Here is a 56,558-nt window from a genome sequence, read left to right as displayed (position 1 = left end):
AGCTCATGTTGACCATCCAGTAGATGGGCAGCACCGCGAACGCCAGGTACAGGACCAGGAAGACCGACCGCTTCTGAAAGCGCTTTTCATTCATGGCCTGCTCCTTCGTTGCTGGCGGTGCCCACGCGCTGCATCCAGTTGTAGAGGATGAAGCACAGCAGCAGGATGATGAAGAAATAGATCAGCGAGAACGCTGCGGCAGGCCCCAGGTCGAACTGGCCCACGGCCTTGGTCGTGAGGTACTGGCTCAGGAACGTGGTCGCATTGCCCGGCCCGCCGCCCGTCAGCACGAAGGGCTCGGTGTAGATCATGAAGCTGTCCATGAAGCGCAGCAGCACCGCGATCATGAGCACGCCCCGCATCTTGGGCAGCTGGATGTAGCGGAACACCGCGAACTTGCTCGCGCCGTCGATGCGCGCGGCCTGGTAGTACGCATCCGGTATGGAGCGCAGCCCGGCAAAGGCCAGCAGCGCCACCAGCGGCGTCCAGTGCCACACGTCCATCAGCAGCACGGTGAGCCAGGCGTGGGTGGCGTTGCCGGTGTAGCTGTACTCGATGCCCGCCTGTTGCAGCAGGCGACCCATGAGCCCGATGTCGGCACGGCCATAGATCTGCCAGATGGTGCCCACCACGTTCCAGGGGATCAGCAGCGACAGCGCCACCACCACCAGCACGGCGGACGACTTCCAGCCCTGCGCGGGCATGGACAGCGCCAGCATGATCCCGAGCGGAATCTCCACCGCCAGCACCGCCAGCGAGAAGGTCAGCTGGCGCAGCAGCGCGGCGTGCAGCTCTTCGTCGCGCATCACCTGCACGAACCACTCCGTGCCTACGAACACGCGGCGCTCGGGCGAGATGATGTCCTGCACCGAGTAGTTCACCACCGTCATCAGCGGCAGGATGGCCGAGAAGGCCACGCACAAGATCACCGGCAGGATCAGGAACCAGGCCTTCTGGTTCACGGGTTTGGTGGTATTGCTCATTGGAAACCTCCGCGCTGCGCACTGCGGTGCTGAGCGCCTTCGGGCGGCCGGGCGGCGCTCATGGGGCGACCTCCGCGGCCAGCAGCTGTTCGTTCTGATAGAAGCAAGTGTGTGCACCCAGCACCTGCAGCCACACTGCGTCGCCGGCCGATGGCAGCCGGGCCTCTGGCGCAAAGCGCGCCTTGAGCGTGTGCTCGCCCACCTTGGCGGTCAGCATCAGGTAGGTGCCGATGTCCTGCACCTGCACCACGGTGCAGGGCAGCGCGCCGGCCTGCTGCGGCTGGGCCAGTGCCAGGTACTCGGGCCGTATGCCCACCTGCAAGGCGCCCTCGGGCAGCGTGCGGCCCGCGGCGCCCGCCAGGGCGTGCCCAGCCACCGACAGGTTGGTGCCGTCGCTGTGCGCCGGCAAGAAGTTCATGCCCGGCGAGCCGATGAAGTGGCCCACGAACACGTGCGCAGGCCGCTCGAACAGCGCATCGGCCGAGCCCACCTGCACCGCCTTGCCGCGCGTCATCACCACCACCTGGTCGGCGAAGGTGAGCGCCTCGACCTGGTCGTGCGTCACGTAGATCAGCGTGAGCTTGAGCTCGTGGTGAATCTGCTTGAGCTTGCGCCGCAGCTGCCATTTGAGGTGCGGGTCGATCACCGTGAGCGGCTCGTCGAACAGCACGGCCGCCACGTCCGAGCGCACCAGGCCGCGGCCCAGGGAGATCTTCTGCTTGGCGTCCGCCGCGAGGCCCGCCGCGCGCTGGTTGAGCTGGCCGCTCATCTCCAGCATCTCGGCGATCGCGCCCACACGCTGCTGGATCTGCGCCTCGGGCACCTTGCGGTTGCGCAGCGGGAAGGCCAGGTTCTCGGCCACCGTCATGGTGTCGTAGATGACGGGGAACTGGAACACCTGGGCGATGTTGCGCTCTTGCGGGCTGGCGCGCGTCACGTCGCGGCCGTCGAACAGCACCTTGCCGTGCGACGGCACCAGCAGGCCCGACATGATGTTGAGCATGGTGGTCTTGCCGCAGCCCGAGGGGCCGAGCAGCGCGTAGGCGCCACCGTCCTCGAACTCCATCTTGAGCGGCATCAGCGCGTAGTCGCTGTCCTGCTGCGGGTGGGGCTTGTACGAATGCGCCAGGTCCAGACTGATGCGTGCCATGTCAGCGGCCTCCTTGTGCCAAGCGCCGCGCCGCAGGCGCCCAGACCAGCCGGCCGTCGGCACCGAACACGTAGACCTGCGCAGGGTCCAGGTGCAGGGTGACGGCCGCGCCCAATTCAAAGTAATGCACGCCGGTGAGCTGCGCCACCAGGTCACCCCACGGGGTGGACGCATGCACGAAGGTGTCGGAGCCTGAAATCTCGGCCAGCTCCACCACGCCGCCCACGCTCACATCGCCGGGCCGGGCGTGCACGCGCAGCGCGCTGGCCCGCACGCCCACCGTGAGGCCGGCAGCGGCCAGGCCCTGCGGCAGCGGCACGGCGAACTCGGCACCGCCCTGCAGGCGCACGCCCTGGGCCGTGGCCGACGCGGCCATGAGGTTCATCGGCGGATCGCTGAAGGCACGGGCCACGCGCAGCGAGTTGGGCGCGTGGAACACCTCGGCCGTGGGGCCGTACTGCAGCAGCTCGCCCTCGTCCAGCACGGCGGTGTAGCCACCCAGCAGCAGCGCTTCGCCCGGCTCGGTGGTGGCATAGACCACGGTGGACTGGCCGGCGGCGAACAACTGGGTCAGCTCTTCACGCAGTTCCTCGCGCAGCTTGTAATCCAGGTTGACCAAAGGCTCGTCCAGCAGCATCAGGGGCGCGCCCTTGGCCAGGGCACGCGCCAGCGCCACGCGCTGCTGCTGGCCGCCCGACAGCTCGGCCGGGTAGCGGTCCAAAAACATGTCGATGTGCAGGCGGCTGGCAATCTCGCGCACCCGGGCGTCGATGTTCTTTTCGCCGCGCAGCTTGAGCGGCGAGGCGATGTTGGCCGCGACCTTCATCGACGGGTAGTTGATGAACTGCTGGTAGACCATGGCGACGTTGCGCTCGCGCACCGGGGTGCCCGTCACATCCACGCCATCGACCGTCACGCGGCCGGCGGTGGGAGTGTCCAGGCCCGCCATGATGCGCATCAGGCTCGTCTTGCCTGCCTGCGTGGCGCCCAGCAGCACCGTGACGGCGCCGCTGTGCAGCGCCAGGCTCATGTCATACAGCCAGGTCTGCGGTCCTACCTTCTTGCTGATGCTGTCCAGTGCCAGCTGCATCACGCAACCTTTCTGTTGTAGTGGCCTCCAGGGCCTTTGTTCTGCGGAAATCCTGTGCCGCTGCGCACCAGCCACAGCAAGCCCTCTCGGTTTCGATTGTGTTCATTTTTGTTCTTTTATGATCGTATTGAATCAAGGTTTACCCTTAACAGGTTCCTTTTTGTTCGATTTAAAGTATCCACACACTCTGCCCGCCCCAACCGCGTGAATACGAACCCCCGACAACTGCTGCTCCTCGAAGAAGTCCGCGCGCGCAAGTCCGCCACCGTGGAACAACTGGCCGACACCCTGGGCGTGACGCTGCAGACGGTGCGCCGCGACGTGCAGCGCCTGGCCGAATCGGGCCTGCTCACGCGCTTTCATGGCGGCGTGCGCGTGCCCAGCTCCACCGTGGAGAACCTGGCCCACACCCAGCGCGAGACCCTGCACGCCGAGGGCAAGGCACGCATCGCGCGCGCCGTGGCAGCCCAGGTGCCCAACGACTGCTCGCTGATCCTGAACATCGGCACCACCACCGAAGCCATCGCCAAGGCGCTGCTGCACCACCGCGGCCTGCGCGTGATCACCAACAACCTGAACGTGGCGGCCATCCTGAGCGGCAACCCCGAGTGCGAGGTCATCGTGGCCGGCGGCGTGGTGCGCACCCGCGACCGCGGCATCGTGGGCGAGGCGGCGGTGGACTTCATCCGCCAGTTCCGGGTGGACATCGCGCTCATCGGCATCTCGGGCGTGGAGCCCGACGGCTCGCTGCGCGACTTCGACTACCGCGAGGTGAAGGTGGCGCAGACCATCATCGCCCAGTCGCGCGAGGTCTGGCTGGCGGCCGACCAGAGCAAGTTCAACCGCCCGGCCATGGTGCAACTGGCCACGCTGAACCAGATCGACCGCCTGTTCACCGACGCGCCGCCGCCGGAGCCGTTTCCGGCACTGCTGCAGGATGCAGAGGTGCTGTGCACGGTCGCGGCCTGACCCGGTCTCACCCATTGCTTTCAACCCAGCAACCAACCGTTCACGCTGAGCCTGTCGAAGCGCTGCGCAAGGCTTCGGCAGGCTCAGCCCGAACGGTCTTCATGAGTTGAACGCAAGCCCCCGCCACCCCTTTGCGGCAGTGCGCTGCTGACTTATCCTTGCCCGCCATGACCTACCTGCTCGCACTCGACCAAGGCACCTCCAGCTCCCGCAGCATCGTCTTCGACGAAGGCGGCCACATCGTGGCGCAGGCGCAGGTGGAGCTGCCGCAGATCTACCCGCAGCCCGGCTGGGTGGAACACGACCCGCTGGAGATCTGGCGCACGCAGCTGGCCACCGCGCGGGACGCGCTGGCCAAGGCGGGCATCGCGGCCGACGCCGTGCGCGCCGTGGGCATCACCAACCAGCGCGAGACCACGGTGCTGTGGAACCGCCAAACCGGCAAGCCCGTGCACCACGCCATCGTGTGGCAGGACCGCCGCGCCGAACCGGCCTGTGCGCAACTGCGCGAACAGGGCCACGCGGGCACCATCCAGGCCAAGACCGGCCTGCTCGTCGATGCGTACTTCTCGGGCACCAAGCTGCAGTGGCTGCTGGACCACGTGCCCGGCGCGCGCGACGCGGCCGAGCGTGGCGAGCTGGCCTTCGGCACGGTGGACAGCTGGCTGATCTGGCAGCTGACCCACGGCCAGGTGCATGTGACGGACGTGAGCAACGCCTCGCGCACCATGCTGTTCAACGTGCACACCAACCAGTGGGACGATGAGCTGCTGGCCCTGCTGCGCATCCCCAAATCCTTGATGCCGCAGGTGCAGCCATCGAGCTCGCACTTCGGCGACATCGCACCCGACCTGCTGGGCCACGGCATCCGCATCGGTGGCGTGGCGGGCGACCAGCAAAGCGCGCTGTTCGGCCAGGCGTGCTTCACGGCGGGCATGGCCAAGAACACCTACGGCACGGGCTGCTTCATGCTGATGCACACCGGCCACAAGTTCCAAACGAGCCAGAACGGCCTGCTCACCACCAGCGCAGCGCAGGCATCGGCCACGCCCGAGTTCGCGATGGAAGGCAGCGTCTTCGTCGGCGGCGCCGTGGTGCAGTGGCTGCGCGACGGCCTGCGCGCCATTCCGTCGAGCAGCGAGGTGCAGTCCCTGGCCGAGAGCGTGCCCGACTCGGGTGGCGTGATGATGGTGCCCGCCTTCACCGGCCTGGGCGCGCCCTACTGGAAGCCCGAGGCGCGCGGCACCATCACCGGCCTCACCCGCGGCACCACCATCGCCCACATCGCCCGCGCGGCGCTGGAGAGCATCGCCTACCAGAGCGCCGCCCTGCTGCAGGGCATGAGCCGCGACGCCACCGCCGCAGGCGGCGCGCCGGTGAGCGAGCTGCGCGTGGACGGCGGCGCCTGCGTGAACGACTTGCTGATGCAGTTCCAGGCCGATCTGCTGGGCATTCCGGTGGTGCGCCCTGCCGTCATCGAGACCACGGCGCTGGGTGCCGCGTACCTGGCGGGCCTGTCCTGCGGGGTCTACAGCAGCACGGCGGAGCTGTCGAAGCTGTGGCGCGCCGACCGGCGCTTCGTGCCCACGCTGGGCAATGCCCGCGCACAAGAACTGATGGCGAAGTGGGAGCACGCGGTGCGCCAGACGACCGCTGAATGAGCCCGGAACATCGCCCTGCGCAGCAATACTACAAAAACAATAGCAAACTATGAGACAGGGCAAGCGGTAGCGCCCCATTTGGCTAAAACCTGCAGTGTGCAGCCGGGCGGGCGCTACCATCATCGCCCCAGTTGTCGCCACCTTGCTACCACCATGAGCCTGAACACCGCCGCGTCCTCCCCCTCCTCCACCGCCCTGCCCACCATCGCCTTCATCGGCGGCGGCAACATGGCCAGCGCCATCATCGGCGGGCTGATCCGCCAGGGCCACCCGGTCGGCCAGATCGAGGTGGTGGAGCCCTTCGAGCCCACGCGCGCGGCGCTGCTGCAGAACTACGGCCTGGCCGCGCAGCCTGCATCGGGCCCGGCCCTGCAGCGCGCCAGCATCGTGGTGTGGGCCGTCAAGCCGCAGACCTTCAAGGACGCCGCAGGCGAGGCCAAGGCCCACACGCAGAGTGCCCTGCACCTGAGCGTGGCCGCCGGCATCCGCTCGGACAGCATCGCCCAGTGGCTCTCCAGCGAGCGCATCGTGCGCACCATGCCCAACACGCCCGCGCTGGTGGGCAAAGGCATGAGCGCGCTGTACGCCCGCGCCGCCGTCAGTGCCGACGAGCGCGCCCAGGTCGAAGCCATCATGGCCTCCACCGGCGAGTTCCTGTGGGTCGATAACGAAAAGCAGCTCGACGCCGTCACCGCCCTGTCGGGTTCGGGCCCTGCCTACGTCTTTTACTTCCTCGAAGCCATGACCCGCGCCGGCACCGCCATGGGCCTGAGCGAAGCGCAGGCGCACCAGCTGGCCGTGGGCACCTTCGTCGGTGCGTCAGAGCTCGCCCGCCGGTCCGACGAGCCCCCGGCCGTGCTGCGCCAGCGCGTCACCTCCAAGGGCGGCACCACCTATGCGGCGCTGCAGTCGATGGAAGCGGCTGGCGTCGGCCCCGCGTTCGAGCGCGCGATGGAAGCCGCCCGCCAGCGGGCGGACGAGCTGGGCAACGAGTTCGGCGGCTGAGCGCTGGGGTGGCAGGCGCTGCCGCCTGGCTCCCAGGCCGGGACTGATACCTTCAGCTTTCATCCATACGAGACCGTTCACGCTGAGCCTGCCGAAGCGCTGCGCAAGGCTTCGACAAGCCTGTCCTGAGCACGTCGAAGGGCTCAGCCCGAACGGTGTCGGGTATGGATGACTAAAAACGAACCCGCGTGAAGCCTCAGTAGCCGGCCTGGGCCTGCGGGCACTTGGCCTTGCTCGCAGGCTTGATCTCCACCGCCTGCAGATTGGCGTCCAGCATCCAGGCGCCGGCCCGCTTGCGCGTCACCTGCTGGCCCTTGCCCACGCTGCTGACGTTGATGGCCACCGCCTTGTCGGTCTTGCCGTAGCGGCACTCCACCTCGAACTCCAGCCCTTCCTTGGCCGTGACGGGCGGCAGCGGAACCTGCACCAGCTGGAGCGGCGGCTTGGCCATGTCTGCGGCGGACAGGCGGTCGTACGCGGTGCCGACATCGATCACAAAACCGGCGGCGGTGAAATGCTCGAGCCCCGGGCCGGCCGCAGCGCCGGGCGCGGGCTGGGCCCAGAACCGGGCGCTTTTGCCACTGGCCACGGTGTCGGACGACAGCTGGGTCCACTGCTGGCTCAGCGCCTTGCGCGACGGCAGGCCCGCGCTGGGTGCAACCGGTGCGCCGGCGGCACCCGGGGTTGCGGGCGCCGCAGCAGGGGCGGCAGCCATGGCAGGCGCCGCGGCAGGCGGTGCGCTGCGGGCCGGGCCTGCCTTGGCGGCAGGTGCCGCGGCTTCCTCGCCCTGGTAAGCGTATTTGCCATCGAACGGCACATCGCCCCAGGCGCTGGCGCAGGCCTCCACGCGCATCTGCATGCCGCCGGCGGCACGTTTCAAGGTCATGGTGCAGCGGCCTTCGCTGAAGGTCCAGCCGCCCGGCGCATCGGCCAGCCTGCCTTCGCCCGAGCCACTGCGCAGGTTGCCGGGTTTGCCTCTCTCGGCCACCTCCAGCGTGAATTTGCCGTTGGGCTTGACGGTGAGCAGGCGTTCGAAGCTGCCGTCGCTCGCCTCGTACACCCCGGCCTTGGGGTAAGGGCTGTAGTCCGCCGCGAGCACCGGCGCGACAAGGCACGACAGGGCCGCACCGGCCGACAGGAAACGCAGAGCGCGCAAAGTGTGTGTTTTATTCTTCATGCAAGCCTGGAGTCTTTGGAGTGACACGCCACAGGCACAGGCCCGCAGCGCAGAGATTCACCACCCCTCGGCCGCCAGGCATTTCAGGGCCTGGTTCCTCGCCTTCGGGTGGCGGTGCCTGAACCGGCCCGGGCCAGATTCTCAGGAGCGCCCAGGCCATGGGCCAGCCCTGTCACAACTCTTACAACCCCGTCGGCCGGGATGCAACACTTTCACCCCTTGCCATCAGCCGCTCAGGCGCGGCCGGCCTTCAGCCAGGCCACCAGTTCGTCGCTGATGAGCGCCTGGTTGATGGCGTCGTCCGGCTGCTTCACCCAGCTGCGCACCTGATTGACGGCGGTGAAGCCCACGTTGCCGAACTGCTCGCCCAGGCGCTCGATGTACGGAAACTTCGCCGACTGGTTGCTCACCCCCAGGAAGTGGAAGTACACGCCATCACCCCGGGCTTGCGAGGCCTTGAGCAGCGCGGTGGTCTTGGCTTCGTCGGAGCTTTCGCCGTCGGTCACGAAAAAGATCAGCGTCTGGCGCGGCGCGACGGCGGGCGCCGCGGCAGCGCTGGCGCCCAGCAGCCTGGCGAAGAAGCCTTGGGGCCGGGCCGCAGCGGGCGCCCAGCCAAAGTCGGCCAGCACGCGCTCCAGCACGTACGAATAGTCGGTGCCGCCCTGGTAGCCCGGGCAGCCGATGATTTCGCGCTGCACGTAGCCCGCGTAGTTGCGGGCGCTCACGTCGACCGCGTGGTGCACGTTGCGGGGGCCGTTGGAGAAGGTGTAGACCTCCATCTTCTGGTCGGGGTCGAACAGCGCAGCCCAGGGGATCAGCCGCGTGAGCAGGTCGTTGGTGACGCCCTGGCGGTGTTCATCGTCGAAGGACCCGGACACGTCCATCACGAAGGCGACGTCCACCTTGGGTGGGTCGCTCACGCCCGCTTTGGCCAGGTTCAGCACGAGGGCTTGCTGCGATTTGTTCAGGTCCAGGGTCAACGCCATGTGTGGGGTCCGTGAAGTCAGGAGATGTGAAGCAGGCCCAGAAGGCCTTGCAGTTGTTGGGCGAGCGCGTAGCGCTCGGTGTCGTTCAATGGGCGCGACTGGGTGGCCAGCGTCACCTTTTCCATCCAGGCGGGCAAGGCCATCAGTACGGTGTCCTGAATGCGGTGGATCAATGCGTCCAGGTGGTGCTGGCTGCCCTGGCGCAGCACCATGCCGCCGTGGATGTGCAGCACCGTCTGCGCCAGCGCGCTGGCGCGTTGCACCAGAGCGTAGGCGCGCGGGTCGGCGTCGGTGCCCGGCCCGGCGCTCACCGCATCGGCCAGGTAGTGCGCCGCCAGGCTCAGCGCATCGAGCCGCAGCGCCAAGGGGGCGAGCTCGCCCGAGATGGCTTGCAGCTCGGCCTGCAGCGTGCGCAAGGCCGGCAGGGCCTGCGACAGGTGCTGCCGCAACTGCGCCAGCTCGGCCTGGCTGGCTTGCAGCACCTGGCCGGGTCCGGCATCGCTCTTCCAAAAGCGCAACGAGGATTTGGCGGGGGCCTGCCATTTTTCGGCCACCACCCCCAGCAGGGCGTGCAGCCGGGCCATGTGGCGCAGGCTGGCCTGCAGCGTGTCGGAATGGATGATCTGCAAGGACGCATCGACCAGCGCGCCATAGTGGCGCTGTGCCTCGTCGCCCCAGCGGGCGGCCTGCGCTGCGCTCAAGGTATCGATGACCGTGTCCTGCAGCAGGCGCTCGGCCTGCTGCAGCACTTCGGGCCGCGCGCCGGGAAACCGCTCGGACAACTGGCGCAGGCTGACATCTACCCCCCGCCGGATGGTGCCGGGCACCACCGAAGGCGGCGCCCTGCGGCCCACGGCGGCACTGCCTGGCGGGGACACGACGGTGGTGGGCGCTGCGGAGAGCCCCCCCGGTGCAGGCATTGCCGGCGCTGCAGCGGGTGCGCCGGGTGCGCCGGACGCGATCACCGTGGCGCGCAGCACGCGGCCGCCGCCCGCATCCTGCGGCCCCTGGGCAGACGGGGCGCCGGGTGGCGGGGTGGCGGGCGTGTGGGTGATGACCTTGGGCTTCATCCAGTGCAGGCAACGCGGCGGTGGCGGGCCTGGCGAGGGCCGCTCACGGCATGTCAGGAAAAGTGCGACAGGATGAAGTTGAAATCGCCGTTGAAGCCGCTGCCCGCGGCCAGGTAGTGCCAACCGCTGCCTTCCAGCAGCAGGCTGCCCATCTGCACGGCATTGAAGGGGCCGAACTCATTGGACAGCAGGTACTCGCCCAGCACCAGCCCCTGGTCGTTCTTGATGCGGATGCCGGCATTCTTCACCGACGAGAAATTGGCCGCCCCGGCAGCGTGGATGGTCACGAAGATCGGGATCTCGTTCACGCCGGCCGGGATCTTGCTGCCGTCGATGGACAGGGTTTCGTCCACGTCCAGGTTCACGCCCGTGCGCGCGTCGCCCGAATGGGTGATGCCGCCTTCCGGGGTGGAGAACGAGCCGTCGGCGTGCGTGGTCAGCACGCCTTGGGGGTTGGTCTTCTTGGCGTTGTAGGTGCTCAGCACCTGGTCGAAGCTGGTCACCTTGGCACCGCCGCCGCCATTGGTGGCCAGCAGCGCGTGGGTGTCCAGGTCGTGCGCGGAATCCCAGTACAGCTCCACGGTGAAGCGCGCGGGCTTGGCGAGGTTCAGCGACAGTTTGGGGGCGGCGTCGCCGGGTTTGGAGAGTTTGAGTTCGAGGGCCATGTCGGGTTTTTGGACGTTGGATCTGTTGAAGGGTCAGCTGCGCCGGGTCAATACTTCAGGGGCTGGTCGGGGCGCAGCTGCTGGCCCACGGCCAGCATGTCCCGGCGGGCCTGGGCGAACATCTCGCGGGCCTGCGCGAATTTCTGCTGGTTGTCGGCGCGGGCCTGCTCCACCACGCCCACCAGTTGGGCGGTATCGGCGACGATCGCCTGCAGCTGCTGCGCCTGGGCCAGGCGGTTGTCGCCCGGGGCGTTGGCGGCCTTGGTCACCACGTCCTTCATCAGCACCGAGCGCACACCCGCCAGGTTCTGGTCCAGCGCCGCGCCGTGGTCGGCCAGCTGCTGTACCGACTGGGTGACGAGCGCGCCGTGCAAGGTCAGCAGCGTCATCTTGATGCTGGCGAAGCGGCTCGATGCGGTGGTGGTGGTCTCTTGCAGCGTGGCGATGGCGGCGTTCTGCAGCTGGCGGATCACGAGCTGGTCGGCCGGCAGGCGGCTCAGCGTGCCCTCCAGCGCCAGCGCGCGCGACTCCAGCGCCTGCAGCTTGTCCTTGAGCTCGCTCAGGCGCACGGATGCTTGCGCATCGCCCGGCTGCACGGCCTGCTCCGCCTGCGCCACCAGCTCGCGCGAGCGCACCAGGAACACGGACAGGAAGGCCACCACCACGGCGAAGTCGCTGTAGCGGCCCCGGTAGGCGTCCTTGAGCTGCTCCAGCGCGCGGATCTCGCCGTCGAGCTTTTGCTGCTCCTGGCGCAGTTCGACATCCATCTTCTGCACCACGTCGACCAGCGTCTTCGTCTTGCCCTGGGCCAGGCGGCGGGTTTCCTCCCACACGGCGGCCAGCGCCTTGGCCGCCGCGGCCTTGCTGAACAGGCCGCCGATGCGCGAGAGCAGGCTGGGCTCGGGGTGGGTGATCTTGCGGGCCAGGGCCGGCAGGTCTTCCTTGTCGACCGCCTCCTTGAGGCTGGCGATGAGCTTGAAGATCTTCGGGTCGCTGCCCTGGTCGATGCGCGCCAGAAAGCCGTCGAGCGTGCGGTGCAGGGCCGTCTCAATGTCCGCCCCCAGCGTGACGACCTCGCGGGTGGGCATGGCCAGAAAGTCCACCTGCGACAGGCTTTGCTGCACCTGTTGCTGCTGCTCGGCATTCAGGGCGACGGGAAAGTGGGCGGGGAGCACCAGCGCTCCGGTGGCATCTGGCCCGGTCGCGGGCCAGGCCGCGGCAGCCTGCGGTACCACCGCGTTGCCGCCAATCACAGTCGCAGTCAAGGGAGAGGTGGCCATGCGTATCTCGTGTTGGATCTGGGGACAGGGGGATGGATCGGCGGACGCCAGTTTACTGGCGCACCAGGTAGCTGCCCGCGATGCCTGCAAACACCGTGGCGCCCAGCCAGTGGTTCACCCGGAAGGCCTTGAAGCAGCCCTCGCGGGTGCGGTGGCGGATCAGGCTCCAGTGCCAGGCCACCTGGGCAAGCGCGGCGGCGATTGCTATATAAAAAATAGCGCCTAGCGCATACGGGGCCAGCGCCAGGAACCAAATAGCCAGGAAAGCCAGGTAGAAGGCCACGATCGCCGGCACATCCCGTCGGCCCAGGGTGATGGCCGATGTCTTGATGCCGATCTTGAGGTCGTCGTCGCGATCGACCATGGCGTACTCGGTGTCGTAGGCCAGCACCCAGCACAGGTTGCCCAGCCACATCCACCATGCCACGGCGGGCACGGTGCCCTGCACGGCGGCGAAAGCGATCACGATGCCGAAGTTGAAGGCGATGCCCAGCACCGCCTGCGGCATGGAGATGATGCGCTTGGTGAACGGGTAGGCGATGGCCACCATCAGCGCGGGCACCGACCAGGCAATGGCCGCCGCGTTGGTGGTGAGCACCAGGCCGAACGCCAGCAGCGCCAGCACGGCGCCCAGCCCCAGCGCTTCCTTCACCGACACGGCACCGGTGGTCACGGGGCGCTGCGCGGTGCGCTTGACGTGCTTGTCGAAGTCGCGGTCGGCCACATCGTTCACGCAGCAGCCGGCGCTGCGCATGAGGATGGTGCCCAGCACGAACACCGCCAGCAGGTGCCAGCCCGGAAAGCCGTCGGCCGCGATCCACAACGCGGACAGCGTGGGCCACAGGCACACCAGCCAGCCGGCGGGGCGGTCCCAGCGGATGAGGTCGAGGTACAGGGCGAAGCGGCTGCGGGGGGCGACGGTGGACATGCGGCAGGCAGATGCGAAAGAATGGGCTGGAACGCGGCACCAGGCGGCACAGCGGCGGCACAAGGGCGCACAACGGGGGCAGGATCAGCCTGCCGGGGGCGCGGGCTGTGCGAATGTAGCAGCCGGCTGGCCGGCCGCACCCGGGTCCGGGCCTGAGCGGTGAGCGCCGATTGGCCGCACCCCGGCAGGGCTCTCCCTGTAACAAGCGTTGCAAACCCGGTAAAGTCCCCGGGTCACACCACCCCTAAGGACCTGCACCGCATGCCCAGATCCTCCAGTACACAGGCCACCACACGCTTTGCCATCCCCCGCACGCTGATGGCGGGCTTCGTCGTGGCCGCACTGGCCACCCTGGTCATTGCCCTGGTCAACTTCCGCGCGTCCGAAATGCGCGGCGACGCCGTGGCGGCCATGGACCGCACCACGCTGGCGATGCGCCAGCTCAATTTGTTCAACTCCGCGCTCAAGGACGCCGAAACCGGCCAGCGCGGCTTCCTGCTGACAGGCGAGGTGGGCTACCTGCAGCCCTACCAACTGGCATTGACGTCACTGGACCGGCAGATGACGGCTCTCAAGGCCAGCACCAACGACGACCCGATCCACCGCCGCATGGTGACGCAGATCGACGACCTCACGCGGCAGAAGCTGCGCGAGCTGAACGAAACCGTCGAACTGTACAAAGGCGGCAACCGGGACGCCGCCATGGCCCTGGTGCGCACCGACGCGGGCAAGAACCTGATGGACCGGGTGCGCGACCTCTCGTCCGACCTGTTCACCCTGCAGAGCCAGCAACTGGAATCCCGCCGCCAGGCCTGGGTGGATGCCGCGACGATGTCGGCCTACTACTCGTGGGGCGGCTCGATCGTGCTGCTGGCGCTGATCTGCGCCTCGGCCGCCATGACCTCGCGGGAATACCGCTCCAAGTCGCGGCAGTCGTGGGTGTCCGCCGGCCTGACCGGCCTGGGCCAGCGCCTGCAGGGCGACCACCGGCTGGAAGACATCGGCAAGCTGGCCCTGGAGTACCTGGCCGGCTACCTCAAGGCCAATGTGGGCGCAGGCTACGTGGCCGAGTCCGGCGGCGGGTTCTCGCTGTTCGGCGGCTATGCGCTGCCGCGCGAGCGGCTCACCCAGACGCTGCTGGCCAACGAAGGCCTGGTGGGCGAGGCAGCGCGCACCCGCACACTGCTGCACGTGCGCGACGTGCCTTCCACCCACTTGCTGGTGTCGTCCAGCACGGGCCAGTCGAGCCCGGCCGAGCTGCTGGTGGCCCCCGCGGTGGAAAACGGCAAGGTGTATGCCGTGATCGAGCTGGGCTTCTACCGCGCGCTGGACGATGCCGAGCGCAGCCTGATGGAGCGCGCCTCCGAGATGCTGGCCATCGCCATCCGCTCCGGCGCGGACCGCACCCGGCTGGAAGCGCTGCTGGAGGAAACACAGCGCCAGTCCGAGGAACTGCAGACGCAGCAGGAAGAGCTGCGCGTGAACAACGAAGAGCTGGAGCAGCAAAGCCGCATCCTGCAGGAGTCGCAGGCGCAGATGGAGGTGCAGCAGACCGAGCTGGAGCAGACCAACGCCCACCTGGAAGAGCAGACCCAGCAGCTGGAATACCAGCGCGAACAGATGCTGCGCGCCCAGAGCGCCCTGACCGACAAGGCGCGCGAGCTGGAAACGGCCAGCCAGTACAAGAGCGAGTTCCTGGCCAACATGAGCCACGAGCTGCGCACCCCGCTGAACTCCACGCTCATCCTCGCCAAGCTCTTAGCCGACAACAAGCCCGGCAACCTCTCCGGCGACCAGGTGAAGTACGCCCAGACCATCTACTCCGCGGGCAACGACCTGCTGGCGCTGATCAACGACATCCTCGACCTGGCCAAGATCGAGGCCGGCCAGGCCACCGTGTCGGTCGAGACCGTGCAGGTGGGCAAGGCGGTGCAGGCGCTGGTGGAGCCGCTGCGCCTGCTGGCCCAGGAAAAGGGCCTGGCACTGTCGGCCACCGTGGCCGCGGACGTGCCGACGATGGAAACCGACCCGCTGCGCCTGGGCCAGGTGCTCAAGAACCTGTTGTCCAACGCGCTCAAGTTCACCGAAAAAGGCTCCATCACCCTGCAGGTGTCGCGCGGCACGGGGGACACGGTGGTGTTTGCGGTGCGGGACACGGGCATCGGCATCCCCGCGCACCAGCAGGAGCTGATTTTCGAAGCCTTCCGCCAGGCCGACGGCAGCACCCACCGCAAGTACGGCGGCACGGGGCTGGGCCTGTCGATCTCGCGCGACCTGGCGCAGCTGCTGGGCGGCGCGATCTCGGTCGAGAGCACGCCTGGCGAAGGCAGCGTGTTCACATTGACGCTGCCGGCGCGGCTGGCAGCGCTGCAGGCAGATGCGGCAGCGGTTGCGGGCACTCCGTACACCGCACAACCCGCCCATGCCGCACACACCGCCCCCATGGCGACGCCCGCGGCCCTGGCACCGGCCGCGCCCCAACTGGCGGGCGTGGCCCAGGCGCTGGGCGCCATCGCAGCGCCTCAGGCGGCCGCCACCGGCGCCGCAACGCCCGTGCGCGCGAGTGCCCGCAGCATCCTCGTCGTGGAAGACGACGAGCGCTTCGCCAACATCCTGTGCGACCTGGCCCGTGAAATGGACTTCGAGAGCCACATGGCCTTCAACGCGGCGGACGGCCTGGCCATGGCCGCGCAGCTGCTGCCCAGCGCCATCGTGCTGGACGTGAACCTGCCCGACTTCTCCGGCCTGGGCGTGCTCGACCAGCTCAAGCGCAACCCGGTCACGCGGCACATCCCCGTGCACGTGGTGTCGGTGGCGGACTATTCGCAGGAGGCCATGGGCCGCGGCGCCGTGGGCTACGCGCTCAAGCCCGTCAAGCGCGACGAGCTCGTGCAGGCCCTGCAGCGCCTGGAGGCCAAGTTCACCCAGAACCTGCGCCGCGTGCTGGTGGTGGAAGACGACGAGCGCCAGCGCGAGAGCGTGCGCCACCTCTTGAGCCGCGACGACGTGGAGATCGTCTGCGCCGGCACCGCCGGGGTGGCGCTGGACCACCTGCGCGGCTCCACCTTCGACTGCATGGTGATGGACCTGAACCTGCCCGACCTCACCGGCTTCGAGCTGCTGCAGCAGATGACCGAGCAGGACGGCGTGTCGTTCCCGCCCGTCATCGTCTACACCGGCCGCGCACTGTCGCGCGACGAGGAGCAGCAGCTGCGGCGCTTCTCCAAATCCATCATCGTCAAGGACGCCCGCTCGCCCGAGCGGCTGCTCGACGAGGTCACGCTGTTCCTGCACCAGGTCGAGTCCGAGCTGTCGGCGGAGCACCGCCAGATGCTGCAGTCCGCGCGCAGCCGCGAAACGGCGCTGGAAGGCCGCAACGTGCTGGTGGTGGAAGACGATGTGCGCAACGTGTTCGCGCTCTCGAGCATCCTGGAGCCCACGGGCATCAAGCTGCAGATCGCCCGCAACGGCATCGAGGCGCTGCAGGCGCTCGAGCGCGCCGACGCCAGCGGCCCTGCGGTGGACCTGGTGCTGATGGACATCATGATGCCGGAGATGGACGGCTACACCGCCATGCGCGAGATCCGCAACCGCCCCGCGTGGCGCCGCCTGCCCATCATCGCGCTGACCGCCAAGGCCATGAAGGACGACCAGGAGAAGTGCCTGGCCGCCGGTGCCAACGACTACATCGCCAAGCCGCTGGATGTGGAAAAGCTCCTGTCGCTCGTGCGCGTCTGGATGCCGAAGTAAACCCTGCAGCGAGCCCCGACGCCCGGCCCATGTCCCTCCTGAAGAAAGCGAAGACCGCAGACATCGAGCAGCACCTGCTGATCGATGCGATCTACCACCGCTACCACTACGACTTCCGGGGCTACTCGCCCGCATCGCTCAAGCGCCGGCTGAACACGGCGCTGATCGAGTTCCAGTGCAAGACCCTGTCGCAGCTGCAGGATCGCGTGCTGCACGAGCCCCACGTGTTCCCGGCGCTGCTGGAATACCTCACCGTGCAGGTGAGCGACATGTTCCGCGACCCCACGTACTTCCGCTCGCTGCGCGAGGAAGTGGTGCCGCTGCTGCGCACCTACCCCTCGCTCAAGGTCTGGGTGGCCGGCTGCAGCGCGGGCGAAGAGGTGTACTCGCTGGCCATCCTGCTGCAGGAAGAAGGCCTGCTGGACCGCACCCTGATCTACGCGACCGACATCAACCCCCACGCGCTGCGCCTAGCCGAGTCCGGCGTGTTCGACCTGGCGCGTGTGGCGGCATTCACCGAGAACCACGCCCGCTCCGGCGCGCGCAGCTCGCTGTCGGACTACTACACCGCGCGCTACGGCCGCGTGGTGTTCGACAAGTCGCTGCGCGAACACGTGGTGTTCTCGGACCACAGCCTGGCCACCGACAGCGTGTTCGCCGAGGTGCACCTGGTGTCCTGCCGCAACGTGCTGATCTACTTCGAGCGCGACCTGCAAAACCGCGCGCTCGGGCTCTTTCGCGAGGCGCTGTGCCACCGGGGCTTTCTGGGCCTGGGCTCCAAGGAGTCGCTGCGCTTTTCGGCCGAGGCCCCGGCGTTCGACGACTTCGTGCTCGAAGACCGCATCTACCGCAAGAAGGCCGGCCTGTGAGCGCCGCGACCACCGCTGCGGCGGCCGCCCCCCGCCCCGCCTACGACGCCATCGTGGTGGGCGGCTCCTCGGGTGGCGTCGAAGCCCTCGTGGCCCTGCTGCCGGCCCTGCCGGCCACGCTGCAGGCCCCCCTGGTGGTGGTGCTGCACCTGCCGCGCGACCGGCGCAGCCTGCTGGCGGACATCTTCCGCCAGCGCTGCGCCCTGCCATTGCAGGAGGCCGGGGACAAGGACGAGCTGCAGCCCGGCAACGTGTACTTCGCGCCGCCGGACTACCATCTGCTGCTGGACGAGGGGCCACGCCTGTCGCTGTCGGTGGATGCACCGGTGCACTTCTCGCGGCCCTCCATCGATGTGCTGTTCGAGTCCGCCGCCGACCTGTACGGCCAGCGCCTGGTGGGCATCCTGCTGTCGGGCGCCAACGAAGACGGCGCACGGGGCCTGGCGGCCATCCGCTCGGCCGGCGGCCTGGCCATCGTGCAGGACCCGGCCAGCGCCCCCATGCCGGCGATGCCCCTGGCCGCGCTGGCCAGCACGCCCGTAGACCACACCCTGCCCCCCGCGGGCATCGCAGCATTGCTTGCGCAACTGCACCAACAAAGCCTGCTGTGACGATGATGTACCCGGACCGCCCGATGACCCCCCTGACATCGCCCCCCCCGCCTGCGCCCACCGAGCGCATCAAGTGCCTGCTGGTCGATGACGTGCAGGAGAACCTGATCGCGCTCGAAGCCCTGCTGCAGCAGCGTGAAGGCATCGAGATCCTGAAGGCCCAGTCGGGCCCCGAGGCGCTGGAGCTGCTGCTCAGCCACAGCGACGTGGCCCTGGCGCTGCTGGACGTGCAGATGCCCGAGATGAACGGGTTCGAACTGGCCGAGCTGATGCGCGGCAGCGAACGCACGCGGCACATCCCGCTGATCTTCATGACCGCCGGTTCGCGCGAGCAGAACTGGCAGTTCCGGGGCTACGAAACCGGGGCGGTGGACTTTCTGTACAAGCCCATCGACCCGCACATGCTCGCCACCAAGGCCCAGGTGTTCTTCGACCTGCACCGGCGCAAGCAGGCGCTGGCCCACGAGTTGCACGAACGCACCCAGGCGCTGCGCATCAACGAGATGTTCATGGCCGTGCTAAGCCACGACCTGCGCACCCCGCTGATGTCGATCACGGCGGCGGCCACCCTGCTCAAGCGCCAACCCGAGCCGGACAAGATCGAAGCCATGGCGGACCGCGTGCTCAGCAGCAGCCAGCGCATGGCCGGCATGATCGAGGACCTGCTGGACGTCACCCGCATCCGCCAGGCCGGCGGGCTGGGCCTTCAGCCCGGCCCGACCGACATGCAGGTGCTGGTGCAGCGCGTCCTGGGTGAAATCCAGACCGGCCACCCGGACCGCACCATCGCGTCCACGCTGCAGGGGGACCTGTCAGGCACATGGGACGGCGAGCGGCTGTGCCAGGTGGTGACCAACCTGGTCGGCAATGCCGTGCACCACGGGACGGAAGGCGAGCCGGTGCAGGTGCTGCTGGACGGGCGCCTGGCCGACACGCTGGTGCTGGAGGTGGCCAACGGCGGCACCATCGCGCCCGACCTGCTGCCCCATCTGTTCGACCCGTTCCGCGGGCGGGAGCGCGCGCCCGGGCGCCATCAGGGGCTGGGCCTGGGCCTGTTCATCGCCCACCAGATCGTGCGGGCGCACGGCGGGCACATCCATGCGTCCTCGCAGGACGGCACCACGCGCTTTCGGGTGGAGCTGCCGCGGGTGGCGCCCTGCCCAGCCGCCGACCGGCGGGCGGACAGGCCGGGAGACAGGCTGGCGTAGCGCGGGCGCAGGCCCAAAGCCAACCCGGCGGGGGCTCGACAGGGACGGGAAGGGGTGGGGGGTCGGGGTGGCCTGTACTGCTGCGGTACAGGCCGGCTCAGGGCGAAGGCTCGGGGACAGGGCTCAGAGCGAAGGCGCGGCGTCCGGGCAGCGGGCGGCGGGCGGCGCCGAAGTGCCTGTCAGGCCGCGGTGCGGTGGACTGCAGCGCGGATGGAGTCCAGCAGGCTCTCCAGGTCTTCCAGCTCGAAGGGCTTGAGCAGCGTGCGCACGTTCGGGCCCCAGGCGGAGGCATAGTCGCCCAGCTCGTAGCCGGTGCACAGCACCACCCAGCGCTGCGGGTCCACGGCCAGCACCTTGCGGGCCAGGTCCGTGCCCGACATGCCGGGCAGGCTGACGTCGGAGACGAGCAGGTCGAAGGGGTCCTCGGCATCAAGGGCCAGCGCCTCTTCGGCCGTGGCGCACGAGGTCACCGTCTGGCCGTCGCCTTCCATCAGCATGCCGATGGTTTCGCGCAGCTCGGGGTTGTCTTCAACGTACAGGATTCGCATAGATCACCGGGTTGGTCCAGCCGCCACACCGCCGCGATGGGCAGCATGATCAAAACTCGCATCATCCGTACAACTGCTCACACGTTCTGTAGGACAAAACGCACTTTGCAGACGTCCCCCGGCACGCGGGATGGCCGCTCCGGTGCACCGGAGCGGCGGCCCTGGGCTGCCACCGAAGCGGTGGCTTACTTACCCGGCTCTCATTCTTCCAGCAGCGAGCGCAGCATCCACGCGGTCTGCTCGTGCACCGTGAGGCGCTGGGTCAGCAGGTCGGCGGTGGGCTCGTCGCTGGCCTTGTCGGCCAGCGGGAACAGGCTGCGCGCGGTGCGGGCCACGGCCTCATGGCCTTCGACCAGGATGCGCACCATCTCCAGCGCCTTGGGCGGCTGGCTGGGCGCGTCGGGCACGGTGGCCAGCTTGCCGAATTCGGCGTACGAGCCGGGGGCCACGTGGCCCAGCGAGCGAATGCGCTCGGCGACCGGGTCGACCGCGTTCCACAGCTCGGTGTACTGCGCCATGAACATGGTGTGCAGCGTGTTGAACATCGGGCCCGTCACGTTCCAGTGGAAGTTGTGCGTGGTCAGGTACAGCGTGTAGGTGTCCGCCAGCAGGCGCGAGAGGCCTTGCGCGATGGCGGCGCGGTCCTTGTCGCTGATGCCGATGTTGATGCGGGGGGCGGTGGTGGCAGGTGTGGTGGTCTTGGGGGCCTTGGCCATGGGAAGCTCCTTCGTTGGGATGGCGGTCAATCGATGGAATCCGCCGTGCGCCGTGGTCCGGAAGGCTCCGGAGCCGCAGCGCACGGCGGCTGGTGGTCACTGTAGCGCAGGCGCCAACGCCATCACTGCATCTGGCTCAAATTCCCGATGCGCACGAGCATCTCGGTGAACATCTGCATGTCCGCGTCCAGGTCCACCACTTCCTTGAACTCCTTGGCGTTGTGCGCCGTGTATTTCTTGCCGGGCATGGCGGGGCCGAAGTTGATGGCGTTGGGCATGAGCTTGGCCGTGGTGCTGCCGGCCGTGGGCACGGGCTTGGCTTCGAGGCCCGTGGTGTCGCCGAAGGTGTTGAGCAACGTGGAGAGCCAGGCGCCCTTGGGGTCGCGGGCCATCCAGTTGCCCTGTTGGTGGTCCACCTCCACCGCCACGCCGGCCTGGGTGCCCCAGGCCTTGATCCTGGCCGAGGTGGCCTGCGAGAGCGCCTCGGGCGTGCTGCCGCGGGGCATGCGCACGTTCACGAGCACATCGACCTGGCCATCCTTCTCGCGCACGAGGTTGGGCGACATGGTCAGCGGGCCCATGAAGTCGTCGGCATACGCCAGGCCCAGCGTGCGGCCCAGGTAGTCGGTGCCATACAGGTCGGTAAGGTAGCGCACGGCCTGCGCGTAACCGTTGGGGGCCAGCGCGACGCCGGACTCCTTGAGGAACAGCGCCAGGCGCGGCAGCGGGTTCACGCCTTCTTCAGGGCGCGAGCCGTGGGCCGATGCGCCGGTCACCTTCACCTGCACGGCGGCGCCGTCCTGCGTGACGTCGATGCTGAAGGGGCCACCCTGCGGCTTGTACTTCTCGACGAACGCAGCCTTGGCAGCGTTCAGGCGCGCCGCCACATCGGCGGTGTTGCCGCCTTGCAGCCTGGCCGTGGCGGTCTGCGGCACGGCATTGGTCGATGCGGCCCCTGCCATGGCGGTGATGGCGGTGGCACCGGCACCGGCCGCCGGCCCCAGCGCGAACGAGGCGCGCAGCGCGCCGGAGCCCTTTTCGGCCACCACGGCGGGGTACTTGCTGTCCAGCACGATGTTGTACTCGGGCAGCGCGGTCTTGGCGCGGTAGTACTTCATCGCGTCGCCACCGGTCTCTTCGGTCGTCTCGATCATGAGGCGGATGGTGCGCGACAGCGGCAGGCCGCTTTCCTTCACGGCCTTCATGGCGTACAGCACGGCAGCGATGGAGCCCTTGTCGTCGATGGAGCCGCGGCCGTACAGGTTGCCGCCCACGCGGGTGAGCTTGAAGGGGTCCAGGCGCGTGCCGTCGTCCAGCACCCATTCGTCGGCCACCACGGGCACCACGTCGGCGTGGGTGAGGATGCCGAACTCCTCACTGCTGCTGCCGGGCAGCTTCACTTCGAAGATGCGGTTGTCCACGTTGCGGTACACCAGGCCGAAGTCGCGGGCCATGCCCTCGACCAGCGCGCCGAAGGCGATGATGTTCTTGTCCTCGTGCGGCGGCACCTTGTCGGCGCGCACCGTGGGGATGGCCACCATCTTCGCCGTGGCGTCGATCACCGCGGCCTGGTTGTGCAGGCGGTTGTACAGGCCCAGCAGCCGGCTGATGTTGACCAGGTCATCGCCCGCCAGCGGCTGCTTGGCCGCATAGGCCGCCACGCTGGCGCGCAGCAGCGGGTTCTCGCGCGCGGCCTGGGCCAGGAACTCGGTGAAGCTGCCTTGCGCTGCAGCGGGCAGCACGGCCACCAGGCGGTCCATGTCGGCCTTCTTCACGGTGCCTGCACCTGCGGTGTCGGTGGGCATGCTGGTGCACGCGGCCAGGCCCACGGCCAGGCTGGCGGCCATCAGAATCTTCTTCATTGCTTGTTTTCCTTGGGTTGTGGAGTGCGCACGGCGCCTGCGGGCCGCCTGTCGCTCGGCCTGCAGTCCGGGCAGCGCGTTGTCGCCGCCCGTGGCGGGCCCCTGAAAGACTGCACGCCATGCGGGGCGAAAGTGTAGCCCTTGCCGCCCTGCTCAGGCGGCGATCGAAACAGCCGTCGAAGCGATGTTCAGGACAGCCGCTTGACGCCCGGCAACTCGCACGCGTACACCGCGTTGCGCAGCGCGGCAATCGCCTCGTAGCGGGTGAAGCTGCGCCGCCAGGCCAGCACCACGCGGCGCATGGGCGGCGGACTGCCGTCCTCTTCGCGGATGGGCAGGTAGCGCACGTAGGTTTCGTCGCTCTTGCGGCGGCGCGACACCGTGAGCAGCGCATCGCGCGGCACCGACAGGCGCGGCACCAGCGTCACGCCCATGCCTGCCGCCACCATGTGCTTGATGGTCTCGAGCGACGAGCCCTCGAACGACTTGCGGATGCCCTCGGCGTTGCTGGAAAAGCGCGCGAACTCGGGGCAGACCTCGAGCACATGGTCGCGAAAGCAGTGGCCCGAGCCCAGCAGCAGCATGGTCTCGCTCTTGAGCTCGGCGGCGGTGACGGACTTCTTGGCCGCCAGCGGATGCGAACTGGGCACGGCCGCCATGAAGGGCTCGTCGTACAGCGGCGCCATGGCCAGCCCGGTGTCGGGGAACGGCTCGGCCAGGATGGCGCAGTCGATCTCGCCGGTGCGCAGCATCTCCAGCAGCTTGACGGTGAAGTTCTCCTGCAGCATCAGCGGCATCTGGGGCGAGCGGCCGATGGCCTGGCGCACCAGGTCGGGCAGCAGGTAGGGCCCGATGGTGTAGATCACGCCCAGGGTCAGCGGGCCCGCCAGCGGGTCCTTGCCGCGCTTGGCGATCTCCTTGATGGCCGCGGCCTGCTCCAGCACGCTCTGCGCCTGCCGAACGATCTCCTCGCCCAGCGGCGTGACCGACACCTCGCCCGCGCTGCGCTCGAAGAGCTTCACATCGAGCTCTTCCTCCAGCTTCTTGATCGCCACCGACAGCGTGGGCTGCGAGACATAGCAGGCATCGGCCGCATGGCCAAAGTGCTTCTCGCGCGCCACGGCGACGATGTATTTGAGTTCGGTCAGGGTCATGGTCTGTTCCTGGGCTGGGGGTGAATGGCAGTCCCCTGCCCGTGGCGGCTTCGGGGGAATGCCATCTTCATGCCTTCAGATAGTCCGATTTTCCACCCAACCAGCGCGCCACGTGTTTCGCCGCCAGGTCCGGGTAGCGGTCCAGCATGACCGGCGCCAGCTCGCGGGCCCAGTCGAGCAGCACGGTGTCGGTGGCCAGGTCGGCAAAGCGCAGCAGCGCGTCGCCCGACTGGCGCGCGCCCAGGAACTCGCCGGGGCCGCGGATCTCCAGGTCGCGGCGGGCGATCTCGAAGCCGTCGTTGGTCTCGGCCATGGCGCGCAGGCGTTCCTTGGCGGTCTCGCCCACGCGGCCGCTGTCGTTGGTGGCATACAGCAGCACGCAGGCCGACGCCGCCGCGCCGCGGCCCACGCGGCCGCGCAGCTGGTGCAGTTGCGACAGGCCGAAACGCTCGGCATGCTCGATGACCATGAGCGAGGCATTGGGCACGTCCACCCCCACCTCGATCACGGTGGTGCTGACCAGCACGCCCATCTGGCCGCTGGTGAACAGCGCCATCACCGCCTTTTTCTCGGCGGTGGGCATGCGCGAGTGCAGCAGGCCCACCATGCAGCCTGGCAAGGCTTCGCTCAGGTCGGCGTGCGTGGCCGTGGCGTTACTCAGGTCCAGCGCCTCGCTTTCCTCGATCAGCGGGCACACCCAGTACACCTGCCGGCCGGCCTGCACCTGGGCGCCGATGCGCTCGATGACTTCGTCCTTGCGGCTGTCGGCGATCAGCTTGGTGACGATGGGCGTGCGGCCCGGAGGCAGCTCGTCGATCACCGAGACGTCGAGGTCGGCGTAGTAGCTCATGGCCAGCGTGCGCGGGATGGGCGTGGCGCTCATCATCAGCATGTGCGGCTCCATGCCGTGCTCGGCCAGCTTTTGCCGCAGCGCCAGCCGCTGCGCGACGCCAAAGCGGTGCTGCTCGTCGATGATGGCCAGCGCCAGGTTCTTGAACCGCACCTGATCCTGGATCACGGCGTGGGTGCCCACCACCAGCGCGGCCTCGCCGCTCTCGACCAGCGCGAGCATGGCGGTGCGGTCCTTCTTCTTTTGCCCGCCCACCAGCCAGGCCACCTTGCGGCCGCGCGCGGCCAGCAGCGGTTCGAGCCAGCCGATCATCTTGGCGAAATGCTGTTCGGCCAGAATTTCGGTGGGCGCCATCAACGCGCACTGCCAGCCCGCGTCCATGGCAAGGCACGCGGCCAAGGCGGAGACCACGGTCTTGCCCGAGCCCACGTCGCCCTGCAGCAGCCGGTGCATGGGCACCTGGCGCGCCAGGTCGGCCGCGATCTCCTCGCCCACGCGGCGCTGCGCGGCGGTCAGGCTGAAGGGCAGCACGGCCATCAGTTGCTCGTGCAGCGGCAGCGCACCATCGGTGGGCCGACGCACGTGCAGCACGGGCGCACGCAGCATGTCCCGCGCGCGGCGCGATTGCTGCTGCGACAGCTGCTGGGCCAGCAGCTCCTCCACCTTGAGCCGCTGCCAGGCCGGGTGGCTGTGGTCTTCCAGCGTGGACATCGCCACGTCCGGCGTGGGGTGATGCAAAAAAGTGAGCGCCTCGCGCAGGCTGAACAAGCGCGGGAGGCCATTTTGGCTATTGAACCGCGCATACGGCGGCTCGGTGCCAGGGGGCAGCGTGTCCGACAGGTCCACCCGGGCCAGCGCACCGACCACCGCGCGGCGCAGGTAGGGCTGCGGCAGGCCGGCCGTGGTGGGGTAGACGGGCGTGAGCGCGGCGGGCAACTCGCCGCCCGCCAGGCGAAACGCCGGGTGCAGCATCTGCCGGCCCCAGAATCCGCCCTTGACCTCGCCGCGGATGCGCAGGCGCGCGCCCACCGACAGGGTCTTCTGGTGCGAGGGGTAGAAGCTGAAGAAGCGCAGTTCGCAGGTGCCGGTGTCGTCCTCGACCTGCACCAGCAGCTGGCGGCGCGGCCGCAGCTGTACCTCGCTGGCGATCACGGTGGCTTCGACCTGCACCATCTGGCCGTCGCGCGCGTTGGCCAGCGGCGTGATGCGGGTCTCGTCCTCGTAGCGCAGGGGCAGGTGCAGCGCCAGGTCGATATCGCGCTGGAGGCCCAGCTTGTGCATCGCCTTCTGCGCCACCGAAGCGCCGCCTTTGGCCGCGCCAGCAGGCGCTGCCGCGGCTTTGGGGCTCAGGGGAACGCGGGGGGCAGCGGCAGGCATGGAGCGGGGTGGTGCGAACAAAGCAATCGAATCAAAAAGGCTACCACGGTTACCGTGGCCAGCGCCTGAAGGCGCGCGTCTTTTCCCCGGTCCCGGGCCGCCAGGCCCGCTCGGGCGCATCGCGCTCCGGCACGGCCCGTGGCGCGTAATGCAGGAGGCCGCGTGGGACAATCGCACCCTTTCTTCCCCTGACCTCCGCCTTTCTTGGCACGGGCCCGTCCGGCCCTCAAGCACCATGACCGACATCGACCCCGGCGCGCCGCGCGCCTACACCCTCAGCGACTTCGACTTCTCGCTGCCCCCCGAACTCATCGCCCAGCACCCCGCCGCAGAGCGCAGCGCATCGCGCCTGCTCGACGGCCGCGCCATCGAGCCTGCCGACCGCATCTTCCGCGACCTGCCCGGCCTGCTGCGCGCGGGCGACCTGCTGGTGTTCAACGACACGCGCGTGGTCAAGGCGCGCATCTTTGGCGAGAAGGCCAGCGGCGGCAAGCTGGAGCTGTTGATCGAGCGCGTGCTGCCCGCCGAAGCCGACAACCCGGGCAATGAAGTCGTCGCCCACATGAAGGTCAGCAAGAAGCCCCTGCCCGGCAGCACCGTGCACATGGCCGGCGGGCGCCACGGCGGCGGCTTCGACGCCACGCTGCTGTCGCGCTGGCCCCATGATGACGGCCCGCTGTTCCGCTTTGCGCTGCAGGGCCCCGCGGGCGAATCGCCCTGGGAGCTGATGGAGCGCCACGGCCACCTGCCGCTGCCGCCCTACATCGAGCGCCAGCAGAACGCCGACCACGACCCCGACGAAGCCGAGGACACCCAGCGCTACCAGACCGTGTTCGCCCGCAACCCCGGCGCCGTGGCCGCGCCCACGGCCGCGCTGCACTTCGACGACGGCGTGCTGGACGACCTGGCGGCGCGCGGCATCGAGCGCGCCAGCGTCACGCTGCACGTGGGCGCCGGCACCTTCCAGCCGGTAAAGACCGAGAACCTGGCCGAGCACCAGATGCACAGCGAGTGGTACGAGGTGCCGCACGCCACGCTGGCCGCGCTGGAGCGCTGCCGCCAGCGCGGCGGCCGCGTGGTGGCGGTGGGCACGACCACGGTGCGCACGCTCGAATCATGGGCCCGCTCGGGCCAGGCGTCGGGCGACACCAGCATCTTCATCACGCCGGGGTTTGCCTTTCAGGTGGTGGACGTGCTGATCACCAACTTCCACCTGCCCAAGAGCACGCTGATGATGCTGGTGAGCGCCTTTGCCGGCTACGCGCATGTGATGGGCCTGTACCGCCACGCCATCGCACAGAAGTACCGCTTCTTCAGCTACGGCGACGCGATGCTGCTGGAGCGCACGCCCGCGCGCTGACCGGCGATGCGGCCCGGCGGCCCCAGGGCAATCGGCGGGATCAAGGGCAGTTGGTGACGGGCGCCACGCGCGGTGCGGCGCCCACATCGGGCAGGCGATTGGCCGATGGCAACCGCACGCAGTAACTGCTGCCGCCCAGGCCCTGCACCTGCGCCACGCGCGACCCATCGCCCCCACGCCATTCACGGGTCGCAACCGCGCCACCCCAAGGCATGGCAGCACCTGCGCCGGCCGCCCGTTGCGCCGCCGGAACCTCACCGTGGCGACGCTGCCATTCGCGCTCCTGGCGGTCGGCACGGCCCACGGCGTCGGGGCTCCAGCGCAGCGGGGCATCGGCCATCCGGCTGTCGGACGCAGGCAGCTGCGGCGCGGGCGCCGCGGCAGTCGCGGCCTGTGCAGGGGGCTGCTGCACGGCAGGTGCCGGGGCGTCGATGACCGTGCCGGTCACTGCCTCGGCGGGCGCATTGGCGCTGCGGGGGCGTTCTGCCGCACGCACCGGCCGCGATGCAAATGCGGGAACGGAACCCTGGGGGCGAGCCTGCGCACGCTCCGGCTCGCGCACCGCCGTGGCGGGCTGCAGCACCTCGGCAGGCGTGATCCACTGCACCTCCATCGCCTGTCGCGGTGATGCGGATGGCGGCGGTGGTGGCGACGGGAAGATGCGGCTGCTTGGCAGATTCCACGCGGTCAGGATGACGCCGTGCAGCAGCACGGAGGCCAGCACGGCCACCGCCACGCGCCTGCGCCGGCTGACGGAAGCGGCACCCCAGCCCCACTGGCGCACTTACACGCCTTCTTGCACCGCGCCGTCGTCGGCGCCATCGCCGCCACTGTCCACCCACGCCAGCAGGTCGCCGGGTTGGCACTGCAGGTACTCGCAGATGGCCGACAGCGTCTCGAAGCGCACGCCCTTGACCTTGCCGCTCTTGAGCAAGGACAGGTTGGCCTCGGTGATGCCCACGTGGGCCGCCAGATCGCGCGACTTGACCTTGCGGCGTACCAGCATCTCATCCAGGGTGACAACAATCGTCATGGTGTGGCAGTCGCTCTCGGAACCTGTTTTCAGACAAACGCATCGGATTCGGCCTTCAGGCGGCTGCCCTCGGCGAGCACGTGGGCCAGCAGCAGCATCATCAGCCCGACCACCACCACACTCATCTCGAACGAGCTCACGCCCAGCACGACCATACCGCCCTTTTGCCCCGACGCGAGCCACGACAGCAGCGCCGAGACGCCGACCTGGTAGACCAGCGACGCCACGAACATCGCCAGAAAGCCCCAGCCCACGCCCCTGAAACCGCGCACGACCTCCGGACCGAACACCTCGCCGCGCAAGAAGGCGCGGCAGATGCGGTGCACGCACAGCACGGTGTACAACAAGGCCAGGCCGGGTATGCACTCCAGCGCCACGCCCAGCCAGCGCCAGGCCGTGTCCATCGTTGCCGGGGCGACCACGCCCGCCACCATGGCCTGCGCAGGCACCACGGTCACAGGCAGCCAGCGCCCCCAATCCATCGCATGCCCGATGGCGGCCCAGCGCGCCAACGACAGCCCGATGGACACCAGCGCACAGGCCCAGCTGGCCACGAGCAGCCCCCAGGCCAGCCGCCGAAAGGCGGTGCTGTGGACCGATGAGCGCTGCAAAGCAAAGGAATGAGGCATCTGGGCACCTGGAATTTTCTGTAAAACAATAATAACATGCCGTTTTACAGTAATTATTGCCCCATGCAACCCAGCTCCCTGTCTTCCCCGAGCAACCCTGAGCCCGCACCCGCACTGCTGCGCGCTGCCCACTCAGCTTTTTACGGCAGCCGCCGGGCACTGTGGAGCAGACCCTTGCTGCTGGCTGTGTGCGCCGCGGGGCTGCTCGCCGCATGCGGCAGCGTGCCGGTGTCGTCGCTCTGGAAGCTGCGCAAGCTGCAGATCGAAACCCTGGACCCCGCGGCGCTGCGCGCAGCCGTGGTGCACAGCCCGAGCCTGCGGCTGCACGGTCAGTCGCTGGTGCTGTCGGTGGGCGTGTCGCGCAAGGTGCACCTGCCCGGTGGCCGCGACACGGTGGAACGCCTGGAAGAAAAGCTGCCGCTGCAGGAACTGCGCAGCACCGCGGAACGCAGCCCGCTGGCGCCGTACGAGTCCATCCATACCGTGGTGCAGGTCTGGCGCATCGAGCCTGCCGCCCTGCCGCGCCTGCAGGCGCTGCGCGACAAGGCCCTGGCCTGGAAGGCCGCCGACGACGGGCCGCGGGAACTGAGCCTGGGCCTGGAGCTGGCCGGCTGCCAGATGAAGAACGGCCCGAGGAACCAGGTGGTGAGCACCCTGATGCGCTTCACCGACCCGGGCGAGTACATCCCCCTCGTGCGCAACATCGACGTGGCAGAGACCATGCCGGCGGCCGAGTTGCAAAAGCGCTTTCCGGACTGCGCAGCGGGCTGACACGCGCGCCGCGGCCGTGGACGGCCTGCGCCCCCGCCGCCTGCGCGCCAGGGCCGGTGGTCAGAAAGCGACCGCGTGCCCGTCCTTGCGCGGGTCGGAGCCGGCGATGTAGTGACCGCCCTCGCGCAGCACGAGTTGCGCGCCGCCGAAGGCGAACACGCCGTTGCCCTCTTCCACCGTGACCTCGTGGCCCCGCGCACGCAGCGCCGCCACCACGGCGGGGTCGAACGCGGGCTCCACGGCCACGCCCTTGCCGCCGGTCACGCGCCAGCGGGGCGCGTCGGCGGCGGCCTGGGGGTTCTGGCCGTAGCGCAGCACGCGCAGCGCCATCTGGGTGTGGCCCTGGCTCTGCATGGGGCCGCCCATCACGCCAAAGGCCATCTGCGGCGTGCCGTCCGCGTGCATCGCAAACGCCGGAATGATGGTGTGCGAGGGGCGCTTGCGCGGGCCCACTTCGTTGGCGTGGCCGGGCTTGAGGTTGAAGCCGTGGCCCCGGTTCTGCAGGCTGATGCCCGTGCCCGGCACCACCACGCCCGAGCCGAAGCCCATGTAGTTGGACTGGATGAACGAGACCATCATTCCGGACGCATCGGCCGCCGCCAGGTACACCGTGCCGCCCGGCCGCGGCGCGCCGTGGCCGGGGTCGCCGGCACGCTCGGGGTCGATGAGCGCCGCGCGGCTGCGCAGGTAGTCGGCCTGCAGCAGGTCGCGGGGAGTGACCGGCATCGCATCGATGTCGGCGTTGTACTGGTCCAGGTCGGCCAGCGCGAGCTTCATGGCCTCGATGCTCGCGTGCACGGTCTCGACGCTGTCGAGCGGATGCTTGCCGACACCGTGCGCGTCGAGCATGCCCAGCGCCATCAGCGCAGCAATGCCCTGGCCGTTGGGCGGGATCTCGTGGATCACCGAGTCGCCGAAGCGCTGCTCGATGGTGCCCACCCAGTCGGCATGGTGCGAGGCCAGGTCTTCGAGCGTCATCGCGCCGCCGTGGGCCTGCGCATGGGCCACCATGCGCTCGGCGATGACGCCGCGGTAGAAGGCCTCGCCCTGCGTCTCGGCGATCAGCTCCAGCGTGCGGGCATGCGCCTCGCTGCGGAAGATCTCGCCCGCCTGCGGCGCACGGCCACCTGGCAGAAAGCATTCGGCGAAACCGGGCTGCGCGCCCAGCTTGGCACCGCCCAGCGCCCACAGGCGGGCGATGGTGGGCGACACCGGAAAACCATGGCGCGCGTAGTCGATGGCGGGTTGCGCCAGCTGTGCGAAGGGCAGCTTGCCCAGGCGCTTGGACAGCGCCACCCAGGCCGAGACGGCGCCCGGCACGGTCACCGCATTCCACCCCGTCTCGGGGATGCCGCCCAGCTTCTCGAAGTACTCCGGCGACCACGCGGCCGGCGAGCGGCCCGAGGCATTGAGGCCGTGCAGTTCCTTGCCGTCCCACACGATGGCAAAGCCGTCGCTGCCGATGCCGCAACCCGTGGGCTCGACCACGGTGAGCGCCATGGCGGCGGCGATGGCGGCATCCACCGCGTTGCCGCCCGCCAGCAGCATGCGCAGCCCCGCCTGCGCGGCCAGCGGCTGCGAGGTGGAGACCACATTGCGCCCCATGACCGCGCTGCGGTGGGAGGCGTAGGGAAGGGACCAGTCGAGGGTTGGGTTATTCATGGCGTTCTGAATGGGTTGCCCGCAAGGGTTCGCGGCGCTTGAAACTGGCGCGGCGCAAAGCGAGAGGCACCGAGGAGGGCCCGCCCCGCACCGAGGGTGTCGTTCTCTCGGGCGAGGGGCCGAAGGCGGCTCCTGCCCAAGCCGTTCGGGCTGAGCCTGTCGAAGCCGTGCGCGGCGCTTCGACAAGCTCGGCGTGAACGGTTCTGTCGTTGTTTGACGGCAAACGGGTACCGGGGAGATGTCACTCCACCGTGATTTTGTGCTGCCGAATCACCGTCGCCCAGCGGTTGCTGTCGGCCTGCACCATCGCACCGAACTGCGCGGGCGTGCGCGGCGCTGCGGGCTCCACGCCCAGCTTGGCCAGGCTCTCGGCCACTTCGGGCGCCTGCACGGCCTTGGCAAAGGCCTTGTGCACCTTGTCGACCAGCGCCGGCGGTGCGCCTGCGGGCAGGTACACGCCGAACCAGGTCACCGACGAATACCCGGGCAGGCCGGACTCGGCCAGCGTGGGCAGCTCCGGCGCCAGCGTGCTGCGCTTTTCGCTGGTCACGGCCAGGGCGCGCAGGCGGCCGGCCTTGGCGTGCGGCATGCCCGTGGGCAGCGAATCGAACAGCACATGGGTCTGCCCGGCGATCAGGTCCGGAATGGCCAGCGCCGTGCCCTTGTAGGGGATGTGCGTCATCTCCACGCCGGCCTGCGCGCTGAAGGCCGCGGTGTTCAGGTGCACGATGGTGCCGTTGCCGCTGGTGGCGTAGTTGAGCTTGCCGGGATGGGCCTTGCCGTAGGCGATCAGCTCGGCCACGTTCTTGACGGGCAGGGAGTTGGTCACCAGCAGCACGCTGGGTGCGTCGGCCACGTGGGCCACCGGCGTGAAGTCCTTGCGCGGGTCATAAGCCAGGCGCGGCATCAGGTGGGGCGAAATGGCGTGCGTGCTGCTCGTGGTGAGCAGCAGCGTGTAGCCGTCCGGCGCGGCCTTGGCGGCTTCGGCCGTGCCGATGGTGCCGCCCGCGCCGGGCTTGTTGTCCACCACCATCTGCTGGCCCAGGTCGGCCGCCACGCGCTGGGTGACCACGCGCGCGACCAGGTCGGTCGCCCCGCTGGCCGGGAACGGCACGATCACGCGCACGGGCTTGTCGGGCCACGCGGCCTGTGCCTGTGCGCTTGCGCCCCACACCATCAGCCCGGCCATGAACAGAACACGACGGCTCCACGGAAAAAGACGCATACAGGTACTCCAGAAGAAGGGAAAGGACGCAGGCAAGCAGACGGAAAGACAGACAGGGTGTCAGCGAGGCAGGCCGGCAAGCAGGCGGCGGCACGGCACACGCCCCGAACGCCCACGACCATCTTAGAAAGCCCGCGCCCGCAACACCAACGCCAAATAGGCAAGCAGCTTTGCCGCGGCGGCAAACCACTTCATACTTTGGGCTGCCCAACGGCAAAACACTGCAAACCCCATACCCGCTCGTTGCCCCATGCGCCCCCAGCTTCTGCAAGACACCGCCCTGCGCTACTTCCTGGAGGTGGCGCACAGCGGCTCGCTCACCGAGGCATCGGCCCGCCTGCACGTGGCCGCCTCGGCGTTGAGCCGCCAGATCGCGGGGCTGGAGGCGCAGCTGGGCACGCCGCTGTTCGACCGGCACCCGCGCGGCATGGTGCTGACCGCCGCGGGCGAGATCTTGGCCGTGCACGCCCGGCGCACGGTGCTGGACGCCGAGCGCGCGCTGGGCGAGATCGGTGCGCTGCAGGGGCTGCGTGCGGGGCAGGTGCGCCTGGCCACATCGGACGCTTTTGCCAACGAGCTCGTGCCGCGCCTGTGCGTGGAGTTCCAGCGCACGCACACCGGCATCCAGTTCAGCGTGATCTCGCTGCCCACCGCCCAGGTGCCCGACGCGGTGCGCAGCGGCGCGGCCGACATCGGCCTGTGCTTCAGCCGCGCGCCGCACAAGGACATCGAGGTGGCCTACCGGCAAAACGCCCCGGTGCTGGCGCTCGTGCCGCCCGGCCATGCGCTGGCGGGCGCGGCCAGCGTCACGCTGGCGCAGATGGCCGCCTACCCCCTGGCCCTGCCACCGGCCGAGACCACGGTGCGCCAGATGATCGACATCGTCTGCAGCCGCCAGGGCCTGCAGCTCGAAGCGGTGCTCATCAGCAACCACGCCAAGACGGTGCTCAACTTCGTGGCACACGGCGGCGGGCTGTCGGTGGCCAGCGAGATCGCGGCGCGCCACCTGGTGGCCGCCGGCGCCGTGGTGGCCGTGCCCATCAGCGACGCCGGCATGGACCTGCGCGACCTGGAGGTGCAGACCCTGGCCGGCCGCAGCCTGCCGGTGGCCGTGCAGGCGTTCTTGGATCTGCTCAAGGAGCGGCTGCCGGGGCGCTGGTGAGGGCCGCAAGAGGCATCCGCCGGGCGCCCGGCGCGCCGCCGCGTCAGTGCGGCTGCCACAGATGCGCCAGCCGCGGGAACCCGCTGGCGTGCGGGTCTTCCCGCGCCACGATGTGGTCCGCCTCGCCAGGCCGGGACAGGTCCACCACCCGCTGCTCGGTGTGCAGCCGGGAGCGCAGCGAAAAGAACACCTTCACCTTGGGGGCGGTCAGCGCGCCCGGGTTGTGCTCGACCACGACGGCCAGGCGGTCGGACGCCAGGCGCACGAGCGAGCCCACCGGATAGATGCCGACGACCCGCACGAAGGCATGCAGGACCGAGGGGTCGAAGTGCCCCTCCCACTGCGCCATCCGGGCCAGGGCCATCGCCGGGTCCCAGGCGTTCTTGTAGGCCCGCTCGGAGGTGACCGCGTCGTACACGTCGCAAACGGCCGCCATGCGTGCCAGCAGGCTGATCTACCCCTGGGCAAGGCCGTGCGGGTAGCCGCTGCCGTCGAGCTTCTCGTGGTGGTGCAGGCAGACGTCGATCACCGTGTCCGGCACATGGCCGCCGCGCCGCAGGATGTCGACGCCCTGCTGGGGATGCCTTTGCATCACACCGAATTCTTCAGGCGTGAGCTTGCCCGGCTTGTCCAGGATGTGCCGGGGCACCAGCAGCTTGCCCACGTCGTGCAGCAGGCCGCACATGCCGGCCTCCCTCACCTGGTCCGGCCCCATGCCGATCTGCCGGGCCAGGGCGATCATCAGCGTGCACACGGCCACGGAATGGGCGAACGTGTAGTCGTCCTTGCTCTTCAACCGCGCCAGGCCGACCAGGGCGCCCGGCTGGCTGGCCACCAGGGCCGCCAGTTCGTCCACGATGGCCAGGCTGTGGTCCAGGCAGATCGCCTGCCCTGCGCGGGCTTGCACGAACAGCGCCCGGACCGCATCGCGCGCCTGCGCCGCCAACCGCTCGGCGCGCCGGGGGTCGGCGCCGGCCGAGGCCCCGGGCGGCCGTGCGGCGCGCGGCCTGTCCACCGGCACGGCGACCGGGCCGGGCTGTGCGGGGGTGCTGGGCAGTTCAGCCCCGGGCGCAGCACCGGCGGCGACATCCGCGCCCCGCGACACATCGATCCAGCAATGCGCGACGCCGCTCTGGCGCAGGGACCGCACGTCGTCTGCGCTGTGCAGGGTGAACCGGCTGCACCAGAACGGATGGGAGACCCAGGGCGCATCCAGTGCGTGAACGAACATGCCAGGCGCGGCCTGCTCCACGGAAATCCTTTTCAGCATGCGGCCGTTTTCCGTCTCCATGCCCGCGGTGCGCAGCGGCACCCGGCCGACACGCGCGCCACCGAGCCCTCCAGCTCCATCAGAACTGCTTCCAGGCGTCTGCCGCCAGCGCGACCCGCCCACTGCCGGCGCCCACCGCGGGCTGCGAAGCCTCGCGCTGCTGCGTGCGCGGCAGGGCCGCAGCCGTGCGCAGCGGCGCCGCAGGCACCGTGTGCCCTGACGTGGCGGCGGCGCGTGGCGCGCCATCGCCCAGGTCGAAGACGGCGACGGCCTGCACCAGTTGCTGTGCCTGGTGGTTCAGGCTGTCCGCGGCCGCGGCGGCTTCTTCCACCAGGGCGGCGTTCTGCTGCGTCACGGTGTCCAGCTGGATCACCGCTTCGTTGATCTGGCCGATGCCCGCGGTCTGCTCCTGCGTCGCCGAGGTGATCTCGCCGATCAGGTCGGCCACGCTGCGCACCTGGGTGACCAGCGTGCCCATCACCTGGCCGGCATCGTTGACCAGCTGGCTGCCTTTCTCCACCCGGCCCACGCTGTCGTGGATCAGGCCCTTGATCTCCTTGGCCGCCAGCGCGCTCTTTTGCGCCAGGCTGCGCACTTCCCCCGCCACCACGGCGAAGCCGCGCCCCTGCTCGCCGGCCCGGGCCGCTTCCACCGCGGCGTTGAGCGCAAGGATGTTGGTCTGGAACGCGATGCCGTCGATGACGCCGATGATGTCGGAGATGCGCTGGGAGGAGGCGTTGATCTCCTGCATCGTGGTCACGACCTGCCCCACCACCCGGCCGCCGTCCTGGGCCGCAGCGCTGGCGGTGCGCGCCAAGTCGGCCGCCTGGCGCGACGCGTCGGTTTCTTCCAGGTTGCTGGCCTGCTCTTCGGTACGCTGGGACAGGTCGGTGTTGCCCACCGCAATCTGGCTCGCGCCCGTGGCGATGCTGTCGCTGGCCTCGCGCACGGTTCCGACCACCTCGCGCAGGGAGCGCTGCATGCCGTGCATCGCCGCCACCACGCTGCCGGCACCGGCGCGCGAGGTATCGATCGGCAGCGACAGATTGCCGGCGGCAATCGCGTTGGCGGCCTGCGCGACGTCCGCCGGCTCCCCCCCGAGGGACCGCGTGAGGCTGCGGGTCAGGGCGATGCCCACGAACAAGCCCACCAGCACGCCACCGGCCGTCAGCGTGATCAGCAGCACGCGGATGTGGCCGTAGATCGCATCGGTTTCCTGGTTCAACGCCTTCGCATCGCCGCGCTTGCGCTCGACCAGCTGGCCCAGCAGATCGTCGGCCTGGTCCGCCAGGGGGCGAACGGCCTGCATCTTGTCGATGGAGGCGCGGGTGCTGTTCAGCTCCTCGCCTTGCAGCAGCACGGCCACCTGGTCCAGTCCGCTGGCATAGGCACGCAGCGCCGTGCCGGCATCACGCGCCAGCGCCTTCCCGGCGTCGCTCACGAAATACTGGGTGGAACTCTCCAGCTCGCTCTGCGCGAGCGTCAGGCGGCGCGTGACGGACTGCAGGTGCCTTGCGCGCTCCTGCTCGGTGGCCGACAGCACCGCACTGCGCATGGACCGGCCCGCGGCGATGAGGCTGATGTTGGCTTCGGTGGCGTGCAGCATGCCGGCGATCTCGCGCTCGTACATCAGCTGGGCGAGGTCATTGATCTGCGAAGACTTCTGGATGCCGTTGACACCGATCAGCGCGCCGATGGCCGCGACAGTGAGGAAGCCTCCGATCAGCTTGCTTCCCACCGTGAGTTTCTTGAACCATTGCACGACGACGTTTCCTTTTCCGGGTTGATGGCAGCGCGGCGGGGGTGCTCTGCGCGCTGCGCGGGGGCTGCCGGTGCCCCCGGCCTTGCGGGATTGTCCGTAAGGGGTTACCCGTGCGTATACACGATTCGCGCAATTGCCTGCGCGTTTAACGCAAAAGTGTGATCATGCGTGTGCGTTGGGCGCTGTTGACTGCGCAGCTCGGCGGTACACTGCGAAGCCCGAGGACCGGGCCTGACACCCCAGGCACTGCCTCTTCACGCACCGACCCTCTTGCATTCAGCGGTATTGCTCCCTGCCTCACACGCCAGTACCACCCCCTTGCTCTTCGGCGACGACCGTTGCGTGACGTTCTCCGCCCCGGCCGCATTCGGAGCCGCCGTGCTGCCGCTGTGGCCCCGGCTGCAGGACTGCGATGCCAAGCCGCGCGACGGGAGCTTTGCGGGGCGGACCGCGTCCATCCTGCTGCCCGGCATGTCGGTGATGGCTGCGTCGTTCACATCGCTGCGGGTGTCCGTGTCCGACAACACGCGCACGTCCGTCGCCTTCCAGCTGCAAGGGAACAACCGGCTGCGCATCCAGAACCGCACGCTGGAGTTGAACGGCACCCGGTGCCTCTTCGTGCCGGTGGGCTCCGGCCCGCAGGAGGCTGTCGGCCAGGACCAGAACGTGCTCATGATGCAGATCGATCCGCAGGCGCTGCACGCGGCGGCGCGGGCGCTGCGGGGGCTGGAGCCCGACCACCCGGTGGACCTGGACTGCGGCCACGCGCGCTTTCTCACCGCGGCGACCGGGCCGTCCCTGGAGGCGCTGGCACGCCACATCGGCGCCACCATCAACCTGCACGCGGACCACATCCACCTTCTGCACCAGCTCGGGTTCCAGGACTTCGTGTACCGCCAGCTGGTCCTGCTGTTCAGGCCCGACTGGCTGACCGACGCCCCCCCGCTGCCGCGCGCGGGCAGCCTGCGGGAGCGGCGCGCCATCGACAGGGTGTGCGATGCCATGCTGGCCGACCCGGGGGCCCGGTTCACCATCGGCGGGCTGGCCGAGCTGGGGGGCCTGTCGGTCAGGGCCCTGCAGTACGCGTTTCAGAGCCGCTTCGGCCAGTCGCCGATGCAGTGGCTGCGCGACCAGCGGCTGGACCATGCCCGCAGGCTGCTGCTGCAGGGCAGCGCGCAAAGCATCGCGCAGATTGCGCTGGGCTGCGGTTTTGCCACGGCCAGCAGTTTCTCGGCGTTCTATCGCGAGCGCTACGGCGAGTCGCCCGCACAAACCCGCGCGCGGGGCCTTTGAGGGCGGTGCGCTGCCCGGCCCCTCAATAGCCGTGCTGCGCCCGGAAGTCCCGCGCCTGGCCGAAGTGCCCATTGCCGATGAAGGGCACGGGCGGGCGCAGGGCGGACAGCGGCGAGGGGTGGTTGGACATGAGCAGCAGGTGCCCGCGGTCCTGGGGGATCAGGGCGCGCTTGGATTGCGCGTGCGAGCCCCAGAGCATGAACACCACCGGCCGCTCGCCCTCGGCCACGTGGCGGATGACTGCGTCGGTCAGCGCTTCCCAGCCTTTGCCGGCGTGGCTGGCGGGCTGGCCCTCTTCCACCGTGAGGCCGGTGTTGAGCAGCAGCACGCCGTTCTTCGCCCACTTCACCAGACTGCCGCCGGGCTGCGGGAACGGCGGGAAGGCCACGCCCAGGTCGCGCTGCATTTCCTTGAAGATGTTCTGCAGCGAGGGCGGCAGGCGCACGCCCGGCGCCACCGAGAACGCGAGCCCCTCGGCCTGTCCGCGGCCGTGGTACGGGTCCTGGCCCAGGATGACCACGCGCACCTCGTCCGGCGGTGTGAGCTCCAGCGCGCGCAGCGGGCGCGGCGGGAAGATCACCGCGCCGGCATCGAGCCGCGACTGCAGGAACGCGCGCAGCGACTGCCCCCGCGCCCCGGCGAAGAAGGCATCGACCAGGGGCTGCCAGCCTGGGGCCACCGGCCAGTCGGCCGGGTCGGCGCTTTGCAGCTGGGTGGGGTTAGCAGCGGCGTCATTCATGGTCAAAAATGCCTTTATCGCTTGGTGGACAAGCGCAACCAGCTATAGATTTAGGAGTAACCGGGCAATCAGGCGAACAGTTTTGCCAGCGCTTCGCCCGGCTCCGGCGCGCGCATGAACGCCTCGCCCACCAGAAACGCGTGCACGCCAGCATCGCGCATGCGCTTCACGTCGTCGGGCTTCAGGATGCCCGACTCGGTGACCAGCAGCCGGTCCGCGGGCACATCCTTGAGCAGGCCCAGGGTGGTGTCCAGCGTGACCTCGAAGGTGCGCAGGTTGCGGTTGTTGATGCCCACGAGCGGCGTCTTGAGCTGGAGCGCGCGCTCCAGCTCGGCGCCGTCGTGCACCTCCACCAGCACCGCCATGTCCAGGCTGCGCGCGATGGCCTCGAACTCGGCCATCTGCGCGTCATCGAGGCACGCCGCGATCAGCAAGACGGCATCGGCGCCCATGGCCCGCGACTCATAGATCTGGTAGGCATCGACCATGAAGTCCTTGCGCAGCACGGGCAACTGGCAGCTGGCGCGCGCCTGCTTCAGATAATCCACACTGCCCTGGAAGAACTGCTTGTCCGTCAGCACCGACAGGCAGGCGGCACTCACCCGGCCGTCGCCATCGGCATAGCTCTGCGCGATATCGGCCGGGATGAAATCCGCACGCAGCACGCCCTTGCTGGGGCTGGCCTTCTTGACCTCGGCGATCACCGCAGCCTGGCCCTTGGCGATCTTGGCGCGCAGCGCGCCTTCGAAGTCGCGCGTGAGCACACGGCTCTCGGCATCGGCACGGACGGCGTCGAGGGGCGTGCGCTTCTTGGCAGCGGCCACTTCTTCGTGCTTGACGGCCACGATCTTGTTGAGGATGTCGCTCATGGGAAACCTGCCTTTTCAACCCCGGCGGGGTTGCGATTGAACGTTGAAACATGGCGCGAGCGCAACGCCCGCGCGGCCCGAAGCGGAGGACACCGCAGCGCTGGCTTTGTCAGGCTGCGGGTGTCGTCCCCCTCTGCGCAGGAAAAGGGGGAGGCGGCACTGCCGCTCAGGGGGTTGATCTTCATGCAGCCAGCGCATGCGTGCGCGTGACCATCTGCTCAAGCTTGGCCAGCGCTGCGCCGGAGGCGACCGCAGCCCGCGCTTTGGCCAGACCTGCGGGCACCGAGTCGACCACGTTGGCCGCATACAGCGCCACGCCCGCGTTCAGGCAGACGATGTCCTGCGCGGCGCCGGGTTCGCCCTTGAGCACGCCGATCAGCATCTCGCGCGACTGCTCGGGGGATTCGACCTTCAAGGCGCGGTTGCTGGACATCGACATGCCGAAGTCCTCCGGGTGGATTTCGTACTCGGTGATCTGCCCGTTCTTCAGCTCGCCCACCAGGGTGGCCGCGCCCAGGCTGACTTCGTCCATGCCGTCGCGGCCGTAGACCACCATGGCGTGTTCGGCGCCCAGGCGCTGCAGCGCGCGCACCTGGATGCCCACGAGGTCGGGGTGGAACACGCCCATCAGGATGTTGGGCGCGCCGGCCGGGTTGGTCAGCGGGCCCAGGATGTTGAAGATGGTGCGCACGCCCAGCTCCTTGCGCACCGGGGCCACGTTCTTCATGGCCGGGTGGTGGTTGGGTGCGAACATGAAGCCGATGCCCACCTCTGCGATGCACTGCGCGATCTGCTCGGGCTTGAGGTTGATGTGGATGCCCAGCGCCTCCATCACGTCGGCACTGCCGCTCTTGCTGGAGACGCCACGCCCGCCGTGCTTGCTGACCTTGGCGCCCGCCGCTGCGGCCACGAACATGGAGCAGGTGGAGATGTTGAAGGTGTTGGCGCCGTCACCGCCCGTGCCCACAATGTCCACCAGGTGCTTGCTGTCCGGCACGTGGACCTTGGTGGAGAACTCGCGCATGACCTGCGCGGCCGCCGTGATCTCGCCGATGGTTTCCTTCTTCACGCGCAGGCCGGTGACGATGGCCGCGGTCATGACGGGCGACAGCTCGCCGCTCATGATCATGCGCATCAGGTGCAGCATCTCGTCATGGAAGATTTCGCGGTGCTCGATGGTGCGCTGCAGCGCTTCCTGAGGGGTGATGGACATGGGAATAGGTCTCCGTCTCTAGGTTTTCAGGGCGCCGGGCGGTCTGAGAACGCCAGCTTGAGGCCGAAGCCGATGAACATCGCACCCGCGACGCGGTCGAGCCAGTGCATGCCGCGCTGCACCGCGCCCACGCGGCGCGCCATCCAGCCCGCCGCCAGCGCCCAGGCCGTGTTCACAGGGATGGCATTCACGTTGAACAGCACCCCCAGCAGCACGAAGGCCAGCGCCTTGTTGTCCGTGCCCGGCGCAATGAACTGTGGCACGAAAGCCAGGAAGAAGATGGCGACCTTGGGGTTGAGCACGTTGGTCCAGAAGCCGCCCATGAAAATGCTGCGCAGCGAGACTGGAACAGCCGGGGCCGCCTGGGCTGCGGCAATCGCCGCACCGCTGCCGCCGTCGCCCGATGCCTTGGAGAACAGCATGCGCACGCCCATCCACAGCAGGTAAGCCGCACCCACCCACTTGAGCACGGTGAACGCCGTGGCCGATGCGGCCAGCAGCGCGCCCACGCCCACCGCAGCGGCGAAGATGTGCACGAAGCACCCGGCGGTGATCCCCAGGCCCGCCACGATGCCAGCACGTGTGCCGGAGCGCAGCGCGTTGGAGACGATGTAGAGCACGTCGGGGCCGGGCGTGAGGTTGAGCAGCCAGCCGGCCGCGATGAACATGAGCAACTGGTGCGTTTCGATGATCATGCGCGCTGCTCCAGGAAGTTCTTGAGCATCGCGTGGCCGTGTTCGGTGAGGATGCTTTCAGGATGGAACTGCACGCCCTGGATCGCCAGCTCCTTGTGGCGCACGCCCATGATCTCGCCGTCATCCGTCCAGGCGGTGACCTGCAGCACGTCGGGGCACGCGGCGCGCTCGATGGCCAGCGAGTGGTAGCGGTTGACCGTGAATTTTTCGGGCAGGCCCGCGAACACGCCCTGCTGCGTGGTGGTGATGACGCTGGTCTTGCCGTGCATGAGCTCTTGCGCACGGACGATGGTGCCGCCGAACGCGGCGCCGATGCTCTGGTGGCCCAGGCACACGCCCAGGATGGGCAGCTTGCCCGCGAAGTGCTGGATCGCCGCCACCGAGATGCCGGCCTCGGCGGGCGAGCACGGGCCGGGGGAGATCACCAAGCGGTCGGGGGCGCGCTGCGCGATGCCTTCGAGGGTGATCTCGTCGTTGCGGAACACCTCGACCTCGGCACCCAGTTCGCCGAAGTACTGCACGATGTTGTAGGTGAAGCTGTCGTAGTTGTCGACCATCAAGAGTTTCATGCTGCGCTCCCTGCGGTCTGTTGTGCGGCCGCGTCGCTGGCGTGCCCGGCGCGCAAGCGCGCGAACTCGCGGTGTTCGTAGGCAATGGAGGCTTCCATGATGCCGCGGTAGATGGCTTCGATCAGGTCGGGTTGGCCGCCTTCGGCTTGGGCCGCGGCGCGCACGCGGCGCACGATGGCCTCGATGCGGGCCACGTCGCGCACCTGGGCGTCGCTTTGCTTGATGCGCGCGGCCTGCGTCATGTAGCCGCTGCGCTCCACCAGCAAGGGCACGAGCACGTCGTCGAGCGCGTCGATGCGCGCACGCACCTCGGCCATGGTGGTGCAGTGCTGCACCTTGCCGATGGCCTGCGCCGTGACGCCGGTGCCTGCGTCGGCGGTATGGGTCGCGTTGCTCATTCCAGCCCCTCCTCGACGAGTTCGGCCGCGCGCAGCAGGGCGCGGGCCTTGTGCTCGGTTTCCTTCCATTCCAGCTCGGGCACCGAGTCGGCCACCACGCCGGCCGCCGCCTGCACGTAGAGCGTGCCGTTCTTGATGATGCCAGTGCGGATCGCAATGGCCACGTCCATGTCGCCCGCGTAGCTCAGGTAGCCGCAGGCACCGCCGTACAGGCCGCGCTTGGTGGGCTCGAGCTGGTCGATGAGTTCCATCGCATGCACCTTGGGCGCGCCGGTGAGCGTGCCGGCCGGGAACGTGGCCTTGAGCACGTCGATGGCCGTCATGCCGTCGTTGAGGATGCCTTCCACGTTGCTCACGATGTGCATCACATGGCTGTAGCGTTCGATGGCAAAGGCCTCGGTCACCTTCACGGTGCCGGTCTTGGCGATGCGGCCGATGTCGTTGCGCGCCAGGTCGATCAGCATCACATGCTCGGCGCGCTCCTTGGGGTCGTTGATGAGCTCGACCTCGGCCGCCTTGTCCTTCTCCAGCGTGGCGCCGCGGGGGCGGGTGCCGGCCAGCGGGCGGATGGTGACCTTCTGGCCTTCGGGCGTGTTCTCCTGGCGCACCAGGATCTCGGGGCTGGCGCCCACCACATGGAAGTCGCCGAAGTCGTAGAAGTACATGTACGGCGACGGGTTCAAAGATCGCAGCGCGCGGTACAGCGAGAGCGGGCTTTCGGTGTAGCGCTTGTGGATGCGCTGGCCCACCTGCACCTGCATGAAATCGCCGGCGGCGATCAGCTCCTTGGCGCGGTCCACGGCGGCCAGGTAGTCGGCCTTGGAGAAGTCGCGCTGCGCGGGGTGGCTCTCGGTGGGCTTGACGATGGGGGCACTCACCGAATACTTGAGCTGCTCCTTGAGGTCGCGCAGGCGCTTCTTGGCCTTGGCATACGCCTCGGGCTGGGCCGGGTCGGCGTAGACGATGAGGTAGAGCTTGCCCGACAGGTTGTCGATGACGGCCAGTTCCTCGCACTGCAGCAGCAGGATGTCGGGGCAGCCCAGCGTGTCGGGCGGGCAGGTGTCTTCAAGCTTCTTTTCGATGTAGCGCACCGCGTCGTAGCCGAAGTAGCCAGCCAAACCGCCGCAAAAGCGCGGCAGCCCAGGGCGCAGGGCCACCTTGAAGCGCTTTTGGTAGGCCTCGATGAAGTCGAGCGGATTGCCCGCTGCGGACTCCACCACCTGCCCATCGGTCACGACCTCGGTCTTGGCGTTGGCGCCGAAGCCGCTGGCGCGCAGCAGCGTGCGCGCCGGCAGGCCGATGAAGCTGTAGCGCCCGAAGCGCTCGCCGCCCACCACGGATTCGAGCAGGAAGCTGTGCTTGCCGCCGTCTTTGCTGTGCGCGAGCTTCAGGTACAGGGAGAGAGGGGTTTCGAGGTCCGCAAAGGCTTCGGCCATGAGCGGAATGCGGTTGTAGCCTTCGCCGGCCAGGCTTTTGAATTCAAGTTCTGTGATCACGGGGAGAGCTCCCAGCATTTCGCAGCGCGTGTCCCGGCTTTGTCAGCAAGCAGATAGGTCAACGGGGCGCTACGGTCCATTCGGTCGGCCTGCCGCTGCAGGCTGCAGGGCGAGGGCCACGGGTGCACGCTGGGGCAAGAGCCCAGGTGCCATCAGGCGTTCAGGCAGACAGGCGGACGCCAGGGCCAGGCTCCCCGGTCGCTGCAACCTGTGATGAACACGTGGTGAATGAACATGGGCCAAAGTGTAGCAAAGGTTTTTTGCCGATCCATTTTCGACGGGCCTCCCTACAACGCCGCAACCAATCGAAAACCCTGTTGCGGCAAAAGCCGAGCACAGCAACAATTTGAAACGAACGACCGTTCTTTTTTTAGGAGTTGCGCATGAAGTTCTGCAAGCGTTGCGCGGTGACATTGGCTGCCTGGGTACTGGCGGCCAGCGCGATCGCCCAGCCCGTGACCGTGGCCGACGTGAAATACGCGGAGACCGCGACCGTGAGTGGCAGCACGCTGCAGCTCAATGGCGCAGGCGTGCGCTACAAGGCCGTGTTCAAGGTGTACACCGCGGGCCTGTACCTGGAGAAGAAGGCGCAGTCGCCGCAGGAAGTCGCAGCCCTCAAGGGTCCCAAGCGCGTGAGCATCACCATGCTGCGCGAGATCGACTCCACCGAGCTGGGCAAGCTGTTCTCGCGCGGCATGGAGGACAACATGGACAAGGCCGCGTTCTCCAAGCTCATCCCGGGCGTGCTGCGCATGAGCCAGATCTTCTCGGAGCACAAGAAGCTGCGCGCGGGCGACCAGTTCATGATCGACTGGATTCCGGGCACCGGCACCGTGATCACCGTCAAGGGCGAGCCGCAGGGCGAGCCTTTCAAGGAGCCCGAATTCTTCAACGCGCTGATGGGCATCTGGCTGGGCAATGCGCCCGCGGACTGGAAGCTCAAGGACGCCATGCTGGGCAAGCCCGCAGGCTGACTGCACGCCAGAGGGTCCGGGTCAAGCCCCGGGCAAACCCCCACGCGATGAGGCCACTTCTTGTCGCGCGGCCGACAGATGCCGGCACTGCCGGCGCGTAACCTTCATGCAGGGTTTTTTTACAGCGCCGCACCACCCACGGACCCGTACTGACCTACACCGACCCGCTACTGCACATCCCCTGCAGCGCGGCGGGCCGCAGCCTCCTCCCCGCTACCCGCGCGCCGGAACGAGCTGTCTGCAACGCAACGACCTCCCGCCTTTCACGACGACCTCTTCTGCGCCGGACACCACCATGACATTCAGCAACCTCTCCGTCGGCCTGCGGCTGGGCGCCTCGTTCGCCGCCATCTTGCTCATCACCGCGCTCATCGCCGCCATGGGCATGTGGCGCATCGGCAGCCTGCACCGCGCGAGCGAGCGCGTGGCCACGCAGGAGATCGAACAGCAACTGCTGGTGGAAGACTGGGCGGCCGACATCCGGCTGAACTGGGTGCGCACCGAAGCCTTCCTCAAGGCTATCGACCGCGACTACATGGACAAGCTCACGGCCGACACCACGGCCACCGCCAAGGGCATGGACACCAAGGTGCAGCGCATCGAGGCGCTGGCGCAGGGCGAGCAGGCACGCACGCTGCTGGCGGCCATCGCCACGGCCCGCACGGCCTACAACGACAAGCTGACCGAGATCCGCGAACTGCACCGCGGCGGCGAGCCCAATGTGCCGGCCCTCGTGGACAAGGACCTGCGGCCGCTGGCGGACAAATACCTCAAGGCCCTGGACGACCTGCGCAAGGCCATGGCCACGCAACTGGCCGAGGGCCAGGCCGACACCGGCACGCTGGCCACGGCCAGCCAGGTGCTGCTGGGCGTGGGCACGCTGGTGGCCGTGGCGCTGGGCGCGCTGCTGGCCTTCACCGTCACCCGCTCCATCGTGCGGCCGGTGCAGCGCGGCCAGCGCGCCGCCGAGAACATCGCCGACGGCGACCTGACCCACCCCATCGACACCGGCCGCAACGACGAGACCGGGCAACTGCTGCAGGCCCTGGCCACCATGCAGGCCCGCCTGGCCACCATCGTGGGCAACGTGCGCCACAGCGCCGAAGGCGTGGCCACGGCCAGCGCGGAGATTGCCTCGGGCAACAACGATTTGTCGGCGCGCACCGAGCAGCAGGCGTCGGCCCTGCAGCAGACGGCCGCGTCCATGGAAGAGCTGGGCTCCACCGTCAGCCAGAACGCGGACAACGCGCGCCAGGCCAACCAGCTGGCCATGACCGCGTCGACCGTGGCCGTGCAGGGCGGCAATGTCGTGGCTGAAGTCGTGGACACCATGAAGGGCATCAACGACAGCAGCAAGAAGATCGCCGACATCATCAGCGTGATCGACAGCATCGCGTTCCAGACCAACATCCTGGCGCTGAACGCCGCGGTCGAAGCCGCCCGCGCAGGCGAGCAGGGCCGGGGCTTTGCGGTGGTGGCCAGCGAGGTGCGCAGCCTGGCCGGGCGCAGCGCCGAGGCCGCCAAGGAGATCAAGGCCCTGATCAGCACCAGCGTGGAGCGCGTGGAGCGCGGCACCGTGCTGGTGGACAAGGCCGGCGCCACCATGACCGAGGTGGTCAGCGCCATCCGCCGCGTGACGGACATCATGGGCGAGATCAGCGCGGCCAGCGGCGAGCAGAGCCAGGGCGTGTCCCAAGTGGGGGAAGCCATCACGCAGATGGACCAGACCACGCAGCAGAACGCGGCGCTGGTGGAGCAAAGCGCTGCAGCGGCCGACAGCCTCAAGACGCAGGCAGGGCTGCTGGTGGATGCGGTGGCGGTGTTCCGCCTGGCGCCGGGTGCTTCGGGCACTTCGGGCACTTCGGGCACTTCGGGCACTTCGGGAGCGTCCACGCGGTCGGCCACTGCAGACCCCTCGACACCTTCGGGCGGCGCCCGCCTGGGCTACCGCAGCGGCGCTGCGCCGCGGCAACTCCCGGCGTGACGCTGGCTGGCCCAGCAGCCCGGATCGATCACCGGGCGCGGGCATTGAGGATCGAAAGACGCTAGCGCAGCGCGGCCAGGGAATCCACAAAACCGTCGGCATCCACGCCGCGCACCGGCTGGCCATGGTTGTAGCCGTAGGTCACCAGCACCACAGGGCAGCCCGCCGCGCGTGCGGCCTGCGCGTCGTTGCTGGAGTCGCCCACCATCAGCGTGCGCGCCGGTACGGTACCGAGGGCCTCGCAGGTCTTGAGCAGCGGCAAGGGGTCGGGCTTCTTGCGCTCGAATGCATCGCCGCCGAACACATGGTCGAAGAAGCCGTCGAGCCCCTTGGCCTGGAGCAGCGGCACGGCGAAGTCCGTGGGCTTGTTGGTCAGGCAGGCCAGGCGCAGACCGGCGGCGCGCAACGCCTGCAGACCATCCACCACGCCCGAGTAGACTGCCGAGTACTGGCCATTGATGGCGAGGTAGTGCCGCTGGTAGCTATCCCACGCAGCGGGGTACAGCGCATCGATTTGGATCGCAGCCTGCGCTTTGTCATCCTGCGCAAGGACGTGCTGAAGCACCGAACGCAGCAGGTTCTCCGAGCCCTTGCCCACCATGGGCTCGATGCGCGCAGCCTCGATGGACAGCAGGTCCAGATCGCGCAGCATGCGGTTGATGGCCTCGGCAAAGTCACCCATGGTGTCGACCATGGTGCCGTCCAGATCGACGATGGCGGCGTCCAGTTGTTTCTGGTTCAGGGGAAGGAAGTTCAAGGCAGCACGATGAAGTAAAAAATGCCTTGGATGGTAACGGGGCGCGGCCCTCGGACACCCCACGCGGACTGAGCCGCCGGCTTTGCTACCCGTGCAGGGGAATCACCGGCTTGGCGTCGCCGGCCGAAACAGACGCAGCCTCTGCAGGTGTGGCTGTGGAGCCCGACAGCACTTGCTGCGCTTTGGCGGCCGAGACGGCCCGGGGGCAGGACTTCTGGCACGAAGTCAACGCCCGAAAGCTATCGCAGACCAGCAACTGGCTCGAAAAGCATTGGTATTGAAGGCTTTGCATGGACGACGGCTGAACAGCCAGTTTCAAACCGGACCATTCCGTTTTGGTTGCCCGTAGGCTCGCCGACCGCCGGGCACCAGCGCGTAGGCGGACAGCGGTCGGGGTGTGTAGGCCGCCATCTGGACTGGAGGCGCCAGCGCCGCATGGCAGGCTCGGGGCAGCAGGATCTGCGGTACTGGGGCTCTGCATGGGTGGGACGTGCCGAGGCGCAGACAGCACACACGGCGACGCCATGCGCTGGCGGCCACTGCCCAGGATGGCGCCCCGCTCACCGCCAGAAAGACTACGATTCGGATGCGCCCTGTCAGATCTGCCAGGTGCGTGCTTCGTTGCGATTGGATAGAACACCGGCCATGCTCACGCTGCCCCGCTACCTTCACTCCCTGGAGCAATTCCACAGCGTGCGCACGCCGCAGGAGCTCACGCAGTTGCTGTCGAGCGTCGGCCAGGCACTGGGTTACGACAGCATCGTGCAGGGCCTGCAAAGCTACTCGCGCCAGGGCGGGCTGCATGTCGACTCGACCTCGGTGATCTCCGACAAGTGGCACAGCCACTACCTGAAGAAGAACTACTACAAGGTCGACCCGCGCGTGCACCACTGCGCGCGCCACACCACCCCGCAGCGCTGGAGCAGCGCCGACTTGTACGACCACCCCCGCGCCGCGCAGATGATGCAGGAGGCCCACGACTTCGGCGTGCGCGCGGGCATCTACGCGCCCACGCACAGCATGGATGGGCGCTTCAGCCTGCTGTGCCTGAGCTTGCGCCATGTGCCCGTGGCCGAGGCCCAGGACCTGGTGCTGCACACGGCGCCCTTGATACCTGCACTGGCGGCGCATGCGCACGAGGCGGTGCTGCGCATGTTGCGTGCGAACGCCGAGCAGGAGCCGGTTCTCACGCGGCGCGAATGCGAATGCCTGCAGTGGGCGGCTGCGGGCAAGACGTCGTGGGAGATCGGACTGGTGCTGAACATCGCCGAGCGCACGGTGAATTTTCACCTCAGCAATGCGATGGCCAAGCTGGGCTGCCACAGCCGGCAGCATGCCATCGTCAAGGCGCTCATGCAGGGGCTGGTCGGCCTGTAAGAACAGCCAGTTCAAGCCGCAGGGCCTGTGCGCTGCAATCGCCCCACTTCATGCGCTGTGCGTGAAGCCATTCATTGGGGAGTTTCACTTTGCGCACTGCACCTGCCACCTTTCCTTTCATGCCACGCCTGACCGTGGTCGCCTGCATCGCCGCCCTGCTCACCGCTTGCGGTGGAGGGGGCGACGACGATACCGGCGGCGCGGCGCCCCATGCCATCGGCGGCACGGTGACCGGGCTGGCCGCCAACACCGAGCTGGTGCTCAACAACAACGGCGGCGATGCCTTGCGCATCAACGCCAACGGTGCTTTCCAGTTCGCCCAGCCGTCCACCGGCTACCGGGTCGAAGTCGCCACACAACCGGCCGGGCAAAACTGCAAGGTGGCCAACGGCAGCGGCACCGCCACGGCGCCCGTCGCCGATGTGCAGGTGAACTGCGCGGCCGGCACGGGCGGTGGCGACACGGGCCCGGTCATCACCGCGGGGATCGCCGGCCTGCTGGGCGAGTGGCAGCAAAACAGCTGCGTGGCCGCGGGCGGCGGCCAGTGGGCCCGCAACTACCTGCGCCCCGTGCAGGTCAACGGCACCACCCTCTCGCACGTGCAGGGCTTGCGGCTCTTTGGCAACAGCCAGTGTTCGGGTGCCGGCACGGTGCTGGGCGGCACGTCGCTGGGCCAGGTGGCGTTCTCTCGCTCCGAGTCCAACGCCAGCGTGGCGGCCAACTGGGGCACGTTCCGGCAGATCACGGGCCTGACCAGCCAGGCCATCTGGGCCAAGCGCGGCGAGAACACGCTGTGCCTGCTGGGGGATGAAAACCCGTCCATCCTGCCGACCCTGGCCCGTGTGGCCGCAGCGCTCGACACCCTGCCGGCGTCGGCCTGCTACAGCCGGCTGTAGAAACGCCCGCTCCCCCGCTGAGCATCAGCAGGGGAGCGTTGCGTTCAACGCAGGCTCAGCGTCTGGCGCTTCCAGCCTGCGTCCTGCCAGCGCTGGAACAAGGGCAGCGATGCGACGTCACCCGTCACCCGTTCGGTGGCCAGGCCGTCGATGCGGACCACCTCGAAGCTCTTGCGGTAGCGGCCCTGGCCGCGCGCCTCGCGGGCCACCAGCATCTGCTGGCCGCCGGGGACCCAGCCGGCGAATTCGGCATAGCCGGTTTCGGGCAACGTGGCTGCAGGGGGCAGCACGTCCACCACCCAGGCATCGCCCGCCTTGCGCATCACCCACAGCTCGCGCCAGCCTTCGAGCGGCTGCACGGCCAGGGCCACGGCACTGCCTTCGCGGTTGACGGTGGCGGACGCCGCCCAGACCACGCCGTAGGTGCAGCGGCGCACCAGCGGGTCTTTGGCGCCATGCTGCGCGTCCACCAGCAGCACGCAGCTCTCGCCGGGCACACCCGGCTGCACCACCACGGCGGGCCGCTTGGCATCGGCCACGGGTGCGGCGGCGGGTACCAGCGCCCAGCGCACCGCGCTCACGCGCATGGCGGCGTCGTTGTACGCAACCTGGTCTTCGTCGGGCAAATCGTTGCGGCTCACGCCCGCAAACTCCGCCAGGGCCCGCGATGCAGCAGCGCCCGCGGCGGGGCCGCCGTCCTTGCGCGCCTGCTGGAAGGCCACGGCGCTCCACAGCCCCGCCCGGCGCATCTGCACCCGGTTGCGCAGGTAGCTGGGCAGGCCGGCCACGTCGACTTTTTCCAGCAACTGGGCCTGCCAGTCCTGCAGCTTGGCGCGCTCGTGGGCGGGCAGGTCGGGGTTGGTGCATTCGGGCCGCGTGAGCGCCAGCGCCGCACGGGCACGCTGGTCGGCATCGGCCGAGGGCATGGCCAGCACGCGGCGGAAGGCCTCGCCGTCGTAGCAGATCTGCATGCGGCCTTCGACCTCGTAGGTGGTGAACCGCACGCCGTAGCCGTTGGCTACGTCGAGATGTGCGGACAGCGTGGCGCCGTTGGCCTTGCCTGCCGCCGTGCCCGACGGTGCCAGCGATGCCCTGCGCGCCAGCCGGTCGGCGAACGTGCCCAGGGCATCCAGGGCCTGCGCACCGCGCTCGCCCGATAGCGCTGCCGCAGGCGCTGCCTGCAGGTAGGCGGCGGTCAGGCCGATGCCCAGCGCTTCGGAGCCGGGCGTGTCCCGCACGAAGCGCAGCACCGACAGCAGCGCAGGGCCGTCGGCCTCGGTCAGCGAGACCCGGCGCACGTCGCTGGCCCGGATGAACCCGCCGCGCTCGCGCTTGTGGTCCCACACCTGCAGGTAGTCCATGCGCTCGCCACGCACTTCCAGCACCTCGCCCTGCCACAGCAGCGTCTGCTGCTGGGCCGAGTCGCGCGGCGCGGCACGCAGGCTGGCCTGGTCCTGCACCACGATGGCACTGCCGAAGTCGCTGGCAGGTGCGCTGATGGATGCGCTGGCCGCTGCGCCGGTGGGCACGCTGGCGGTGGCAGCGGTGGCCACCGTGGTGGCCGCCGAAGCGATGGCCGTGATGAGCGTGAAGAGAGTGCGCAACATGTTCATTGCTCCGTGGCGGGGGTGGCGGATGCGTCGTCGGCGCCGGAGCCTGCAACAGCCTGGGCTGCAGCGGCCTGGGCATTGCGGTTGCCGCCCAGCAGCGCTGCACCGATGAAGTCGCCATTGGTGGGCGGCGGCGCGATGATGACCTGGATCTTGTCCGAGAGCTTGTCGGCCAGCGTCTTCTGGATGAGCAGCGGGTGGCGCGTGACCAAGGCGCCTTCGCGGGCCATCTGCTCGGCGTTCACCTTGCCGATGCGGTCCATGCGGTAGGCCTCGGCTTCGGCCAGCTTCTGGCGGGCGTCGGCTTCGCCGTTGGCCTCGATGCGGCGGGCCTGGGCGTTGCCTTCGGCGGCCTTCACACGGGCCACGCGCTCGGCTTCGGCTTCCAGCTGGCGCTGCTCGATCTGGCGCTGCTTGAAGGGCAGCACGTGCTTCATGGCTTCTTCCTGGGCGCGCGCGGCGATCACCTGTTCGCGCGCTGCGGCTTCGGCGGCCACTTCGCGGCGGACCTTGTCTGCCGATGCGTCGAGCTCGGTTTCCTTCACGCGCTTGTCCTTGAGCTCCAGCGTGTAGCGCATCTTCTCGGAGGCCAGCTCTTCGGCCAGCAGGCTGTCCATGCCGCGGCGGTATTCGGCGGGCAGGTCGACCTTGCCGATCTGCACGCTGCGCAGCACCACGCCATCGGCCGCGAGGCGGGTGCGCAGCTCGGTCTCGATGATCTGTGCGATCTCGGCACGCTTGGACGAGAAGATCTCCCGCACCGTGTAGCGGGCGAACACCTTGTAGACCAGGCCCTGCACCGCCGGGGCCACGACGTCGCCATCCACATCGTCGGGCAGGTTGCCGGACTTCACGGCGTTGGAGGCCGGGTCCAGCGCGTAGCGCACGCTCAGATCCAGGCCGAACGACAGGCCTTCCACCGACTGCAGGGGCGCGCTGCCGGTGGCCTGGCGCATGGCTTCAGGGCGGTAGCTCTGGTCGCGCAGAGAGAGCACCCGCACGCTGTGCACGCCGGGCAGCACCCACACGCCACCGTCGCGCCACTGGGTGACCGAGCCGGTGAACTGGTTCGTGCGCAGGCCCAGCTCGCCCTGGTCCAGATGGCGCACCGGCGGGTTGCGTACCACTGCCACGCCCGCAGCGACCACCACAGCACCCAGGGCCAGCCAACGCACGGTGCGTGCCGTGGGCAGCAAATAGGCCCAGCGGAGGGGGCGGCGGTCTTCGGCAGCCCAGGGATTGGCCGCTGCGGCCCCCATCGCGCTGTCGTACTGAGCGTCCAGGGCTGCGTCAGCGGCGGCGGAGGGCGTGGCGGCGGAGCGGCCGCGCAGGGCTTGGACGATGCGGTTCCAGGTGAATTTCATGGTTTTTCTCTCTCTCGGACGGGTTGAATTTGTTGTCTTGGCCTGAACAACCTGCGGGCTGTTCATTGGTAGGTGATTCTTCGGGGAACACCCGGAAGCAACAACGCGCACCACAGCCCAGAGTCCGCCCGCCGGCCGAGCGAATGCTCCGGCCCCGGAAGAAAAACTCACACCGCCCCCGGTGGCGCGCCGGGATAATCCGGCCACCACCACTGCAAAGCGCTTTCATGACCCTCAACGCACGCATGGCACGCATCGCCGTGATCGAAGACGACCTGCCCACCAGCAACCAGCTGGCCGGCTGGATTGCCAGTGCGAAGAGCGGCATCGTGATCGACCAGTGGTTCACCCGCGACGACGCCGAAGCCGCCCTGGCGCGCGAGCACTACGACGCTGTGGTGCTGGACATCGAACTGGGGCGCGAGCGCCATGCGGGCGTGGCGCTCATCAACGCGATCAACAAGCTCGGCCAGGGCACGCCCGTGCTGGTGGTGTCGGCCATGCCCGCGGCCATCTACCGCAGCATCATGAAAGCGCTGGACGCGTGGGACTACCTGCAGAAGACGACCTTCGAAGAGGCCGACTTCATCGAGACCTTTCTCGACATCCTGCGCACCACGCAGACCGCCCCCGCCCAGGCCGCGCCCGCTGCGGCGCCAGGCGACGCGCTGGTGCTCGACCCGCTGTGGCAGCGCACCCCCACCTGGCGCGGCGAGCGCATCAACCTGCCGCTCACCGCCCAGCGCATCCTGGCCACGCTGCACCAGCGCAGCGGCGAGGTCGTGTCGTACGACGAGCTGTTCGATGTGGTCAAGAGCGGCCGCAACCGCGACAACGTGCGCAAGCATGTGAGCACCATCCGCGAGGCGCTGCGCGAGGTCGATCCGTCATTCGAAGGCATCGAGAACGTCCCCATGCGCGGCTTCCGTTGGGTAAGGCAGTGAAGCATCCCCCTGAGCGGCTTCGCCGCTTCCCCCTTCTCTCGACTGGCTGCGCCATTCGGGAAGTGGGACGTCGCCAGCGCCCGCAAGCTAAGCGCCGCCCGGGCAGCTTGGCGACCCTTGCGCGGCGACCCTGGTCCAGGCCACGCCCTGTTCATTCGCCATCTGCCGTGCCAAGTGCCTTTGATGGGGGGAGCTGGCAATGAAGCGCCTGCTGCGGCGCCCGGCGCTGGAGATGCCGCGGCTCGAGATGCCCCGCCTGGGCCTGCCGGCGTTTCGCCTGCGCATCCTCGTGCGCAGCGTGTTCCTGCTGCTGGCAGCGGCCACGGTGGCGCTCAGCGTGGTGCTGCTCAAGGAGGAAAAGGAGCGCGCCTGGCAGAGCTACCAGAACGGCTTCAAGCGCAGCCAGTCCGAAGTGATGGCACGCCTGCGTCACCCGTCCGGCCAGTTGGCGCTGCTGAACGCACACATCCAGGGCCAGGGCGCCACGCCGCTGGCGCCGCTGCTGCTGCCCTACGCCGCCATCGACTTCGACGACCAGAACAAGGCCCAGCAGGCGGTGGAGATGGCGGGCTGCGCGGTGCAGTACCCGGACGGCGCCTCGGCCTGCGCGGCCATCGGCAACAACCCCTATGCGGGCGGCTTCATCTACCTCGTGGGCAGCTTTTATGCGGGCGAGCTGGTGGCGCGCGAACGCGGCGCGCTGGACCTGGCCGCCGTGCACCGCGCCCGGGTGACGCTGGACATGCGCGGCACCACGTCGCGCTGGGTGGCGCCGTTCGAGGCGCTGCCCCCGCAAGGCAGCATCCAGACCCGCGGCCGGCTGACCGGCTTTGCGGACGTGGGCGAAGAGACGCTCGACGTGCGCGCGCGCCCGGTGCGCGACTTCCGCGGCTGGCTGTGGCAAAGCAATGCGTGCCGCGACCCGGCGGGCACCGCGCCCGGCTGCCTGCGCCGCACGTTCTATTCGATCCGCCTGCCCGTGGAGCTGTTTCGCGAGGCGCTGTTCGGCAAGCAACCGCTGGTCTGGCCGCCCGAGGACCTGGGCAGCATGCGCGTGCGGGTGGAGATGCTGGGCCCTGCGGCCGACGCCGGCAGCGGCCCCACCCGCACGCCTGCGCTGTTCGACAGCAACACGCCCGGCGCGCAGCCCGCCGCGTCGCTGGCCGACGTGGCCCGTTCGCTGCTGCCGGGCGAGAAGGTGCAGATCCGCAAGCTGGGCAGCAGCGAGCAGGACGCCCTCACGCTGCGCGGCACCGAAGTCGAGGCGGGACCGACGGCGCCGTGGCTGATCCGCCTGATCAGCTGGCTGCCGCTGGACCTGCAGGGCCCGGGTGAAGCCAAGGTGCAGGAGGTGCCCGCAGGGCTCGACATTCTCGACACACCGCTGGGCAACTACGCCGTCACCTTCACCGGCAACCTGCGTGGCGTGGAGCAAGGCCTGGCGGTCGTGGCCACGCGCATGTCGTGGTACCTGGGGGCGATGCTCGCAGCCATCGCGCTGGCCTGGCTGGCGGTGGAAGTCGGCCTGCTGCGGCGCGTGACCGCGCTGACGCGGCGCGCGGCCGCCGTCTCGTACAACGTGCAGGACGGCCACATCGGCCCGCGCCTGGGCGACCTGGATGTGTCGGACCTGCGCGGTTCGGACGAGCTGGGCATTCTGGCTGGCGGCCTGGCCGACCTGCTGCAGCGCGTGAAGGACGACATCCAGCGCGAACAGCTGCGCGCCCAGCAGGAGCGCGACATGTGGCACGCCGTGGGCCACGAGATCATGTCGCCGCTGCAGTCGCTCATGGTGCTGCACGGCGGGCCTGGCGACCCGGGGCACCGCTACGTGCAGCGCATGCAGCAGGCCGTGCACGTGCTGTACGGCACGGCCTCACCGGCCGAGGCGCTGCAGGCTGCCGACCTGCCGCAGGGCCGGCTGGACCTGGACGCCTTCTTGCGCCACGTGGCCGACAACGCGCATTTCGCGGGCATCGGCAACGTGGTCTACCAGGGCGGCACGGGCCCGGTGGTCGTGCGCGCCGATGAGTTCGCGCTGGAGGACGTGGTGACCCACATACTGGGCAACGCAGACCGCTACCGCCCGGCGGGCACCGCGATCACGCTCACGCTCAAGGCGTCGGAGTCCACGGCCAGCGCCACGCTGCACAACCAGGGCTCCACCATCGAAGAGGACTTGCTCGGGCGCATTTTCGAGCTGGGCGTGTCCGACCCCAGCCTGCCCGTACCGCCGGGCGGCTCGGAGCACCGGGGCCAGGGCCTGTTCGTGGCCAAGACCTACATGGCCAAGATGGGCGGCACCGTCAATGCGCGCAATACGGAGGACGGCGTGGCGTTCACATTGACCTTCCAGCGCCTGGGCTGAGGCCGGTTTCGCACACCCGCCCCGGTGGCAGAGAAGGCACCTGCGCGCACGGCGGCGGGGCGTGCCGTCCGACAGCGGTGCAAAGGCACGCGCCCTACGCTGCAGGATTGCACTGCACCCAGGTGCGCCCTGTCACAACCGCGCAAGGAGACCTTCTCATGCCCCGCTTCGCTTTCATCACCGCTGTCCTGCTGGCAGCTTCCGCTTCGGCCATGGCACAGGCCCCCGC

The 56,558-nt window shown here is 69.0% G+C and carries 51 protein-coding genes (2 of these 51 running past the window's edge); 18 read left to right on the top strand and 33 right to left on the bottom strand.

The genetic code is table 11. The features are described from left to right. The 4 genes in view from ACIGHN_RS14245 to ACIGHN_RS14230 are tightly spaced (at most 58 nt apart) and all read right to left on the bottom strand, a layout consistent with a single transcriptional unit that may run on beyond the window. A protein-coding gene (locus ACIGHN_RS14245) for a carbohydrate ABC transporter permease (RefSeq protein WP_056420338.1) crosses the window boundary here: on the bottom strand, positions 1–94 show its beginning. The gene continues 719 nt to the left of window position 1, outside the view; the window shows 94 of its 813 coding nt (coding positions 1–94); the start codon lies at positions 92–94; its stop codon lies off the left edge, out of view. Then, complete coding sequence (locus ACIGHN_RS14240; RefSeq protein WP_056420339.1) at positions 87–983, bottom strand: carbohydrate ABC transporter permease; 897 nt, start codon at positions 981–983, stop codon at positions 87–89. Before ACIGHN_RS14240 ends, ACIGHN_RS14245 begins: the two co-directional genes overlap by 8 nt. A 58-nt stretch (positions 984–1,041) precedes the next feature. Then, on the bottom strand, positions 1,042–2,133 hold the full coding sequence (locus tag ACIGHN_RS14235) for an ABC transporter ATP-binding protein (RefSeq protein WP_396504929.1): 1,092 nt from the start codon (positions 2,131–2,133) through the stop codon (positions 1,042–1,044). 1 nt (position 2,134) lies between these two features. Continuing rightward, positions 2,135–3,223 (bottom strand): ABC transporter ATP-binding protein, encoded by a 1,089-nt coding sequence (locus tag ACIGHN_RS14230; RefSeq protein WP_396504928.1) that lies wholly within the window; start codon positions 3,221–3,223, stop codon positions 2,135–2,137. Between the two features lie 204 nt (positions 3,224–3,427). On the opposite strand from ACIGHN_RS14230, the gene ACIGHN_RS14225 reads away from it, so the two are divergent. The 3 genes from ACIGHN_RS14225 (at position 3,428) to proC (ending at position 6,858) form a co-directional block, all read left to right on the top strand. Beyond that, positions 3,428–4,192 carry a DeoR/GlpR family DNA-binding transcription regulator gene (locus ACIGHN_RS14225; protein ID WP_056420346.1) on the top strand — a complete coding sequence of 255 codons (765 nt, stop codon included), beginning with the start codon at positions 3,428–3,430 and terminating at the stop codon, positions 4,190–4,192. A 167-nt stretch (positions 4,193–4,359) separates the two neighbouring features. Further along, positions 4,360–5,853: a glycerol kinase GlpK gene (gene glpK / locus ACIGHN_RS14220; protein ID WP_396504927.1), complete on the top strand. Its 1,494-nt coding sequence runs from the start codon at positions 4,360–4,362 to the stop codon at positions 5,851–5,853. Between the two features lie 153 nt (positions 5,854–6,006). Further along, positions 6,007–6,858, top strand: coding sequence for a pyrroline-5-carboxylate reductase (gene proC, locus ACIGHN_RS14215; protein WP_396504926.1), 852 nt, complete (start codon positions 6,007–6,009; stop codon positions 6,856–6,858). A 196-nt stretch (positions 6,859–7,054) separates the two neighbouring features. Here proC and ACIGHN_RS14210 read toward each other — a convergent pair whose 3' ends face one another. The 6 genes from ACIGHN_RS14210 to ubiA all read right to left on the bottom strand — a co-directional run bounded on the left by ACIGHN_RS14210 (position 7,055) and on the right by ubiA (position 12,964). Next, positions 7,055–8,014 carry a hypothetical protein gene (locus tag ACIGHN_RS14210; protein ID WP_396504925.1) on the bottom strand — a complete coding sequence of 320 codons (960 nt, stop codon included), beginning with the start codon at positions 8,012–8,014 and terminating at the stop codon, positions 7,055–7,057. 254 nt (positions 8,015–8,268) lie between these two features. Continuing rightward, positions 8,269–9,021, bottom strand: a complete 753-nt coding sequence (locus ACIGHN_RS14205; RefSeq protein WP_396504924.1) for a VWA domain-containing protein — start codon at positions 9,019–9,021, stop codon at positions 8,269–8,271. A 17-nt stretch (positions 9,022–9,038) separates the two neighbouring features. After that, entirely contained in the window at positions 9,039–10,091 is a 1,053-nt protein-coding gene (locus tag ACIGHN_RS14200; protein WP_396504923.1) for a hypothetical protein, read from the bottom strand. A gap of 53 nt (positions 10,092–10,144) precedes the next feature. Next, positions 10,145–10,756, bottom strand: a complete 612-nt coding sequence (locus ACIGHN_RS14195; RefSeq protein ID WP_056420365.1) for a TerD family protein — start codon at positions 10,754–10,756, stop codon at positions 10,145–10,147. Positions 10,757–10,803: 47 nt separating this feature from the next. Then, positions 10,804–12,036 carry a hypothetical protein gene (locus ACIGHN_RS14190; RefSeq protein ID WP_396504922.1) on the bottom strand — a complete coding sequence of 411 codons (1,233 nt, stop codon included), beginning with the start codon at positions 12,034–12,036 and terminating at the stop codon, positions 10,804–10,806. Positions 12,037–12,088: 52 nt separating this feature from the next. Then, entirely contained in the window at positions 12,089–12,964 is an 876-nt protein-coding gene (gene ubiA, locus ACIGHN_RS14185) for a 4-hydroxybenzoate octaprenyltransferase (protein WP_396504921.1), read from the bottom strand. Between the two features lie 261 nt (positions 12,965–13,225). On the opposite strand from ubiA, the gene ACIGHN_RS14180 reads away from it, so the two are divergent. From ACIGHN_RS14180 to ACIGHN_RS14165, 4 genes are read left to right on the top strand one after another with little or no spacing between them, the layout of a single operon-like run. Next, positions 13,226–16,714, top strand: coding sequence for a response regulator (locus tag ACIGHN_RS14180; protein WP_396504920.1), 3,489 nt, complete (start codon positions 13,226–13,228; stop codon positions 16,712–16,714). A 29-nt stretch (positions 16,715–16,743) separates the two neighbouring features. After that, the gene (locus ACIGHN_RS14175) at positions 16,744–17,583 is read left to right on the top strand and encodes a protein-glutamate O-methyltransferase CheR (RefSeq protein WP_056172525.1); all 840 of its coding nucleotides are present in this window, start codon (positions 16,744–16,746) and stop codon (positions 17,581–17,583) included. After that, entirely contained in the window at positions 17,580–18,194 is a 615-nt protein-coding gene (locus ACIGHN_RS14170; protein ID WP_396504919.1) for a chemotaxis protein CheB, read from the top strand. The genes ACIGHN_RS14175 and ACIGHN_RS14170 overlap by 4 nt, the downstream gene beginning before the upstream one ends. A gap of 23 nt (positions 18,195–18,217) precedes the next feature. Continuing rightward, positions 18,218–19,402 (top strand): ATP-binding protein, encoded by a 1,185-nt coding sequence (locus ACIGHN_RS14165; RefSeq protein WP_396504918.1) that lies wholly within the window; start codon positions 18,218–18,220, stop codon positions 19,400–19,402. 179 nt (positions 19,403–19,581) lie between these two features. Here ACIGHN_RS14165 and ACIGHN_RS14160 read toward each other — a convergent pair whose 3' ends face one another. The 5 genes from ACIGHN_RS14160 to recG all read right to left on the bottom strand — a co-directional run bounded on the left by ACIGHN_RS14160 (position 19,582) and on the right by recG (position 25,909). Next, positions 19,582–19,950: a response regulator gene (locus ACIGHN_RS14160; protein ID WP_056420388.1), complete on the bottom strand. Its 369-nt coding sequence runs from the start codon at positions 19,948–19,950 to the stop codon at positions 19,582–19,584. Between the two features lie 200 nt (positions 19,951–20,150). After that, positions 20,151–20,666 (bottom strand): Dps family protein, encoded by a 516-nt coding sequence (locus ACIGHN_RS14155; RefSeq protein WP_396504915.1) that lies wholly within the window; start codon positions 20,664–20,666, stop codon positions 20,151–20,153. 122 nt (positions 20,667–20,788) lie between these two features. After that, positions 20,789–22,528, bottom strand: coding sequence for a dipeptidase (locus tag ACIGHN_RS14150; RefSeq protein ID WP_396504913.1), 1,740 nt, complete (start codon positions 22,526–22,528; stop codon positions 20,789–20,791). Between the two features lie 188 nt (positions 22,529–22,716). Then, complete coding sequence (locus tag ACIGHN_RS14145; protein ID WP_396504911.1) at positions 22,717–23,682, bottom strand: LysR substrate-binding domain-containing protein; 966 nt, start codon at positions 23,680–23,682, stop codon at positions 22,717–22,719. 67 nt (positions 23,683–23,749) lie between these two features. Continuing rightward, positions 23,750–25,909 carry an ATP-dependent DNA helicase RecG gene (gene recG, locus ACIGHN_RS14140; protein ID WP_056420397.1) on the bottom strand — a complete coding sequence of 720 codons (2,160 nt, stop codon included), beginning with the start codon at positions 25,907–25,909 and terminating at the stop codon, positions 23,750–23,752. Positions 25,910–26,144: 235 nt separating this feature from the next. On the opposite strand from recG, the gene queA reads away from it, so the two are divergent. After that, complete coding sequence (gene queA / locus ACIGHN_RS14135) at positions 26,145–27,269, top strand: tRNA preQ1(34) S-adenosylmethionine ribosyltransferase-isomerase QueA (protein WP_056420400.1); 1,125 nt, start codon at positions 26,145–26,147, stop codon at positions 27,267–27,269. A 40-nt stretch (positions 27,270–27,309) separates the two neighbouring features. Here queA and ACIGHN_RS14130 read toward each other — a convergent pair whose 3' ends face one another. The 3 genes from ACIGHN_RS14130 to ACIGHN_RS14120 are packed head-to-tail and all read right to left on the bottom strand — an operon-like array spanning position 27,310 to position 28,931. Next, positions 27,310–28,053, bottom strand: a complete 744-nt coding sequence (locus ACIGHN_RS14130) for a hypothetical protein (RefSeq protein ID WP_396504909.1) — start codon at positions 28,051–28,053, stop codon at positions 27,310–27,312. After that, positions 28,054–28,302, bottom strand: a complete 249-nt coding sequence (locus ACIGHN_RS14125) for a helix-turn-helix transcriptional regulator (protein WP_056172504.1) — start codon at positions 28,300–28,302, stop codon at positions 28,054–28,056. Between the two features lie 29 nt (positions 28,303–28,331). Continuing rightward, the gene (locus ACIGHN_RS14120; protein ID WP_235504098.1) at positions 28,332–28,931 is read right to left on the bottom strand and encodes a DUF2975 domain-containing protein; all 600 of its coding nucleotides are present in this window, start codon (positions 28,929–28,931) and stop codon (positions 28,332–28,334) included. A 63-nt stretch (positions 28,932–28,994) separates the two neighbouring features. Here ACIGHN_RS14120 and ACIGHN_RS14115 point away from each other — a divergent pair, with 63 nt between their 5' ends. Continuing rightward, positions 28,995–29,702 (top strand): hypothetical protein, encoded by a 708-nt coding sequence (locus ACIGHN_RS14115; RefSeq protein WP_396504906.1) that lies wholly within the window; start codon positions 28,995–28,997, stop codon positions 29,700–29,702. A 60-nt stretch (positions 29,703–29,762) separates the two neighbouring features. Here ACIGHN_RS14115 and ACIGHN_RS14110 read toward each other — a convergent pair whose 3' ends face one another. Beyond that, entirely contained in the window at positions 29,763–31,364 is a 1,602-nt protein-coding gene (locus ACIGHN_RS14110; protein WP_396504904.1) for a gamma-glutamyltransferase family protein, read from the bottom strand. A gap of 241 nt (positions 31,365–31,605) precedes the next feature. Beyond that, complete coding sequence (locus tag ACIGHN_RS14105; protein WP_396504902.1) at positions 31,606–32,589, bottom strand: Bug family tripartite tricarboxylate transporter substrate binding protein; 984 nt, start codon at positions 32,587–32,589, stop codon at positions 31,606–31,608. A gap of 250 nt (positions 32,590–32,839) precedes the next feature. Here ACIGHN_RS14105 and ACIGHN_RS14100 point away from each other — a divergent pair, with 250 nt between their 5' ends. Next, positions 32,840–33,751: a LysR family transcriptional regulator gene (locus ACIGHN_RS14100; RefSeq protein ID WP_056420417.1), complete on the top strand. Its 912-nt coding sequence runs from the start codon at positions 32,840–32,842 to the stop codon at positions 33,749–33,751. Between the two features lie 43 nt (positions 33,752–33,794). Here the strand turns inward: ACIGHN_RS14100 and ACIGHN_RS14095 are convergent, their stop codons facing one another. From ACIGHN_RS14095 to ACIGHN_RS14085, 3 genes are all read right to left on the bottom strand, one after another. Further along, entirely contained in the window at positions 33,795–34,187 is a 393-nt protein-coding gene (locus ACIGHN_RS14095; protein WP_396504900.1) for an HD-GYP domain-containing protein, read from the bottom strand. 18 nt (positions 34,188–34,205) lie between these two features. Then, positions 34,206–35,021 carry an HD-GYP domain-containing protein gene (locus ACIGHN_RS14090; RefSeq protein ID WP_396504899.1) on the bottom strand — a complete coding sequence of 272 codons (816 nt, stop codon included), beginning with the start codon at positions 35,019–35,021 and terminating at the stop codon, positions 34,206–34,208. A gap of 79 nt (positions 35,022–35,100) precedes the next feature. Then, positions 35,101–36,783 carry a methyl-accepting chemotaxis protein gene (locus ACIGHN_RS14085; protein ID WP_396504898.1) on the bottom strand — a complete coding sequence of 561 codons (1,683 nt, stop codon included), beginning with the start codon at positions 36,781–36,783 and terminating at the stop codon, positions 35,101–35,103. A 342-nt stretch (positions 36,784–37,125) separates the two neighbouring features. Here ACIGHN_RS14085 and ACIGHN_RS14080 point away from each other — a divergent pair, with 342 nt between their 5' ends. After that, positions 37,126–38,076 (top strand): helix-turn-helix domain-containing protein, encoded by a 951-nt coding sequence (locus ACIGHN_RS14080; protein ID WP_396504897.1) that lies wholly within the window; start codon positions 37,126–37,128, stop codon positions 38,074–38,076. 22 nt (positions 38,077–38,098) lie between these two features. On the opposite strand, the gene ACIGHN_RS14075 is transcribed toward ACIGHN_RS14080, so the two are convergent. The 7 genes from ACIGHN_RS14075 to trpE form a co-directional block, all read right to left on the bottom strand. Continuing rightward, positions 38,099–38,815 (bottom strand): uracil-DNA glycosylase, encoded by a 717-nt coding sequence (locus ACIGHN_RS14075; protein WP_396504896.1) that lies wholly within the window; start codon positions 38,813–38,815, stop codon positions 38,099–38,101. A 68-nt stretch (positions 38,816–38,883) separates the two neighbouring features. Then, positions 38,884–39,684 (bottom strand): indole-3-glycerol phosphate synthase TrpC, encoded by an 801-nt coding sequence (gene trpC, locus ACIGHN_RS14070; RefSeq protein ID WP_396504894.1) that lies wholly within the window; start codon positions 39,682–39,684, stop codon positions 38,884–38,886. A 181-nt stretch (positions 39,685–39,865) separates the two neighbouring features. Continuing rightward, positions 39,866–40,897, bottom strand: coding sequence for an anthranilate phosphoribosyltransferase (trpD, locus tag ACIGHN_RS14065; RefSeq protein ID WP_396504892.1), 1,032 nt, complete (start codon positions 40,895–40,897; stop codon positions 39,866–39,868). A gap of 26 nt (positions 40,898–40,923) precedes the next feature. Next, positions 40,924–41,592, bottom strand: coding sequence for a LysE family translocator (locus tag ACIGHN_RS14060; RefSeq protein ID WP_200912462.1), 669 nt, complete (start codon positions 41,590–41,592; stop codon positions 40,924–40,926). Further along, positions 41,589–42,161, bottom strand: a complete 573-nt coding sequence (locus tag ACIGHN_RS14055; protein WP_056420432.1) for an aminodeoxychorismate/anthranilate synthase component II — start codon at positions 42,159–42,161, stop codon at positions 41,589–41,591. Before ACIGHN_RS14055 ends, ACIGHN_RS14060 begins: the two co-directional genes overlap by 4 nt. Continuing rightward, positions 42,158–42,559 carry a chorismate mutase gene (locus ACIGHN_RS14050; RefSeq protein WP_396504890.1) on the bottom strand — a complete coding sequence of 134 codons (402 nt, stop codon included), beginning with the start codon at positions 42,557–42,559 and terminating at the stop codon, positions 42,158–42,160. Before ACIGHN_RS14050 ends, ACIGHN_RS14055 begins: the two co-directional genes overlap by 4 nt. Continuing rightward, on the bottom strand, positions 42,556–44,055 hold the full coding sequence (gene trpE, locus ACIGHN_RS14045) for an anthranilate synthase component I (RefSeq protein ID WP_396504888.1): 1,500 nt from the start codon (positions 44,053–44,055) through the stop codon (positions 42,556–42,558). The genes ACIGHN_RS14050 and trpE overlap by 4 nt, the downstream gene beginning before the upstream one ends. A gap of 383 nt (positions 44,056–44,438) precedes the next feature. On the opposite strand from trpE, the gene ACIGHN_RS14040 reads away from it, so the two are divergent. After that, positions 44,439–45,029 (top strand): chalcone isomerase family protein, encoded by a 591-nt coding sequence (locus ACIGHN_RS14040; protein WP_056172460.1) that lies wholly within the window; start codon positions 44,439–44,441, stop codon positions 45,027–45,029. 295 nt (positions 45,030–45,324) lie between these two features. Beyond that, the gene (locus ACIGHN_RS14035) at positions 45,325–47,013 is read left to right on the top strand and encodes a methyl-accepting chemotaxis protein (RefSeq protein ID WP_396504886.1); all 1,689 of its coding nucleotides are present in this window, start codon (positions 45,325–45,327) and stop codon (positions 47,011–47,013) included. A gap of 61 nt (positions 47,014–47,074) precedes the next feature. Here ACIGHN_RS14035 and gph read toward each other — a convergent pair whose 3' ends face one another. Beyond that, complete coding sequence (gph, locus tag ACIGHN_RS14030) at positions 47,075–47,770, bottom strand: phosphoglycolate phosphatase (protein WP_396504884.1); 696 nt, start codon at positions 47,768–47,770, stop codon at positions 47,075–47,077. A gap of 645 nt (positions 47,771–48,415) precedes the next feature. Between gph and ACIGHN_RS14025 the strand changes: the two genes are divergently transcribed. Then, the gene (locus tag ACIGHN_RS14025) at positions 48,416–49,147 is read left to right on the top strand and encodes a LuxR family transcriptional regulator (RefSeq protein WP_056420443.1); all 732 of its coding nucleotides are present in this window, start codon (positions 48,416–48,418) and stop codon (positions 49,145–49,147) included. A 119-nt stretch (positions 49,148–49,266) separates the two neighbouring features. Beyond that, a complete protein-coding gene (locus ACIGHN_RS14020) occupies positions 49,267–50,043 on the top strand; it encodes a hypothetical protein (protein WP_056420445.1) in 777 nt (258 codons plus the stop codon). Between the two features lie 44 nt (positions 50,044–50,087). Here the strand turns inward: ACIGHN_RS14020 and ACIGHN_RS14015 are convergent, their stop codons facing one another. Next, positions 50,088–51,650 (bottom strand): hypothetical protein, encoded by a 1,563-nt coding sequence (locus ACIGHN_RS14015; protein WP_396504882.1) that lies wholly within the window; start codon positions 51,648–51,650, stop codon positions 50,088–50,090. A gap of 2 nt (positions 51,651–51,652) precedes the next feature. Then, complete coding sequence (locus ACIGHN_RS14010) at positions 51,653–53,017, bottom strand: SPFH domain-containing protein (RefSeq protein ID WP_396504880.1); 1,365 nt, start codon at positions 53,015–53,017, stop codon at positions 51,653–51,655. 245 nt (positions 53,018–53,262) lie between these two features. On the opposite strand from ACIGHN_RS14010, the gene ACIGHN_RS14005 reads away from it, so the two are divergent. The 3 genes from ACIGHN_RS14005 to ACIGHN_RS13995 form a co-directional block, all read left to right on the top strand. Further along, entirely contained in the window at positions 53,263–53,961 is a 699-nt protein-coding gene (locus ACIGHN_RS14005) for a response regulator transcription factor (protein WP_056420647.1), read from the top strand. A 199-nt stretch (positions 53,962–54,160) separates the two neighbouring features. Continuing rightward, on the top strand, positions 54,161–56,329 hold the full coding sequence (locus ACIGHN_RS14000; RefSeq protein ID WP_396504878.1) for a sensor histidine kinase: 2,169 nt from the start codon (positions 54,161–54,163) through the stop codon (positions 56,327–56,329). A gap of 158 nt (positions 56,330–56,487) precedes the next feature. Next, positions 56,488–56,558, top strand: partial view of a hypothetical protein gene (locus tag ACIGHN_RS13995; protein ID WP_396504876.1) — the beginning only. It continues 310 nt past the right edge of the window; 71 of the gene's 381 nt are visible here — the first part of the coding sequence; its start codon is at positions 56,488–56,490; its stop codon lies beyond the right edge, outside the window.

Source organism: Acidovorax sp. NPDC077693 (assembly GCF_044542805.1).
Lineage (GTDB): Bacteria > Pseudomonadota > Gammaproteobacteria > Burkholderiales > Burkholderiaceae_C > Acidovorax.
This window is presented reverse-complemented; position numbering and strand designations above follow the sequence as displayed.

Bases quoted from the DNA above. Each gene is read 5' to 3' on its own strand.
- ACIGHN_RS14240 (WP_056420339.1), bottom strand. From the start codon at position 983: ATGAGCAATACCACCAAACCCGTGAACCAGAAGGCCTGGTTCCTGATC.
- ACIGHN_RS14235 (WP_396504929.1), bottom strand. From the start codon at position 2,133: ATGGCACGCATCAGTCTGGACCTGGCGCATTCGTACAAGCCCCACCCG.
- ACIGHN_RS14230 (WP_396504928.1), bottom strand. From the start codon at position 3,223: ATGCAGCTGGCACTGGACAGCATCAGCAAGAAGGTAGGACCGCAGACC.
- glpK (WP_396504927.1), top strand. From the start codon at position 4,360: ATGACCTACCTGCTCGCACTCGACCAAGGCACCTCCAGCTCCCGCAGC.
- proC (WP_396504926.1), top strand. From the start codon at position 6,007: ATGAGCCTGAACACCGCCGCGTCCTCCCCCTCCTCCACCGCCCTGCCC.
- ACIGHN_RS14205 (WP_396504924.1), bottom strand. From the start codon at position 9,021: ATGGCGTTGACCCTGGACCTGAACAAATCGCAGCAAGCCCTCGTGCTG.
- ACIGHN_RS14200 (WP_396504923.1), bottom strand. From the start codon at position 10,091: ATGAAGCCCAAGGTCATCACCCACACGCCCGCCACCCCGCCACCCGGC.
- ACIGHN_RS14195 (WP_056420365.1), bottom strand. From the start codon at position 10,756: ATGGCCCTCGAACTCAAACTCTCCAAACCCGGCGACGCCGCCCCCAAA.
- ACIGHN_RS14190 (WP_396504922.1), bottom strand. From the start codon at position 12,036: ATGGCCACCTCTCCCTTGACTGCGACTGTGATTGGCGGCAACGCGGTG.
- ubiA (WP_396504921.1), bottom strand. From the start codon at position 12,964: ATGTCCACCGTCGCCCCCCGCAGCCGCTTCGCCCTGTACCTCGACCTC.
- ACIGHN_RS14180 (WP_396504920.1), top strand. From the start codon at position 13,226: ATGCCCAGATCCTCCAGTACACAGGCCACCACACGCTTTGCCATCCCC.
- ACIGHN_RS14175 (WP_056172525.1), top strand. From the start codon at position 16,744: ATGTCCCTCCTGAAGAAAGCGAAGACCGCAGACATCGAGCAGCACCTG.
- ACIGHN_RS14165 (WP_396504918.1), top strand. From the start codon at position 18,218: ATGACCCCCCTGACATCGCCCCCCCCGCCTGCGCCCACCGAGCGCATC.
- ACIGHN_RS14160 (WP_056420388.1), bottom strand. From the start codon at position 19,950: ATGCGAATCCTGTACGTTGAAGACAACCCCGAGCTGCGCGAAACCATC.
- ACIGHN_RS14155 (WP_396504915.1), bottom strand. From the start codon at position 20,666: ATGGCCAAGGCCCCCAAGACCACCACACCTGCCACCACCGCCCCCCGC.
- ACIGHN_RS14150 (WP_396504913.1), bottom strand. From the start codon at position 22,528: ATGAAGAAGATTCTGATGGCCGCCAGCCTGGCCGTGGGCCTGGCCGCG.
- ACIGHN_RS14145 (WP_396504911.1), bottom strand. From the start codon at position 23,682: ATGACCCTGACCGAACTCAAATACATCGTCGCCGTGGCGCGCGAGAAG.
- recG (WP_056420397.1), bottom strand. From the start codon at position 25,909: ATGCCTGCCGCTGCCCCCCGCGTTCCCCTGAGCCCCAAAGCCGCGGCA.
- queA (WP_056420400.1), top strand. From the start codon at position 26,145: ATGACCGACATCGACCCCGGCGCGCCGCGCGCCTACACCCTCAGCGAC.
- ACIGHN_RS14125 (WP_056172504.1), bottom strand. From the start codon at position 28,302: ATGACGATTGTTGTCACCCTGGATGAGATGCTGGTACGCCGCAAGGTC.
- ACIGHN_RS14120 (WP_235504098.1), bottom strand. From the start codon at position 28,931: ATGCCTCATTCCTTTGCTTTGCAGCGCTCATCGGTCCACAGCACCGCC.
- ACIGHN_RS14115 (WP_396504906.1), top strand. From the start codon at position 28,995: ATGCAACCCAGCTCCCTGTCTTCCCCGAGCAACCCTGAGCCCGCACCC.
- ACIGHN_RS14110 (WP_396504904.1), bottom strand. From the start codon at position 31,364: ATGAATAACCCAACCCTCGACTGGTCCCTTCCCTACGCCTCCCACCGC.
- ACIGHN_RS14105 (WP_396504902.1), bottom strand. From the start codon at position 32,589: ATGCGTCTTTTTCCGTGGAGCCGTCGTGTTCTGTTCATGGCCGGGCTG.
- ACIGHN_RS14100 (WP_056420417.1), top strand. From the start codon at position 32,840: ATGCGCCCCCAGCTTCTGCAAGACACCGCCCTGCGCTACTTCCTGGAG.
- ACIGHN_RS14095 (WP_396504900.1), bottom strand. From the start codon at position 34,187: ATGGCGGCCGTTTGCGACGTGTACGACGCGGTCACCTCCGAGCGGGCC.
- ACIGHN_RS14090 (WP_396504899.1), bottom strand. From the start codon at position 35,021: ATGCTGAAAAGGATTTCCGTGGAGCAGGCCGCGCCTGGCATGTTCGTT.
- ACIGHN_RS14075 (WP_396504896.1), bottom strand. From the start codon at position 38,815: ATGAATGACGCCGCTGCTAACCCCACCCAGCTGCAAAGCGCCGACCCG.
- trpC (WP_396504894.1), bottom strand. From the start codon at position 39,684: ATGAGCGACATCCTCAACAAGATCGTGGCCGTCAAGCACGAAGAAGTG.
- trpD (WP_396504892.1), bottom strand. From the start codon at position 40,897: ATGTCCATCACCCCTCAGGAAGCGCTGCAGCGCACCATCGAGCACCGC.
- ACIGHN_RS14060 (WP_200912462.1), bottom strand. From the start codon at position 41,592: ATGATCATCGAAACGCACCAGTTGCTCATGTTCATCGCGGCCGGCTGG.
- ACIGHN_RS14055 (WP_056420432.1), bottom strand. From the start codon at position 42,161: ATGAAACTCTTGATGGTCGACAACTACGACAGCTTCACCTACAACATC.
- ACIGHN_RS14050 (WP_396504890.1), bottom strand. From the start codon at position 42,559: ATGAGCAACGCGACCCATACCGCCGACGCAGGCACCGGCGTCACGGCG.
- ACIGHN_RS14040 (WP_056172460.1), top strand. From the start codon at position 44,439: ATGAAGTTCTGCAAGCGTTGCGCGGTGACATTGGCTGCCTGGGTACTG.
- ACIGHN_RS14035 (WP_396504886.1), top strand. From the start codon at position 45,325: ATGACATTCAGCAACCTCTCCGTCGGCCTGCGGCTGGGCGCCTCGTTC.
- ACIGHN_RS14025 (WP_056420443.1), top strand. From the start codon at position 48,416: ATGCTCACGCTGCCCCGCTACCTTCACTCCCTGGAGCAATTCCACAGC.
- ACIGHN_RS14020 (WP_056420445.1), top strand. From the start codon at position 49,267: ATGCCACGCCTGACCGTGGTCGCCTGCATCGCCGCCCTGCTCACCGCT.
- ACIGHN_RS14015 (WP_396504882.1), bottom strand. From the start codon at position 51,650: ATGTTGCGCACTCTCTTCACGCTCATCACGGCCATCGCTTCGGCGGCC.
- ACIGHN_RS14010 (WP_396504880.1), bottom strand. From the start codon at position 53,017: ATGAAATTCACCTGGAACCGCATCGTCCAAGCCCTGCGCGGCCGCTCC.
- ACIGHN_RS14005 (WP_056420647.1), top strand. From the start codon at position 53,263: ATGGCACGCATCGCCGTGATCGAAGACGACCTGCCCACCAGCAACCAG.
- ACIGHN_RS14000 (WP_396504878.1), top strand. From the start codon at position 54,161: ATGAAGCGCCTGCTGCGGCGCCCGGCGCTGGAGATGCCGCGGCTCGAG.